Origin of the sequence: Saccharicrinis sp. GN24d3 (assembly GCF_052400645.1) — a bacterium.
GTDB lineage: Bacteria > Bacteroidota > Bacteroidia > Bacteroidales > Marinilabiliaceae > Saccharicrinis.
In genome coordinates, this window is sequence record NZ_JBQTGI010000005.1 from 57,672 (window position 1) to 115,342 (window position 57,671).

Here is a 57,671-nt window from a genome sequence, read left to right on the forward strand (position 1 = left end):
AAATACGTCTCCTCCAATGTTGTTCCATTCATCAAAGCTTTCAGGTCGGCCTTTTCAACATGCAGGGCATCTTTTTCCTCCTGTGTATAAATGGCCACCGTTTCAATGTCCATTTCTTTGGCCGTTTTTATAATTCTAACGGCTATTTCGCCCCGGTTGGCAATCAGAATTCTATTAAACTGATGGTATGTTTTCTTCATTGTTCCATGCTGGTTTTCGTTTTTCAAAAAATGCCTTAACGCCTTCCTGACCCTCCTTGGAGATCCTTGCATTGGCAATCAGACGGGCACAAAAGAGCAGCGCCGATTCATCATCCTCACTTTCTTCAAGACGAAGAATAAGTGCTTTGGTTTGTATCAAGGCATCCGGAGCCCCTTGAGCTACAGCTTGAGCAATGCTTAACGTTTTTTTTCTTATCGTTTTGCCATCGGCAATAAAATGCACTAGAGCTTCAGCTTGTGCTTCCTTTGCGGAAAAAGGATTTGGTATTAATAACCGTTTTCGGGCGTTGCTACCCCCCATTTTAGATATGATGTAAGGGGCTATTGTTGCAGGAATAATCCCCAGCTTCACCTCGGGAAAACCAAAAGTTGAATCTGGTTCGCACAACACGATATCGGAACAGGCCATGAGTCCAACAGCACCGCCAAAAGCCGATTTTCTGACCTCGCAAATGACAGGGGTAGGAAATGTATGGATGGTTTCGAATAAAGTATTGAATAGCTTGGCATCGTTAATGTTTTCTGTTTTTGATTGCTTTATCCCTTCTTTCATCCATTCTAGATCCGCACCGGAACAAAAATGATCGCCCTCTCCATAAATTACCAACACCCTGAAAATTCTATTGGCTTTGTTTTTGTTTAGGGTCTGAATAATTTCTTCAATCATTCTTTTGTTGATGGCGTTTTTCTTTTCGGGCCTGTTTAAACCTAAAAAAGCAATTCCATTTTCGATGTAGAATTTAATAGTTTCCATAGATGTTTACATTCTGAAAATACCGTATGAAGAGGTATTGTTGGGTTTGTTTTGTGCAATGGTTAAGCCAATTGTCAGAATTGTCCGGGTATCGGCAGGATCAATAATTCCATCATCCCACAGTCTACTGGTGGCGTAATATGGCGAGGCTTCATCCTCGAAACCGTGCTGTGTTTTTTTCTTAAGTTCGTCGAGTTCTTCTTCCGAGATATCTACACCGTTTGCTTTGGCCTGGTCTTTTTTTACGGTTACCAAAACATCGGCGGCCTGTTGCGGACCCATTACCGATATGCTTGCGTTGGGCCACGAGAAAAGCAAGCGCGGACCAAAGGCCCGACCTCCCATGGCATAGTTGCCGGCACCATAGCTTCCTCCAATCATAACGGTAAAGAAGGGGACCCGGGAGTTAGCCAATGCATTTAACATTTTGGCACCATCCTTGGCAATACCTCTTTTTTCATATTCTTTGCCCACCATAAAACCGGTAATGTTTTGAAGAAAAACCATGGGTAAATTCCGGTTGTTGCACAGCTGAATAAAGTGCGCTCCTTTTTGCGCCGATTCTGAAAATAGTATGCCATTATTAGCTAGTATGCCCACACGAAAACCGTTGATGGTGGCATGTCCGGTCACCAATGTCGAACCGTAATCAGACTTAAACTCCTTAAATTCACCGCTGTCTGTCAGATGTTTAATCAGTTCCCTTACATCTTTTTGCCGACTTCCCCCAGAGGGTATTTGATGATAAATAGCTTCCCTGTTATATATGGATGGTTTCGGTTTTTCACGCTGATAGTTTTCTTTTTCGGGATGAGGCAAGGATTTGAAAATATCCCTGCAAATTTCAATAGCATGGTGATCGTCATCCGCCAAATGATCTGCAACGCCAGACTCGGATGTGTGCAATTTTCCTCCACCCAGTTCTTCGGCCGTAACGTCCTCTCCGGTAGCAGCTTTTACTAATGGAGGGCCGCCTAAAAAAATGGTGCCTTGATTTTTTACGATGATGGTTTCGTCGCTCATGGCAGGTATGTAGGCGCCGCCTGCCGTGCATGAGCCCATTACGATGCTAATTTGCGGGATACCCATGGCCGACAATCGGGCCTGGTTATAAAATATCCTTCCAAAATCTTCTTTATCCGGAAATACATTGGCTTGTTCGGGCAAAAAGATGCCTCCGGAATCGACCAGGTAGACACAGGCCAAATTATTTTGTCCGGCAATTTCTTGTGCCCTTAGATGTTTTTTAATGGTTTCCTTAATGTAAGTTCCTCCTTTTGTGGTTGCATCATTGGCAATGATCACGGATTCGCGGCCTTGAATAATGCCAATCCCGGTAATTATTCCGGCCGAAGGAAAATTGTCGTTGTACTGACCGTAGGCAGCCAATGGTGACAATTCAACAAAGGGTGTTTGTTCATCAACCAGCAAATTTATGCGTTCGTGCGCAAGTAGTTTGCCTCTTTTTTTATGCCGTTCTTTTTGCTTGCTGTTTACCTCGGTTAGGTTTTTAATGATTTGATTAAACGCGGTTATCTTGCTGGTAACAGCGTCGTTATTGTCAGTAGTGATATGGTCTCTGTTACTCGTCATTTTTGTCCTGAATAAATGGCATGCTTAAATAACCATGGGATTTGCAAAATGTTTGCAAGTAGTCAAAATTATCAACTGCTTGATTTTTTAAGACATTATTGATTTTAATAAAAGATTAACAAATATGGAGGCCATCAAGTAACTTGCCGAGGCGATCGTAAACAATATGCTGAATCCAAATTCCATGGAGAGTATCACGGCTAAGGGTGTGGCAATGACAGATAAAAGACCGTTAATGGCCCATGCTGTTGGTATTTGGTTTTGTTTAGAGTGGGATAATTTAAGAATAGCCGAAGGAAATGGTATTCCCATAAAAAAGCCGATACTTCCAATGAATACAAAAACAATAGCTATTTTATAAACTAACACATAGGAAATGGTGCTGTTAATAACAATGGGATTAAGAATGGCCAATATAATGAGTAGACCGGAAACAATAAGTGGTGCTGCCCATAAATGGCGCATGAATAAGCTGTATTTAGAGAAATAGCTGCCTAAACCTGAAGAAATCAACAAAATGCCGATGATGATTGCGATAGTGTATGTTGGGTTTGAAAAATAAATATTGAACTGGTGAATCAAAGACATTTCCGTGATCATATAACCCAAACCGATGGCAGAGAAGTACAAAAAGACACTTGATTTAAAACTTGTTTTACCCACAAGAATAAGTGGGAGTATGATAAAAATAATCCCTAAAAGCGTAATTAATAACAAGGTTACTAATGCAATATAATATCCCAACTCAAAATAAGGCAATGAGTTGAGCTTATAGATTTTACTGATTTCAGAGAGCGAACCCAGTTTAATAAAATGAGAGAAATAGGGTTTGTTGTCTGTTGCCGGGCGTATTTTAAAAGGATATGAATGGTAAAGCGCTGTTTTTTGAGGACTGGTTAATTTTTTTAAATAGGCTGTAAACATGGGGTCGTTTAATTCGTGTATGGGATCCATAGCTTCGTCAACTTCTTGATCAAAACTCATGAAGTCAAAAAGTAACGAATCACAGAAAAGCCTCGCTGCTTGATATTCTAATTTGGTAAAAGGGGTTCGCTTGACCAGGAAAGAAAGCTGGTTCCAGTTTTTAACAGCCATTAAATGATCGCTTGTTTCCTTTGCTTTCGCCGCAAGGATATCATCCAGGGTAGCTACCAACTTATATGAATTGCGATAAGGGTAATCTAACCAGCACGATACCGATAATACTCCATCCGGGGATAAGTGTTCCCATGCTTCTGAAAAGGCTTCCACAGTCAGCCAATTTTGTTCCTCCAGGGCATATAGTCCGGTTGTTCCGTAAAAGGAACCTACCGTTGGAAATAGAATAACATCGTATTGTTGCTGATCATGTTTTAGAAAGGATCGGGTATTGGTATTGATAAAATATAGTTCGGGTTTTGTTTCTCTTGTTGAAAGGCGGGACTTTGATATTTTATGCAAAAGAGGATTGCTTTCAATGCAGGTGATAGAATTTGATGGGTGTAACATGGGAAGATGTGCCGGTTCCCCGGTACCGGACTGCAGAACAAGGTTTTTAGGTCGTGGTTTGAGTCGGTAGGCCAGGGTTTGAGGACTGTAATTTAAAACCGGGAATATATTGCGGGTGCTGTCCAAGGTAAGATATCCCGCCGCATCACCGTTAACAAAAACCATATTTGCATAAGGAATGGGGTTGGTATTCAGTAAACTGACAGAAGGAGCATATCGAATGGCAGGTGAAGCTACTTGTTGTACCAGACCAAAGGGGCTGTTTTGTTGCCATGTGACTTTTGCATCAGGAAGGTTCATGGTTTTGCTAAAACCCTTGAATTGCGAAGATTTGACGGTAGGTGCAAAAAACAGGTTTACGGCCATCATTATTATACATGCGGATAATATTGGATAGAAATATTTTATATTGCCTTTGGCATAACGATAAATACCGGCACCAATCAATGGCATGGTGGCACAAAAGACAGAAAGGTGTTGGGGAAGGATAACCCACATAGCCAACACCATAAATATTCCACCAAGTCCGGAACCAACAAGGTTGGCGAAATATAGCTTACCGACTTTATATGAACCATACGTGAATGACATTCCTATGGCTGTGGCAGCCCATAAAAACGGAATGAAATATAATACGCAGGTCCCCAATAAACGAAGGATGTGGCTCAAATCCGAAAATAACAGGTAGGTGTCAAACAGTAACCATTTGGTCCCTGTTAACAACGGAGATATGAGCATCGAAATAGCAGTAAAAAGCAGCAACAGTGTATAATATTTATCAAAATCTTGTAAAAGTTTGTCCTTGAAAATAGCCAAAAGTGTGCCCGAGGTTCCAAATCCGAGCAGGGCAATGGATATGACCATGAAAGCCATGTAATGCCATTGCTGAATCGAAAGTATTTGCATAAGGGCAAGTTGGTAACCAATCACGGAAGCCGACAGTAAGGCTATGCTAAATTCCAGTTTGTGAGACGGTTGGTTCATTTTGAACGTGTAAAAGGAACAAAGCGCACCGGTAACAAGGTTCGTGTGTTTATTTTTGATTCTTTTTTGCGGACAAGAACCAGTTTTTGTACTTCAAAAGGATGTCCGACCGGAATAATCATATAACCGCCCACCTTAAGCTGCTTGGTTAATGGAGGAGGGATGTAAGATGCGGCGGCGGTAACAATAATGGCATCGTAAGGCGCATGTTCTTTCCAGCCATCATAACCGTCGGAAATTTTTATGTGTATATTATCGTATCCCAGGTTTTTGAGTGTTTGCGATGCTCTGCTCCCCAGCTCGGGAATAATCTCAACAGTATACACGCTGTCTACTATTTCGGCTAAGACGGCTGCCTGATAACCTGAACCGGTTCCTATTTCCAGCACCTTGTAATCAGAAGTGGGATGAATGGCCTGTGTCATATAAGCCACGATATAGGGTTGTGAGATGGTTTGTCCGTAACCGATAGGTAACGGGCCGTCGTCGTATGCTCTTTCGACATAAACTGAGGGAACAAATAAATGCCGGGGCACATTTTGCATGGCCCGTAACGTTGCTTTATCCGTAATTGACCTTAGTATCATTTGTTCTTTAACCATAGTGCTTCTGGCTTTTTCAAATTTATCCTGCGATAAAACTTGAATGGGACTAAAGAATATCAATAGCAGCAATATGATGGTTAGTCGTATCATGAAAGCATTGAATTGTATTGATAAAGTTACAAAAATCATTGCCTAAAGTCCATGAATAAATACACTAAACTAATTGCAAATGATGGATGGCATAATTCGGGTTGCTACATTTTTTGCGAAACGATAAACATCGGATAACATAACGGGCTCATAACTATTAACCCTCTTTCGCACAGTCTTTTAATGTGGGGTTATGGTATGTTTTTTTATTGGTTTGTGGGCAAAGATATTATTACGTAATTCTATTTGGTTTTTTGTTCACAGATGCCTATAATTTTAAGGATTAAAGCCGCAATATGCATTAGAAATTCTATTACACATTGAAATTACTTTAAAACAAGACACTTCGTTGCATCACTTCAACTCACCAAAACGATGCTCCCGAAAGTAATCGGGACAAGTTATGCCTCGTTTCAGTAAAGCCTTGTTTTATTTTACTTGCAATGCTCATGACGAACCTCCAATACATAATCCGGATTAAACAGTTTTGCTATGTATGGCTTTTTTTAGTAAAAAACTTATGAATCTTTGGGTAGGAAATAAGATGCTTACGTAGTAATTGGGTTGCTGATTTATTAATTCTAACCATAGGCTTCAGGAATGCCTGACTGAAGCCAAAAATTCGGTCATTCTTTCATAATGGCTTCCTTTCCAATAGATATGGTTGCATTGCTTACAGGTATAAAAGGTGTCAAAACGGTTGAGTATCGCAGGTTTTATTCTATTCAAGACCTTTGTTTTGTTGATAGGTTCCAGTGGGTTGTTGCATTTCAGACAACGCATCATGGGTTTAAGTTGTGAACCCAAATTAAACTTTGCCAATACTTCCTTAAATTGTTTCAGCGGGTCGATGTTGCGAACGAAATACCCGTGGTTTATGCGTTTGGAATGAAGCAACTGTCTGTCGCGGGTTAGTATTATCCGTCCTGTTTCTAAAGAAATATCGATAATCTCCGAATCTTCGAAACGATCGCTATACAGGGTGTCTAATCCTGCCATTCGCAAGAATTTGGCCAGTTTGCCAAGGTGTACGTCCAGGATAAAGGTAGAGCGACGGAGAGGTTCTTTGCGAAGTTTGTTTATCGGTGAAATATCGAAACATTCAAATACCGGATAAACCGAGACGTAATCATTATGATTAAGAAAATAGTCGAGTGTTTGAGGCTGTGAATTAATAAGGATCAAGTCTATTTCTGACAACGGTACCCGCATCGACAAGATAGCTTCTTCCACTTTTAAAGGTCCGATAAACGCATATTTAAAAGAGACCTGTTTTTTATCTGCGGTGAGGAAGTCATTTAACTCGGCGTAAAACCGGAACCATATGTGTTTATCTTTTCTCATGATTTTTTTTTCTTAGGAATACCATGGAATAAACCACAAAATTTATAAACAGAACAATTAGTCCCAATACCAACTGTACTTCGCGATTAAGGTTGTCAATGTATACAATTGGATAAAGATATTGCTCAGTAAAACTTAGTTCAAAGCCAGTACCTCCACCTAGTTCTCTCAGTTTATTTTCTAAGGGAGTTAATGGGCAGATAAAATTACCCCATTCAACAATAACTCCCCACAAAGCTAAAGGAATATGAACCCAAACCAGCTTTTCCCACCTCAAAACAAGAATACCCCCAAGCACGACAAAAACAATAAAAAAGAGGTGTAGCATGAATATTATGTCGGCCAACACTTTGTAAACCATCCAAACAAAGGTATGGCCGAAGTTGCGATTAGGCAAAAAAAATGGTGCGAAATCAGACGAAACCACACCATTAATATTTTCAATCAATTAATTGCAAATGACAATCAAAGGTTTTACTCAACTATTGAATCAAGTCCCAAACTAATTCCTGGTCACCTTATAAATGATCCCATTATCGAAGATTTTTCTTATTTCTGTTCTCGGCATAATTTACATATCCTGTCTATAATATGAATCTATATCAATTATTTCAATGCCGCTTATTGTGCTAAAACCATAATTGTTTTGCAAAAACATAATGCTGTCATCCTTGACATCAACAACCATTATGGTTGAAAAAAGCGCTCTGGTTATTCCCCGTATTTATACGCATCACCAGCTATCGGATTGGTCAGGTATTGTTATTCATTTTTAGGTATAGCCTTGCTCTAATAAGTCATAATCACAGCGATTAAAACAATGATGATTAATCCAGAGAAATGCCATAAAGGAAGCTTAACTTCGCACTTCATTTCTTTGTACTGTCTTTCTATATTTTCGGACATATGTTTAGGTTCAAAAATATGGTTGCATTTACTACATTGTGATGCACCTTTTTTACCCAACGAGAATGTTGGAATCCAAAACAAGTGGAAATATCGTCCGTAATAACTATTTACAATACCACCCTTTTCATTACAATTTGGGCACGTAATATTTTTTGAGGGGAGTGTTTTGATGTGAGATGAGCGCCATCCATAAATTAACATAAAAGATAGTTTTTGTTTAAGTTTTATTTTTAAGATGTTAACGTAAATGTTATGGTAATGTTACATAGAAAATTGTTTGTTCCTCTCGTATTTAAATTTTGATGTGTTAATTTCGTACACGAAATAATCAGGATTATTATGAGAAGGGCTATTCAGGAACTTCAGAAGGTACACGAGCTTCTGTTAAAGGAGAAAGAAGAAGATTTGCTTCAATATAAACGTAAGATGTCCAACACTTCGGTGGTGGAAAGAAGGAGAGAAGGGGTTTGCTGGTATCCGTTAAATATTGAACGTGCCAGGTTTGATGCCGGGGAGCGCTTGCTGGTAAAAGTATCCAGACCCAAGGAGCACAAGGAATCACATCTTTTTCAGTCCGGAAAATTGGTTTCGCTGTTTTCCTATGCAGGAAATAACAATGAAAATAAACATGCGGTAAGCGGTGTGGTGAACCGGGCTGGCGAAATTGAAATGATAATTACCTTGAACGGAGATGAGGAGCCGGATTGGTTGCAAGATGGAAATGTCGGTGTTCAGCTGATGTTTGATGAAAATGCCTATCTGGAAATGGAAAGAGCCTTGAATTTGGTGATCACTCCACAAGATGACCGTTTGGCGTATTTGAGAAGTTTGTTGCTGGAATCGGAGGAAGCTACTTTTACTGAAAGGAAAGGGCTCATCCTTCCTCAGCTAAATATAAGTCAAAACCGCGCACTGAACCTTATTTTGTCAGCCAATGATTTGGCCATTGTTCATGGCCCCCCCGGAACAGGAAAAACTACTACATTGGTAGAGAGTATTCGCCATACCTTAAAATCGGAGAGTCAGGTGTTGGTGTGTGCCCCAAGCAATGCAGCTATCGATTTGTTATGCGAAAAATTGGGGGAGAAGGGGTTAAATGTCGTTAGAGTTGGACATCCGGCAAGGGTTACCCAGGAAATACTGAGCTTAACGCTGGATGCCAGAATTGCACATCATACTAATTACAAAGATTTGAAAGCCATAAAAAAGCAGGCCGAGGAATATTACCGAACGGCGATGAAATACAAGCGTAATTTTGGCCATGAAGAACGTCGGCAGCGAAGATTATTGTTGCAGGAATCGAGTAAGCTCAAAAAGGAAGCGGAGCAATTGGAATATTACATTGTCAACGATATTTTAAGTAACGCTCAAGTAATTGCCAGCACCATGGTAGGGGCTTCCAACTATCAAATAAGAGACAGGAAATTTAATACGGTTTTTATGGATGAAGCAGCCCAAGGATTGGAACCTGCCACATGGATTCCGATCACAAAAGCAAACCGTGTCGTTTTTGCCGGAGATCATTGTCAGTTGCCCCCTACCATAAAATCTTTTGAGGCAGCCAGGGCCGGATTGGACGAGACTTTGTTTGAGAAAGCCATCAAACGAAATAGGGCGGATGTGATGTTGCGGGAGCAATACAGAATGAACCAAAAAATCATGCGTTTTTCGAGCCAATATTTCTATGGCGACAAGCTTAAGGCAAATGATAAAGTGGAGAACTGGACGCTTTTTGATGGCGACTTAGCCATTGAATTTGTGGATACGGCAGGTTGTGGGTTTTTCGAGCAGGTCGACAAGGAAACTAAAAGTTCTTTTAACCCGGAAGAGAGTGACTTGATACTAAAACATTTCAGACAGTATTTTGGTGGCCTGGAGAGTCAGGGCATTGGAAGCGAAGCAAGTGTTGGCGTTATTTCGCCATATAAAGCACAAGTAAAATTGTTGCAGGTAAATTTTAAAGGGGTGGAGGAAGAATTCGAAAAATGTAACCTTCAGCTGTCTGTGAATACCATCGACTCCTTTCAGGGACAAGAAAGGGATGTTATTTATATCAGTTTGGTTCGAAGTAACGAAAAAGGAGAGATCGGCTTTTTAGCGGATACCCGAAGAATGAACGTGGCCATGACCAGGGCGCGTAAAAAGTTGGTTATCGTAGGTGATAGTGCCACCATTGGCCAGCATAGTTTTTATGGACGGCTTTTAGATTATGTCAATGAAATTGGAGCTTACCGAAGTGCATTTGAATGGCTGTATTAAATGGCAAGTGGTTTTTACACAATAAATCAATGGTCAATAGTGTAATAATTTAGCTAAAAGGGAGACCCAATCGATCAACTTGTAATGGGAAATGAAATTTAACATTTTTTATGGGTGTGGTCTTTCCGTTTGTGGCTGCGGTGTTTGACGATTAACCTTGGTTTTTATGCTGTTCGAAAAGAACTTTTTGAAACCTTTTTGCATTTTATTTATAAAATAAGGTAAATGAGAAAGACATGAAGCTGAAGGACGTCGCAACTATTTTTACAAGTATATTTTTCTTATCTACAGTTCCCATTAACGGGTTAGCACAATCCAATGAAAAGAATTATTGGCAAAGAGGTTCTTTAAAAGTAGATACTACTTTCAAAAAAATGTATCTCAGTAATTTTTTAGTTCCGTACACCCAATTTGCAGATTTACACCATTGCAAAATACGCATCAAAACAAAGAAGCTAAAAACCACCATGACCGCGCGTCCTGGTATTTGGTCTTTATTTCTGGGCAAGAAGAACCGTCAGTATATTATTTATGTGAATAATGATGTGAATTTTAACGGTGTGTTATTATCGGATGTGCCGCAAGAAGCGCGTATTGGATTATTTGCACATGAGTTAATGCATATCCGAGATTACGAAAGCCGAAAAGTGACAGGTGTAATCAGAAGAGGTGTGCAATATCTTTCGAAAAAAGGTAAGCGAAAAGTTGAGCATTATACCGATGGATTAACCATAGCGGCCGGATTTGGTGAACAACTTTTTCAATGGGCTGCTTATGTGCTTTATGATTCCGACGCTTCCGAAGATTACAAGGCATTCAAGTCCGAAATTTATATGTCACCGGTCACCATCTATAATAAGATGAGTATGGTGGACTGGAACAAATAATGCCATGTGTATCTTCAAATCAGCACCGGGTATTATGACGATATTGTACGCTAATAATTATTAATTGTGCCCAAAAGCACATATTACCCCCCTTATTTATGTTTTATTGTGTCGTATTTCAATAATGAATTATTTTATCTTTGGTATGCTTTTGATAAAGCATAGCAATGACAGAAAATAATTTACATATATAATACACATGAAAAACTCAAACTTGATTTATCCATTTTTGATTGCTTTAGCGGTTATGGCAGGATGTGCTCCAGCAGGTAAAAAGCAAGCAGAAAAAAGTGAAGCTTCCAAAAAGCCAAACATTATAGTTATTTACATGGATGACCTGGGTTATGGTGATGTTGGTGCCTATGGGGCAACAGAACTTTCAACCCCTAACATGGACATGCTGGCCAATGGGGGTGTTAAATTTATTAATGGCTATGCTACCTCTGCAACGTGTACGCCAAGTAGGTACGGTCTGTTGACAGGAACCTATCCTTGGCGTAATAAAAATGCGAAAATTCTTCCCGGTACTGCTCCTCTGTTAATAGGGACAGAACAAATGACTATTCCAAAAATGTTAAAAACGGCTGGTTACCATACCGGTATTGTGGGCAAATGGCACCTGGGCCTGGGAACGGGAATTGTTAATTGGAACGATAGAGTGAGCCCGGGACCTAACGAAGTTGGATTTGACTATGCTTACATTATGGCGGCCACCCAGGATCGGGTACCTACCGTTTATATCGATAACGGTCATGTGGCGAACCTGGATAAAAACGACCCTATAGAAATTGATTATAAAAACAATTTCAAAGGTCAACCAACAGGTAAGGATAATCCTGAGTTATGCGAAATGAAGTGGCACCATGGGCACAATAACACAATTATTAATGGTATTCCACGTATCGGATACATGAAGGGTGGAGAAGCTGCCCGCTGGAAAGATGTTGATATGGCAGATCACTTTTTAGAAAAAGCGCAGGCCTATGTAAAAGCACACAAAAACGAAGCCTTCTTCTTGTATTACGCCATGCAACAGCCTCACGTTCCCCGTACTCCGCATCCTCGCTTTGTTGGATCTACCAATTTAGGGCCCCGTGGAGATGTTATTGCTGAAGCCGACTGGTGTATAGGCGAATTTATCAAGGCATTGGAAGAAGAAGGATTGATGGAGAATACTTTAATCGTGTTTTCAAGTGATAATGGCCCTGTTTTAAATGACGGTTATTATGACGATGCATTAGAGAAACTAGGTGATCATGCACCTACAGGAGTGTTGAAAGGAGGGAAGTATAGCTTATACGAAGCTGGCACCCGCGTTCCTTTCTTTACTTATTGGAAAGGAACTATCCAGCCAAAAGTTTCGGATGCCCTGGTATGTCAAATGGACTTAATGGCTTCGTTGGCTAAACTGGTAGGGGTGGAAGAACCGGATGCCGATAGCGAGAACATGCTGGATGTATTTTTAGGAAAGACAGATAAGGGAAGGGATGATTTGGTAATTGAAGCTACATCAAGAACTGCATATCGTAATGGCGATTGGGCCATGATTCCTCCTTACAAAGGAAAACCGGTGAATACACAGGTGAATATTGAAGTGGGTAATTCAAATGAATATCAACTTTTTAATTTAAAAGAGGATATCGGACAAGAGAAAAACCTGGCCAAGACCCATCCCGAAAAACTGGAAGAGATGAAGATTGCTTTTGAGGCTATCCGAGGGGATGCCAGTGAAGGTGTTCAAAAGCTGGAGCTGCACTAAAGTTTTGAGCATGTAATACCTTTTTAGAAACGAATCGGTATATAAAACGTTATAAAACAAAAAGAGTGTCCAATCCGGGCACTTTTTTTGTGCATTTAAACCTTATTTTACCTTCCACATCAGCTTATAAGTGTTTGTAAACGCATATAAAACGATTAGACTCTCGATTCTAATTGGCATAACCCGAATGGTTTATGGGAATTCATTTATGAACACGAAAACCTTAGGTATTGTCAGTTGTAGTCACGACAAGCCATGCTTTGTCATGTATTAACTCGTGACAATAATTATATCAATGTCTGTTTGTTCATGTTATGCTGAATTAAACCCGGATTATGCATTAGGACTTCGTCGTGAACATTGAAAGTGCAATAAAACAAGGCATTACTGAAACGAGGCATCACTTGTCACGATTACTTTCGGGAGCATCGTTATGGTGAGTTGAAGTGAAGCAGCGGAGTGTCTTGTTTTGAAACAATTTCAATGTGTAATAGATTTTCTAATGCATATTGCGGGTTAAAAGGAACATATAAACACACCTTCCAACGATAGCTGTAAAAGATTTATCTTGTGTGTTTTGGCCTTAATGTTTTCAATCGCTTTTTTGGGCGTTTCTGAGGCCGGACAATCCTCACTTCGTAGGATGAATCGCTTGCGACATCTTGCCCTAACCGTTGTACACATGCAAAAGATAGGACATTTCGATATTTTGGTGATGTTAAGGCATGACGATGGGTCAGTATGGTATTTAATTGTACTTTGAAATAAAAAGATGTTTGACAGAACAATAGAGGACACAATAGCGGAAATGGTTAACGGAGGAAAAGCTGTTGTTGTTGCAGGTGCACGACAAGTGGGAAAAACAGCATTACTAAACGAAATTCTAAAAGACAAAGAATACCACGAATCGGTCTGACTTTATAAATCATTACTGAACAATTATAAAAAGTACAGCTGTTTGATTAGGCAAAATCCATACAAAAATGAAGTTTATTGCAATTTTGAAGATTTATCAAATTAGTAGCCAAAATAATAGGAAACGTATCAGCATATTGGTACACAATAGTTAACTTTGAGTATACTAAAAAATTAAAGGTATGTTTTGTAATCAATGTCAGGAAACAGCCAAGAACACAGGTTGCACAGTAAAAGGAGTTTGCGGTAAAACCGAAGAAACTTCCAATATTCAGGATTTGTTGATGTTTGCTTGTCAAGGACTTTCGTATTTGACAATAGAAGCTCGAAAGCAAGGAATTGATACAAATGCAGAAAGTAAACACATTACTAATTGTTTGTTTATGACTATCACCAATGCAAATTTTGATGACAAGTCGATCATTCAAGCAATTAAAGATTGTATTAGCTATCGGGATAACCTGAAATCTAAAGTTAAGGTTTCTGATAATCATCCATCTATAAGCTGGAATGCCAATTCTGATGCCGGGATCTACGATAAAGCACCAGAAGTAGGTACGTTAACTTATGACACGGATAAAGATATTCGCGGATTGAAACAATATGTATTGTTCGGAGTAAAAGGAATTTCGGCTTATGCAGAACATGCTTATAATCTTGGTTTTGAAGAACAGGAGATTTACAATTTCATGGAAGAAAGTATGGTTATGATAACCAAACCGATTTCGTTAAAAGATGCATTTAACTGGGTTGTAAAAACAGGTGAATACGGGGTGAAAGTTATGGCTTTGTTGGATAAAGCTAACACAACGGCATTCGGAAATCCTGAAATCACAAAAGTGAATATCGGAGTGGGTACAAATCCAGGTATTTTAATTAGCGGACACGATTTAAAAGATTTAGAACAACTTTTAATTCAAACCGAAGGCAAAGGAATTGATATCTACACACACTCCGAGATGTTACCGGCAAATGCGTATCCTAACTTTAAAAAATATAAACATTTGGTTGGTAATTATGGTAATGCCTGGCACCGTCAAATAGAAGAATTTGAGAGTTTTAATGGCCCGGTTTTATTTACAACTAACTGTTTAGTTCCTCCACGTAAAAAAACAACGTACAACGATAGGATTTTTACAACCGGAGCAGCAGGCATGCCCGAATGGAAAAGAATTGAGAAGAAACTGCCAAACGGGCATAAAGATTTTTCTGAAATTATTGAATTAGCCAAAACTTTTGCACCACCCACAGAAATAGAAACAGGCGAAATTACAATCGGATTTGCGCATAATCAGGTACTTGCCCTGGCCGATAAGGTTCTGGATGCTGTAAATTCCGGTGCCATCAAAAAATTAGTGGTCATGTCAGGTTGTGATGCACGCCAAAAATCCCGTGAATATTACACCGAATTTGCAAAACAACTACCAAAAGATACTGTAATTCTTACTTCGGGTTGTGCGAAATACCGCTACAACAAATTGAACTTAGGAGATATAAACGGTATTCCCAGAGTTCTGGACGCAGGACAATGCAACGATAGCTATTCATGGGCATTTGTGGCGTTGAAACTGAAAGAGGTTCTGAATTTGGATGATATAAACAAACTTCCTATTGTGTTTAATATTGCATGGTACGAGCAAAAAGCAATTATTGTGCATCTTGCTTTATTGTATTTGGGCGTGAAAAATACGCATGTGGGTCCAACATTGCCAGCTTGGTTAACTCCAAATCTGTTGGAAGCAGTTCAAAAAGAATTTAATGTTCAAACCGTTAAAACAGTAGAAGAAGACATGAAAATTTTTGGACTGGCCTAAATCGTAATTTTTTGGAGGAAGATTTATTAATTTGCACTTGTCTTGTATGGAAACTTATAAAAGTAATATAGATAGCAAAAGCCATAAAGGAAGAGGGATTAAAAATCTTGAAGAAGTTGGAGGATAGATAGAAGTTGGTGCGGTTTGAGCGCAATGTAAAGATGATATTCAAGAAATCCTTGATGAAAAAAAAGGGAGTGAATACTATGGCTAACAATTAAGGCTGCAATCAAGGTAGGTCGTAACGGCTACTGTTGATCGAAGCCTTAATTTGTGCGTTAAGAGACCAAGCCCTTGTGCAGGGGAAACATCTTCGCAAGCTAAAAGCATTGGGATACAGAATTGAGCAAGGGAAATCATGAAAAACTATTATCCCAAAATTGGCATTAGACCTCATCTACATGCCAATTCGATGATCAAAATATATACATTGCTTACACAGCAAGGTAAGATTTTCTAGACCGGGATTCCCTGGATACGGCTTATGCCTGTCGGCATGAAGGAAATATTCAAATTTCGAATGATAAATCTCGGATTATATTTAATCCAATGAATAAATCTGTACAGCTTGTCCGTAATAGGAGTGTGAGAGATCCGGATCTGCAAGGCTAGGCGGAGTAAGCTGTCATTCTATCCCTATTGTGGCTAATTTGAAATAAAAAACATACCTAAAACTGAATGACTAAAGAGATTTGAAAATGGGTATTCGGAAATTTATTGTTTCCGTGAACAATAATCTATTTGTATTTTGTTGCTTGGCCAATAATAAAGGCTTGGGTAATGGCACTTTCAGGCACCGTTCAGGAGCAAGTCATGAAGGCGAATGATTAAGGATTTAACGGTATAATTGTTTATGTAGACAAAACAGGTAAATCATTTTACAACCTAGAACTTAAATGAAAACCATATCTAATGCTTATTGCGGGTTAAAATAGCTATATTCGGTCTACCAACGAAGAAGGTTTAGTTCAACAAGGTATATAACTAATGCGCCGTATGGCTAAATATGAACGTAATTAAATTAGATAAACGATGGTGCAGATTTGGAGAGTAGTGTAATGCTTTCCACATGAGACTTATCGGTGGCAGTTGGCCTTTATTTGAAGCAATATAACTTTGCAAAAAACAGAAAAGATGGGAACAGTTGGAATTACTGGCGGTTCAGGCTTTATGGGAAGTCATAATACAAAGAAATTTTTAGAAGAGGGGGTTAAGGTTAAAGTATCAGCTACCGATATTTCCCAAACAGAAAAACATAACCATTTGAGAAAAAAAACAATGGCGATAAGTAATTGCTGTTCCGGCTGTTGCTGAAAATCCGCAAGGATTTTTATCTTGGTGTGTACTTGCAAAATTAACGGCTAACCCACGCAAGTGTTCATAGGCAAACCATTGGTGGGCGTGCACTTACAAAATTGAAAGAAATAATATGAAAAAATCGATAGAATTATTACTTATTATCTTCGTGTTTACTGCTTGCGGAACAGAGACCGATAAATATACAAACAAGCAAGCAAATTGGGAAGATAAAAAGGCTGCTGTCGAGAATTTTGATGGCTACAACCTTGGAAAAACCTACCTCCCGGTATACTCTCATATTTATCACGTTTTTGAGCATAGGACATTTGACCTTACTACGACTGTAAGTATTCGGAATATTTCGGTAACCGATTCAGTTTATATTTTAAAAGCTGATTATTTTAATACCGTTGGAGAAAATATTCGACAATATATCAAATATCCGATTTTTTTAGGCCCGCTCGAAACGGTCGAAATAATAATAGAAGAACAAGATGTTGAGGGAGGCTCGGGAGCAAATTTTATTTTTGACTGGGCAACAGTAAATGATAAAAACCCTCCATTGTTTGAGGCAGTAATGATTTCAACATACGGACAGCAGGGGCTTTCGTTCACCACCAGAGGCGTGCGGATAGTTGAATAATAGGGAGGAGTTAATACATACAATCTTACTCATAATAAATACTTATGGCTTGACAAAGGGTTTCATAATACGTAAATTGAGATATTATACTCTTTATATAGGATATTATGATGCTCAATTCATGGATTTCAAACCTTACCCTGTTAATATTGCTAATAATAAACAATTCTATTTCTGCCCAAATACAAGGTTCGGTGCGCGATTTCGACAACCGGCCACTTTCTTTTGCCAATGTTATTTTAATAAATCAGAGTGATTCCTCGGTGGTATCTGGTTTGATGGCCACGGACGAAGGTTTTTACAGTATTACCAGTTTTAAACCTGGCAAGTATATTATCGAAGTAAGTATGCTGGGTTATAAAAAAGGTTATTCGACACCTTTCGAGATACGAAGTTCTAAAGATCATCATCATAATAAGCCCATTTTATTAGGTGAAATGCCACATGAAATTGATGGGGTAAAGGTGGTGGCGGAAAAGCCCATATATGAGTTGAAAATAGATCGGATGGTGGTGAACGTAGAAAGCAGTATTAGCTCTTCGGGGATTACGGCGCTGGAGGTGTTGGAAAAATCACCCGGTGTTATCGTTGATCGCCAGAATGAGGAATTGTCGTTGGCCGGAAAGAGTGGGGTGATGGTGATGATTAATGGTAAACGGAGCAGAATGCCTATTGCAGCTGCCGTACAAATGCTCGACGCCATGAATGCCGACAATGTGGAACGCATTGAGCTCATTACCACCCCTCCCGCGAAATACGATGCCGAAGGAGATGCCGGAATTATCAATATTGTGTTAAAAAAGAGCGAAGATCTGGGAACCAACGGATCCTTTACCTTGGGGGCCGGTGTTGCGCACCGTGAGCGAATGAACGCCAGCCTGGACATTAATCACCATGTGGATAAAGTCAATTATTTTGGTTCGTACAATGCAAATTTTCAGAACAGGCGAACAGAAATCAATTCCTACAGAAAACTTATGGTGGATGGTTCGGAATTGGAGACGTACACGGATATGAACTGGGAAGCCATTAGAACCTATCATAATATCAGGATGGGGTTTGATTATACCATCAGTAGTAAAACGATTTTGAGCATGCTGGGTTCGGGGTATGTGCGCGACTGGGATGATGACGGTGTAAATGCCATCCAATATTACACAGATCAAAACCTTACCAACGAATCCGATCTGAATCAGAAAAAAGTGGGTAAGTGGATTCATGGTATGGGCAATATCAATTTACAGCATCATTTTAGTGAAGAGGTAATTCTGGATGTTAATATCGATTATTTGAATTATTATCACGACGACCCGGCGGATTATACCCTGGAAAATTTGGGTTTGAACAATGTTGTGGAGTCGACCGAAGAGTTTAGAGTCACCAAAGAAACACCTATTGATATTTTGGTGGGAGCTGTTGATTTTTCCACATCGGTGAACGAAAAACTAAGTTTGGAAGCAGGATTTAAAGAAACCATGACCTGGTTTTCGAATGACGTGAGCCTTACTTATTTTGATAATGCGATGTGGACAGTTGATGAGGAGCTGACGAACATGTTCAATATGAAGGAAGATATTAGTGCCGTATACTTATCTGCAAAATTTAACCCCAACAAAAAGACCAGTTTATCTGCCGGACTGAGATATGAATATATGAACACTACCCTGGATTCGGAAACGGAAAAAGGTATTATCGACATGCATTATGGAGAACTGTTTCCTACCTTTTATGCTTCGCATAGATTTAATGACGACAATACGATTCAATTTTCGTATAGCCGCAGGATTAGTCGCCCTACCTTTAACCAGCTGGCCCCATTTATTGCATTTGTTACACCGGATACTTATGTGTCGGGAAACGAGGATTTGTTACCCGCATTTAGCGATAACTTAAAGGTGGATTACCGTTATAAATCCTGGATTTTGTCCTACAGTTATACCGAGACCAAAGATGCGATAACACGTTTTCAACCCAAACAAAGCGAAGATGAAACCAAACAGTATTTTGTTTCCCGAAACCTGGATCAGGTTAAAACTCAGAATGTGATGCTGGGATTCCCTGTCAATGTTAATTCCTGGTGGAAGATGCGTTATAACTTTACCTGGGTTCACAATAGAACAATTACGGATTATGAAGACACCAAAATAGATTATAAGCAAGGGTCATACATGTTCAATGGAACCCAGAACTTTATCATCAGCAAAAAAATAAGTTCGGAAATTTCAGGGTTCTATACCTCAAAATCAAACTGGGGTGTATACACAGCTAAGGCACGGGGAAGGGTTGACATTGGTGTGCAGATGAAACTCAAGAATGAAAACAGTCAGTTAAGTATTAATTTAACCGATGCATTTAAGACCAATGTGTTCGGGTCTGAAACCGAAATACCGGATCTGAATATTCATGCCAGATGGCGTTTGGATTTTGAACCACGTGTGCTACGCATTAAATTTACGCACAAATTCGGCAACCAGGCTGTGAAGGCGCGTAAGCGAAAAACAGCGTCTGATGAAGAGCAGAGAAGGGTTACTGCCGAGTAAAATATTCCAGGCAACCGTTCAGTTATACAATTTTTATTTTATAAATTGTTTTTTGGGAGATGGTGTTCAATGGCACGCATCAACCTATCCATATCGTTATGGAAATCCGGATCAGGACGTATTGAGATGCCATTGCGGTATATAAAAGGCTTAAGGCTTTCAGGTAAGGTATTCCCAAGAGGCATGGTTGCTTTTCTTACTAAAATAGGAATCACAGGAATGTCACGTTTGAGCGCACTCTCAAGCTCTATCCTCACAAAATCAGAAGGGTTATTCAAGTAAGATGTACTATCATCATCACGAGCATATAGCCAATCCGGCCCTACGATGGCAAGGAAAAAGTGACATTTCGATACTGCGGAATCAAGGTGATCCCTAAAATCCGCTCCCAGGGGAATAGAATCTACGTCTTTAAATATATTCCCGTCGCCAAAATGTTGAACAAGTCTATCATAGATTCGTCCTGTAATATCGCTGCTGTCGTCTCGCCTGTAAGAAAGAAATATTTTCAATATAACTTTACTTTTTTCTTCGCTTGAAGTTTTATGAATTAGCTTTGTGGACTGCTTCGTATTTAATTCGGATTCCTTTGAAGGGAGACTGGATTTCTTCCTTATTTTAGAGAATAGTTTTTTCTTCCAAAGAAAAATGAAAAGACCTATTAGAATAACAAGAACAATAGAGAATTCTAAAATAAGAGATTGTTGCATAATAATGGCGGCGTTAATTTATGATGAATAAATAAACTCTAATTGTTTGGGGGTTTATACCGTATAAGTTACAATTTTTCAGACAAATAAAACAAGTCTAAATAGGGACTTTTAAAGGGTGTCATTAATGGTGAATACGGATGGTTTATTTTAACCCGCAATATTTAAGAAACTCTATTATACATTGAAATTACTTAAATGCTCATGACGAACCTCCAATACATGATCCAGGTTTAAGCTGATATTGATCTTCCGCCATTCTGCAAAACGGGTTACCGGCCAGCCGTCCTATCTATTTGTTTATGGTTTTTTTATACCACTCATATGATTTGAAGATAAAACTTATTGGCTTGATGGTTGTGTTATTTGTTTCCGTTTTAGACCGGGAATTCTCGTGCTATATTTTATATAGCCTACATGCCTTATGTATCCAGATGATATCATATAGCAAAAATGCCATGTTTTTGGCAAATCGATACAAGGAGACCGGTCTTAGTATCTAACCCTTAATATTCTGCCAAAAAATGGCAGCTTATTGAGATAAGCTACGTAAGCAAAATTTTTAACGCTTAATAATTTACTTCATAGCAATTACATGCTACAATTATCGTTAGTTTTAAATTTAAATAAAAAATTTTGCCAAACAACTTGGGCGAGTCCAAGCCAAAAAGGTTTTGGCTTGTCCAAGTTGGGTTTGCCGGGATTATATTTTAGAACTTCGGCATGGACATTGATAGCGCAATTTTACCTGGTTGTACAAGTATTACGGTTTGTTTGCAGCCGATGATATTAAACGGTTTAAATACTTAATGGCTGTTTCTGGGGTGTCGGCTTCCGTTGTGCCAAGAACTTTGTTATTTAACTGGGTCAGACAAACAATACCGGTAAACATATCGTCTAACTGCAAAATTTCTCCTTCCCTAATATTCTCTTCAGATTTCACAAAGTTCAAATAGCTTTGAACCATCTTCCGAGCTTCTGTTTTGTTTTTACAATTTATAATAAACAGTTTGGGCTTGCAATTGTCATCCTTGTAGCTGGCCTCTAATGCCGAATGTAAAAACTCATGTCCTAAATAGTTTTGGGCATAAAACTTTTCGGTATGCGCTATTTTATTCATCGAAGGAAACGATTTCAAGAAATCGGGTTTGAAGCCCATCAGTTTATTCTCTGCAATTATAGCTTTGCCTAATATTTGCAATGTTTTACCGTTGTTTTCTTTATTACTTGTTATCTTAAAATAGTATTGATCGACCCAGAAATGCAAAGCGGAAGGTTCCAGGTAGCCCTCGACACCCATATTAATGTAGTTCGTTTTTGAAGGTCGCTCAAACGCATAAATACCAAAAGCATTAATGGGGGCTTCTTGCATATATGCCTCAACGGTGAGATAATCCGACGACTGGGAATATTCGATCATCTCCATTTTTACAAAACCATATTTTAAGTAATAATCGGCAGCGCCATTAATATATTCCCATAGATTATCAGGCGTGTAGTTGACTGTTTTTTCCGCTTTTTGCCAACTGTTAAGTTCCGGAAACTTGAGCTGTGCCTGACTAGAAATTGAAGTAAGTAAAAAAGTAATTATAATTTGTGATATGTGTTTCATATACTCTAATTAAAATGGGACATTATGCCTTTTTCCAGGTATTCAACTTTGGAAAAGTTGTCCTAAATTAAGCTAAGAAATCCGTGGGTATTACAGCAAGTCTGCTGATGTCTTTAATTTTCATGGTCACATCAAAGTCTTTCACACAGCTTACCGTGCATTTATTGCAGTCATGGCAAGGGTTTTCGCCAATATTTAGTGCTGTGATTAAATCTTTGGCTTGCAACGGGCTTCTGTATCCGTATGAATACATATAAGCACGCATTAATTCCGGAATAGGTAGGTTTTTTTGGCAATCCGAAACGCAAATATTACAGGTGTCGTTACAAAAAAGTCCCTGCTCATTTTGTGCCGAAGCCAAGTCTTTTTTTTCTTCGGTTGAAAGATCCAGGTTGCTTAAAACCTGCATGTTGGTTTGAAGCTGTTCCAGGTTAACCATGCTGGGTATGGTAGTGCAAATATTCTCGTCTTTCAATACCCATTTTAATGCGGCGGTGTAATTAACTGATTTCGAGTTTTGTTTGTTCAGGAATCCACCCGCCATCACTTTCATACCGATAAACCCTATTCCTTTTTTAGCGCCTATTTCCATTTGTTTTTTGATGGCATGGGCATCGTCATGTTTAAAGTTATAGGCGGTTAGAATTACCTCGTATTCTCCTGCTTCAACAGCAGCCCTTATAACGTCAGGTTCGTTTCTATGGGTGGAGAAACCTATGTGCTTGGCTTTTCCTAATTCTTTGGCTCTTTTAAGTTGTGCAATGGTGGCCCTATCTTTCACTATATCGGCGTTCGACATACCATGCAAGTACAAAATATCTACATAATCCATTTGCAGACGCGTAAGGCTTTCGTCCAGCATTTCCAGAAATTTTTCATCCGTATCCTGCAGTCTTACTTTGGTAGCAATCGTAAAAGAATTTCTATCTACGTTTTTTAGCGTTTCGCCCAATAGTTTTTCGCTGTTGCCTTGCTGATAACGATAAGCAGTATCAAAATGGGTGATCCCAATTTTTAAGGCAGCTTTAATAACGGAAGGACTGCTTACGGAATTACATCCAATACTTAAAACAGGAATCTCCAAACCAGTGTTACCAAGTTTTCGGGTTATTATCTTTGGTTTGGAAGTGGATTGGGCTGATGTTGTTTGGGTATTATTAACAATGGCAATTGCGGCTGCTCCAGCGGCTGTTGTTCTAATGAAATTTCTTCGATTAAAATATTTCATGGCTGTATTTTTTAGCAAGCGTATTTTGCCTTAATTTATTGAAAATATGAGAGTAATCAAAGTGTGTCTATCATATTTATAATGATTCCAAAAACTATTTCGGTTGCATAGTTTTTCTTTCTGACTACAACGATACCAGTTTGGTAAGCTGTTAAGAATGTGTGGATATGAAATTTTAGTTAGGTGAATTTCGAATACAAAATCAGGTGCTCTTACCATTTCTTCGCTGGAAACAGAACAGCAGCAAATTAATACAGAAAATGTGAATGTAATCCGTTTTCTCCAGCCTTACCTCCCATTCCCTGCATATAGTTAGAGTCTTGTTGAACCCGGATTATGCATTAGCACTTCGTGGTGAACATTGAAAGTGCAATAAAACAAGGCTTTACTGAAACGAGGCATCACTTGTCCCGATTACTTTCGGGAGCATCGTTATGGTGAGTTGAAGTGAAGCAGCGGAGTGTCTTGTTTTGAAACAATTTCAATGTGTAATAGATTTTCTAATGCATATTGCGGGTTGAAGGAAGCGAGACATCTTTGTCCTTTGTTTTGTGAACAACATTGACGGATTTGTTAATCTTTTAATAGAATCGAATATTCATATCATTATGCATCTGTCGTTGTACAAGCTTAGTTAGGTATAACAGCATGGATGTCTGCATTTCTTCATTAATTGCTTTACCGCTGACAATTAACCATGGAATACTGACAATTAATTTGCCAATTGCAAGCCCTTAATTTGATCGTCAAACGCCGATAATGCAGCTTTGGCGCCTTCGCCCATGGCAATTACAATTTGTTTAAAAGGCACCACCGACACATCGCCGGCCGCATAAATTCCGGGTATGTCAGTCCTGCAATTTTGATCTATCATTATTTCCCCTGCACGATTTGTTTCAACAACTTCCGAAAACACTTCGCTGTTGGCTCTTAGTCCTATTTGAACAAATACCCCGTCTGTGTCAATGTTTTCAATATGGCCACTATCACGATGTTTGAATTTCAGGGCGGTTACCTTTTTTCCGTCCCCTTCAACACTTAATGTTTCAGCATTGGTAATTATTTTTACATGAGGTAACGTAGATAACTTGTCTTGCAGAACCTGATCCCCTTTCAGTTCGTTCATATACTCTAGTACGGTTACTTCTGTTGCAATGGCAGCCAGATCGATAGCGGCCTCCAATCCGGAGTTTCCGCCCCCTATTACAACGGTTCTTTTGCCTTTGTAGAAAGGGCCGTCGCAGTGTGTGCAAAACGCAACGCCTGAACCAATATATTCGTTTTCGCCGGGAACGTTAAGTTTTCTCCAGCTTGCGCCAGTAGCGATAATCATTGCCGGGGTACTTAGCTTTTCGCCGAGAGATGTGCTGATTTGCTTTACACCATCCACTAACTCAACTTTTTCTACTCTTCTGTTCTCCAGTACATCAATGGGGTATTCGTTTAAATGTAGTTTGAGGTCTGCGGTTAGTTGACTACCGGTAGTTTTAGGAGTGGATATCATATTTTCAATGGCTACGGTTTCGGTAACCTGACCACCTACCGTTTCTGCTACTATGGCAACTGAAAATCCCTTGCGGGCAGAATAAACTGCCGAAGATACGCCTGCCGGTCCACCTCCCACGACAATGACATCATACTGTTTTTCGGTCACCGATGCTGCCTTAAATTCGGTGCCTGCCTTTTCTTCCAGTTTTCCAAGTAGTTCCCCTAACGTAGACCTTCCCACATGAAGTTGTTCTCCGTTTGCAAAAACAGAAGGAACAGCCTGGATATTCAGATGGCTAACTTCTGACTGGAGCATAGCCCCATCAATAATTTCGTGGTGTACATTGGGGTTCATCATCGAAATAATATTCAAAGCCTGAACAACATCCGGGCAATTGGTACAGCTAAGTGAGATGTAGCTTTTTACCTCAATTTTTCCTTTGATACCCTTCATCCTTTTCATTAATGTTTCGTCGGGTAAATTCTTGCCAATGCCATCCATGTTTAGAACGGCCAACAGCAAGGTGGTAAATTCGTGTCCTGTAGGCACTGCTCTAAAAACTACCGAAGAGGCATCTCCGTTTTGCAGAATAGTGAAAGCCAAACCTTCGCCATCTTCTACGGTGTGATTTACTTTTTCGGAACAGGAAGAAACTTCCTGAAGTAAACCGACAAGTTCATCCTTATGGGGGTGGGTGGGGTTGGATTCAACCTTAAATGTATATTCGTTTTTAAGATTGGCAAATAAGCCTTTTACCTGATCTTTTAAAGCTTGTTCTAACATATCTTGTATAGATTAATGGTCGTATTTTTGTTGGTCATATATCCACAGATTAAGCAGGTTTGAACAGATTTGTTTTTTGATGAAAATATAAACATTGCGCAGTTTTCAATCTGTTTAGTTTGCATAATCTGTGGACTAGAAAATAAAGTTGCGATGCAATTTTAAATTAAATTTTACCTACCAAATCGATGCTTGGTTGTAGTGTTTCGCTTCCTTTTTCCCATTTGGCCGGACAAACTTCCGCCGGGTGCTCGGCAACAAACTGTAGAGCCTGTAAACGACGTAACAGTTCATCTGCATTCCTGCCTACGTTACCGGCGACTACTTCATAGGCCACAATTCCACCTTCGGGGTTTACGATAAAAGTACCCCTTTCGGCTAAGCCGGCCTCTTCAATCATTACATCAAAGCCTCTTGAAAGCACCCCTGTTGGATCCGCTAACATCGGGTATTTGATTTTCTTAATGGTATCGGAAGTGTCGTGCCATGCTTTGTGAACAAAGTGAGTGTCCGTGGACACCGAATATATTTCACAATTGGCCGCTTTAAACTCATCATATTTGTTGGCCAAATCTTCAAGCTCGGTTGGACATACAAAGGTAAAGTCCGCAGGATAGAAGAAGAAAACTGACCATTTACCTTTTAAGTCTTCTTTTTTTACAGTTTCAAATCCGTTATTTACAAAGGCTTGAACTTCAAAATCTACAATCTCTTTTCCAATTTGTGACATAATGTTACGTTTTAATATTTGAATAATTGTTTTATTATTTTCTGATTTCAAAAGTAGCCTGTATTACAATATCAATCAAATCGATTGTTTCTATTGGGGCATATATAAAATTTATACAATCAGAAAATCAGTATGTTAAATTCGTTTTGTACTGTTGGATATGATATTTTTTTTTACCGTTAAAACAGAACCGTCATATGTGCCCCGATTTTTAATGGTTTAGTTCGTGTGTTTACGTAAAAAAATATTTAATTTACTTTAATCACAGCAGATAGGCCGTTCGTCCCTATAAGTGATAAGTACATCTATTAATTCATGTTATTATCATACTTCATTGGATGAATAATTAATTTTACACTACTTAGTGTCAAACAAAAACGTTTATGTCATATCATGTGGAACATACTTTGGTTGAAGATGATTCTGTTTTAATCAGATCTTTCAGGGGAAGTGTTGTTATGCAAGATGTGATTAATTCGTGGAAAACGGACATAGAGAAAGGTTTGGTTCATGCCGGATTAAAGGGTATCGTTACCGATTTTACTGCGTGTGAAAATAATGCGACGATAAATGAGTTGCAGGATATAGCCGAATTTTATAAAGCGAACATTGATGTTTTTGAAAACTTAAAACTCGGAGTTGTTTTAGATACGCCCAATGTCGTGGTTTTATTGCTTTTTGAAGAGTCTCATGCCGAAATGCAACACAAAGCATTTAGCACTTTTGAAGCAGCGTTGGAATGGGTTAAGAGTTAATTTAACCTTAGGGAAGCAACCTTTTCAATAATCCTCCATCATTACATCGTAACAAAATTAAAAACAACTTAACATGAGAAATTTTGTGCGTATTTCGATATGCTTTTTTGCACTTAGTTTTGCAGCTTGTAACAAAAGTGACGACCCGCAAAATAATAACGAATACACACCTATTGAGCTGGATTTAAAATCGGCTTCTTTGGTAGAATCATCAAATACTTTTGGAGCCAATATATTTAAAGAAGTTCTTCAGGACGTGGAAGAAGGTGAGAATGCCTTAATTTCTCCCTTAAGTATATTTCAGGCTTTGAGTATGACGCGTAATGGAGCTAAAGGAGAAACTTTAACCCAAATGAACAATATTCTGGCCTTTGATGAATCCCTGGGTGATGAAATTAACCAATATCAGAAAAAGCTGGTAGATGTTTTAAGAAATGCAGACAATAAGCTTACGCTGGATATTGCCAACAGCATTTGGTACAGGGATGATGTCACTGTTCTTCCCGATTTTATAAAAGTGAATCAAGAATATTTTAAGGCCGAGGTCAGTGCCCTTGATTTTTCCGATGCCGAAGGAGCAAAAAAAACGATCAATAATTGGGTAGATGATACTACTAATGGAAAAATTCCTCAAATAGTAGATCAGGTAACTCCTGAACATGTGATGTTCCTGATCAATGCCATTTATTTTTATGGGGAGTGGCAAAACGAGTTCGATAAGCGTGATACAAAGGAAGCTTCATTTTATACTGAAACAGGTGCTGAAACAAAAGTAGATATGATGCACCAACAAGCTGATTTAGGTTATGCGCAAAACGACTTGTTTTCGATGGTTGAAATGCCTTATGGCAACGGCCATTTTAATATGGTAGTACTAAAGCCTAATACCGGTAAAACAGTAACTGATATTGTTGAAGCTACCAATGATAATAGCTGGAGTTTATGGATGAATAGCTTAACCGCACGTACAGTTGTATTGGGCTTCCCAAAATTTAAGATTGAAGGAGATTATCAATTAAATAAGCCATTGATAAATATGGGAATGTCTTTGGCTTTTGATCAGTTTGAGGCGGATTTTTCGGGTATATTAGAGGGAGGCGGAATTTATATATCAAAGGTAAAACACAAAACCTTCATCGAGGTAGATGAAAAAGGAACAGAAGCAGCAGCCGTAACAAGTGTGGAAATCGCATTTACATCCGTTGGTCCTAATCAGCCTATTCATTTCTCGGCAGACCGACCTTTTATATTCGCCATTACGGAAAAAGATACCAATACCATTTTATTCATGGGCAGGTGTATGCAGCCGGAATAGTTGTTATCATTTAGCTTGTAGGAAAAAAAAGAGGATCTTCCCTTTGCTTCTGATAGCACGGGAAGTACCATGTCAATGACGTGGGATGGGGATTTGTTTTGAGATCAGTTTTGCATGATTAATTTTATCCTGGAATCCCTGTCTGTTTAAGTATGAATATCACTATTCGTTACCGTTGTACGGTTATTTGCTGCCATCACATGACTAATACTCCACTCGTTTTCTTTTAAACGGCATGGTCATACAACGGGCGCCGCCACCACCTCGTGCCAGTTCGGCACCACTGATGGTAATCACATATTTTTCGTAATCAGATAAGTTGGTTTTATTTTCGATGACATCCATGGCCGGAATAATCTCAAAACCATTGTTGTTCATTTCTTCCATGGTATATACATTACGCGCATAGCCGATTACTTTCCCCGGGCCGACGGCAAAAAAGTTGGCCCCGCTATGCCACTGTTCCCGCTCCTGAATCCAGATGTCTTTCCGTCCACCGCAATACAAGGGCTTTAATGGCATGCCTAGGCTATTCAGGCATTGCACCAGGTTAGTCTGCTTTTCGATGTTTTTTACCTTGCCATCTTCAATAGAAATTAATATCGTTTGATATTTATTGGGTTGCATAATTACAGGTTCGTAAACCATGCACTTGTCCCTGTCGAGCAGGGTAAACACCATATCCAGATGAATGAAACTTTCGGGTTTTGATGGAAGCTGTTGTACCACAACGCTATGCTTTCCTTTGTTCTTTTGTATTTGTCGGATGATATAGTCAATGCCTTGAGTACTGGTTCTAATGCCGGTTCCAATAATTAATATATCCTCGCGGGCGACCAGCACGTCTCCCCCTTCAATGGATATATCTTTCCGGTACTGTTTCGATTTATACGGATTGAGTGTTTTTCCACTTAATTTAGACGAGTGATTGAAAATAGACTCCATCACCATGGCTTCCCTTTCTCTGACTTTGTTGGCCATTCTCCCAATTAAAACATGATCGTACACCGACATGGAAGCATCGCGGGTAAAAAAGAAATTGTGTAAAGGACGTAAAGCATTTCTTTCATCCGACAAAAATCCAGTTAACGTATTTTTATTAAGTGGCACCCCTTCAATAATTTGCCGGGCTAACTCTTCCGGTCTTAGCTTAAGTAACGAATTTTTTAAGGGTTTAACATTTTCGGCTTTGCATATTTTTGAAACCAGGCTATCCTTAATTTCGTGGATATTGAGTATTTCGGTCAATAAATCTTTGACTTGAAAAGTATTGGTGACTTTGGCTAATACCTGACTTAATTGCTGGTACTCCTCTTCTGCCACGGAAAGATTTAAAATATCACTATATAATGCTCTTTCCGCATTTCCTGGCGTCATGTTTTCTACTTCGCTGCCAGGTGTATGCAGTATAACGCCTTCTATTTCCCCAATTTCGGAATAAACCCCGGTATGAATGGCTTCGGTCATATGTTAAATTGTTATATTCGGATTGCTGACGAAAATAAGGATTTTAAAATAACAAAACGATGATTTATTACACCAAATATGTTGAGTGACCGCTGACGTGAAACAGGACTACAAAGGAAGTTCGTTTTTTATTTTATGTAAGCTCCATTTTTCCATTAGTGCTTTTTGGTACATTTTGGCCCGTTCTCCATCGTTCTTCATTAATAGAGCTTCAAGCCTATCGTTTGCAAAGTACATATCCCTTACTTTATCACCATTCTTTTCTTCGGTCAATTCCAAATTATTTCCCAGTGGAGGAACCGAAAAATAGTATTCACCAAATACTTCGGTCTTCATCCGGAAAGGTTTTAATACCAGTTTTTCTTTTTTTCCGCAAGCATTCATCCCTGCAATTTTTCCCTGATGTTCGGCCGCGTGCCACAAACCCGTAACAATCCCCTGGGTATGTTCAGCTACGTCGCCGGCAGCATAAACGTCAGCGGCCGAAGTTTGAAGGTGTTCGTCCACCAAAATTCCAAAGTTACATTTGATATTAGCATCAGAGGCCAAATCAATATTTGGTGTATAACCAATGGTAGAAATTATCCTGTCGCATTTATATTGCCGGTGGTCGATCTGAATATGGTTATTCCCTGATCTATCAACTATAAACCTTAAGTCTCTGGCATCCAGGATCAATTGAATTCCGGCTTTACGAATAGAATCCTGTAATAAATCGGCAAACTTTGGCGTAAGGAATCGCTGCAGCACAATGGGGTTTCGGTCTACCAAAATCACCTCTTTCCCTTTTTGTGCCAACTGATCGGCTGTTTCGACGCCTTCAACGCCGGCACCAACTACTAAGTATGATTTTGAAGATGATGCGGAACGAATAATATTATCAACTTGTCGTGCTGTATGCACGTTAAAAACAATGTCATCGGGTATACCTTCAATCTGTAAATGCTTAGGTTTGTTTCCTGTAGCAACAATAAGTTTGCTGTATCTCAGGTTTCCTCTGTGCAGAAACGAAAGCTCGTGCTTATGGGTGTCAATGCTTTCAACTTTGTCAAACAATAGTTCAACCTGGTTGTCAACCAACCAATCATGATCAATCAGGGCGAAATCATCCTTAGAAAACCCAACGTTTATATGTTTATTGATTTTTGTCCTTTTGTAGGGTAATCTATCTTCGTCCGTAATCCAAAGTATAGAGCCCGAATTGTTTTCGTCCCTAATAGCTTTTATAGCAGAAAGACCAGCAATTCCTCCTCCAATTATGATAAAATCCTTCACAATCATTTTACGTGTGTTTTTGGTATAGAAGTTTATAAAGTTATGAATTAATAATAATGTTCTGGTCATGGAATTGTTTTGGATGTTAGAAAAAAAAACAACATTTTTTCTTGTCACGTGTTTATTCCATGTATTTTTGTCGCCCAATGAAGAGAGCTAAATTTTTCACATCAATACTGTTTGTGTTGATATTTGTTTTTCCAAGCATTTATCAGGCAACGCACGTGGTACAACATCACTGGCAGGCTCCCATTGAATCCCATTGTTGCGAGCAACACCATTGCAAATACAATGATTTCAATAGTTTTAATAATCCGGTTGAAACAAAAAAAGCTTGTCCGGTATGTGAGTTTGAGTTTGCTAGTTTCAATAAAGCTGCGAAAATAGAGTTAGTTGGTGTTGCTAATTATTATATGGAGCTTGTTAATAACGAGATACAGGAATTTGTTTACTGTAACAGTCATCAGACAATTAAACACAGAGGTCCACCATTATTCATCCTGACCTAATTGCATTTTTATTATCTCTGCTTAGCTTACCTGTTTTTGGTAGGCAGACATTTTTTATCTTAACAAAATAATTTGTGAGAAAGTACATTATAATGTGCTCGCTGCTTGTGTGCTTCGCATTGACCAGTAGGGCACAAATGTATTCTGTTACAGGTGTTGTAAATGACGAAGAGGGTATTCCTCTGCCTGGTTGTCATGTGCATTATGCCGATATGTGTGATGTAACAGATAGTAATGGTGGTTTTGAACACGAAGTGCCGGAAGGAAAGGTGAATATTACCTTTTCGTTTGTCGGTTACCATAAAAAAGACTCATCTTTCTTTGTTACGCAAGATGTTCAGGTTGAAGTTTTGTTAAAGCCAGACAACCGGTTGATGACGGAAATAGCCGTAGTTGTGAATGGTATTAGTAGAACCAAGTCGAAGAAAAACGAAGTTGTAAATGCCAATTTTGTTACGCAAAATCAAACGGGAACCTTTATTAAATCCATCGAACGATTACCCGGTGTAAACGCAATGGATATAGGAGCCCATGCATCTAAACCAATTATCAGGGGTATGGGCTTTAACCGTGTTGTGGTAAGCGAGAACGGTGTTAAACAGGAGGGACAGCAGTGGGGTGCCGATCATGGTCTGGAGCTGGATCCGTTTAGCATTGAAATGGCAGAGGTGGTTAAAGGTGCTTCCGGTTTGGAATATGGTAGCGACGCCATTGGTGGTTATATAAACATTACCAATAACAAGCTGCCGACTAAACATTCTTTTTCGGGCGATGTGACTTTAATCGGGAAATCGGTGAATGATAACTATGGAGGATCATTGTCGCTGACGGGTAGGTCGGATAAATATTTTTTTAAGGCTAGAGCCTCGGCTCAGGACTATGGTGACTACCGAATCCCTTCTGTCAAAATTAGATATTTAGAAACGGATATTCCGATCTACAATAATAGGCTTAAGAACACGGCAGGTGAAGAAAAAGACTTGTCGGTTTTGGTAGGCAGAATAACCGAAAAGTATAAAACAACGGTTTCCGCAAGTAGTGTTTATCAAAAGTCAGGGTTTTTTCAGGGTGCACATGGGGTGCCTAAGATTGAAAGGGTAGCACATGACGGAGATTATAGGAATATAGATTATCCATATCAGAAAGCCAATCATTTAAAAGTGCTCAGTCAAACCAGGTTTTTCCTAAGCAATGGTGACCTTGCATTTTATTTGGGTTTGCAGGATAACTTAAGGCAGGAATGGAGCACTTTCCATACGCATTATTCAAATCAGACCGCACCTGAAACGAATAAAGATCTGGAATTAGAGTTCCGTTTAAAGACCTATAGTGCAAATGTCAAATACCAATTAAACGCCTCGGCATTGGGTAAATTGCGCTTGGGCCTGCAGTATCAGTTAAAGGATAATGATGTGACGGGGTATAATTATTTGTTGCCTCAGTATGATGCCTATAGCTTAGGCGGCTTTGTTCAGTCAGAATATCCTTTAAACGATAGACTGAAACTGAACGGAGGCTTCCGATATGATTATGGTTCGGTTGAAACCCATGGATTCTACGACGATATTTTGTTTGATTATCTGACATCAAAAGGTGATTCAAATGAGGAGGCTGCTTTGTATGCTCAGCGTAGCACAGACCTGAATAAGGATTTTGGTGATATAAGCTGGTTGGTTGGGTTGGTCTATAAGCCAAACGATCAACTGATTTCCAGGATGAATCTGGGAACTGCTTTCAGGATGCCAACTCCAATCGAGTTGGGCGCTAATGGGGTACATCATGGATCGTTTAGGCATGAAAAAGGGGATGGTAAGTTAGGTTCGGAGAAAGGATATTACATAGATGCTAACCTGGAATGGGACAATAAAATTTGGATGCTGGTACTAAGTCCGTACTTGTATTATTTCTCCAACTATCTGTACCTCCAGCCAACAGGTGAGTTTAGCAAGCTTCCACATGCGGGACAGATTTATCGATATTCACAAACAAAAGCAATGCTTTCGGGTGTGGAGTTTAGCCTGGAGAAAAAATGGTTTAACAGCATTTTAGGTTCCTCTGTAACGTTAGAATATATCTATAATCAAAGGATTTCGGACAGCAAAAAAGAACGTTATCCATTACCTTTTACGCCACCCTTTAATGGTTTTGCCGAAGTGGATTGCAAAATATTCAGACAAAGTAAATCCATAAGAAACACTCGTTTGTTTTTGAATAGTCGTTTTGCTTTAAAACAAAGCAGAATATCTAATAACGAGGAAGAAACAAACGGTTATATCATTGGAGGGGCTGGAGTTTCAACGGAAGCTTGGGTTGGCAAACAAATGATAGAACTCGTTTTGCAAGGCAGTAATCTTTTAAACACGAAGTACTTTAATCATATAAGTTTTTACCGAAGAATTGAAATACCGGAACAAGGCAGAAACCTGCAATTGTTGATTAAAGTTCCTTTTAACCATAAAAATTAGAAGAATGAAAAAAATATTATTTGTATTACCCATATTTATTTTTGTTTTTGTTGCCTGTAGCAGCAGCGATGAAGTAGATACAACAAAACCAACTATTGAATTGATGAAGCCTGTCGATGGTGAAGCTTTTCATCCTGGAGATAAAATTGAATTTATATGTAATTTTTCAGATAACGATGAATTGGCATCCTACAAAGTAGATATCCATAGTGCTTTTGATAGTCATGCGCATTCCGCCATTCAATTAAAATCAGGTGCAGAAGAAGATCATGGCGAGGCCTGGGATTATGAAAATACATGGACTTTTGAAGATGGTTTGAGTACTGCCTCGGTAAGCCATCAGGAAATGGTTATTCCTGTAACGATACTTCACGAAGGAGTCAGCGAAGAAGTTGCGGAAGGTCACTACCACCTTGGTGTTTATTGCTTGGATGCAGCAGGGAATCAAAGTGAGTTTTTTATTGAAATAGAAATTGAGCACGAAGAGTAATGATAAAACGTTCTAGTTGAAACAATAAAGGGATGATTCGGATAGTATTATACAATTTGTTTCATCCCTTTTTATCTTTGTAATAATAAGGAGGGTTGATTATATTTGAGCAACCAATTACGAAAGGCTATGTATCAAATTATAGAACCAACATTACTGCTAAACACCTCCATCTGTAAGGCCAATATTAAAAAGATGGCAGAGCGTGTTAAAGGATGGCGGGGAGACTTTAGGCCACATTTCAAAACCCATCAATCCGCTGAAATTGGAGGTTGGTTTCGGGAAGTAGGTGTGGAGCGGATTACCGTATCCTCGTTTACAATGGCCAAATATTTTGCGCAACAAGGTTGGCAGGATATTACCGTTGCATTGACTTGTACCAAGATTCATAGTGAGCTGATCAACGAGTTGTCCGCTAACATCAATCTGAATATTTTGGTGGAAGATGACGAAACCATACAAGAACTGGAAAAGACTTTGAAAAATCCGGTGGGCGTTTTTATTAAGGCCGATACCGGATATAATCGTACAGGTATTAATGCCAGTGACTTATCAGGGATTAAAAAAATACTTTGTTGTTTAAAAGATACCACGAAGTTAATTTTTATAGGTTTTTTGACCCATGCGGGTAACACTTACTATGCCCGTAACAAGGAGCAATTAGAGGATATGGTTGAACCTGCTTTGGAAAAAATACTTGCCATAAAAACGTTTTTAAAAGATGAGTTTCCCTTGATGCAACTTTCCTGGGGCGACACGCCGAGTTGTTCTATTTACAACAATTTTTATGGCATGGATGAATATCGTCCTGGTAATTTCGTTTTTTACGATTATACCCAGGTTCAGATAGGTAGTTGTAAAATGAGTGATGTAGCGGTTTGTTTGGCTGCACCTGTACTGGCTGTACATCCACAAAGAAAAGAAATAGTTATGCATGCAGGGGCAGTGCACCTTTCCAAGGATTGGGTAGAATTACCTAGTGGAGTTACTTCTTATGGGAAAGTGGTTAAGTTGAATGGCCTGGAATGGGATACGGAACAGGTGGTGGGTGAGGTCAGGTCCATATCGCAGGAACACGGCATAGTTTCTGTTGGTGAAGAGGCCCTGGAGCAGATTAAACCGGGTGATACGCTTGGTATAATACCGGTTCACTCATGTCTGACAGCTCATTTAATGAAACAGTTTTTAAGCAATGAAGGTAACTTTATCGAAATGATGAAGTAGAAGTAGCTTGAGGAACTGTTTTATTCAAGATTAATTTATTTATAAACGATATTTATATGAAGCAATTATTACTTCTGTTTTGTTTGATGGTTATTGTAGGTGGATGTGCCAGTAAGCGATATGTAAAAAAAGCAAGTTTGCTGGAAAACTCGGGTCTTTATGCCGATGCGGCCGATAATTATTTTAGTTCCCTGCGCAAAAACATCAATAATATTGATGCCAAATTAGGGCTTCAGCGCACCGGACAATTAGTTCTGGAAGATAAAATCGAAAACTTCAAAGCGCAATATCAAAGCGGAAGTGCAAAAGATGCCGTTTATGCCTACCGTGCTGCCGAAAATTATTATAAAAAGTTACAAGGGGTAGGCATTAAACTTCTTTTTCCCGAAGAGGAAAAAAGTTATTATCAAGAGGTTGAAGATACCTACTTGAACCAACTGTATGGAAATGCGGTGAAAGCACTTCGTTTAGAGCAGTTTGCCGGTTCTGAGAAACAGTTCTCCGAAATTTTGTCTATTAACGGGAATTATAAGGATGCTAAAAGTAAATGGGTAGTTGCCAAATACGAGCCTTTATATAGGAAGGGAAACGAACAGATGAATAACAATATGTATCGTTCGGCTTATTATACTTTTAAAGGTATTATTGATGGTGTTAGCACCTATCAAAACAGCCTTGATTTGATGAATAAGTCATTGGATTATGCCAAGGTTACGATATATATATCGTCGGTTAATACCAATTCTTCATCTTACAAAACTATTGCAAGTCAGTTAAACAATAAAGTGGTTAAAGGAATTAACGATATTAACTCGCCTCTCTACGAGGTTGTTGGTGCCGGATCTTCCGCTTCCACCAGTACCAATAATTTTAAGGCTTTTTTATTGGATAGAACAAAGGGCGTGGAAAGCAAAGTATCCATACCCGATTCCAAGGCGTTATTTGAAGCATATGTACAAAAATATTCAAGGGATAATGGACGGCTGGTGAAAACCGAAAAAAGGGGATATCTGAAGCGGGTTGAAAAATATGAGGATGCAACTACCAAGCTAACAAAGGAAAGAACCATATACGATAAGGTGAAGTACTACGAATATATCCTGACGCGCAAAGCAAGCCTGACGGTGTCTTATTCAATGAAAAGGAGGGATCGGGATGAAGTTGCGGTTTCAAATGTGTTTAACAAAGAAGAGACTGATATTATTATGTATGCCGATTTTGAAGGAGACTACAAGGAATTGGTTCCGGGTACATGGAAATATCAAACCAAAGATCATGATACAGATAAGGTATATGATAATGCGATTAGTGTGGATAAGTTACACCAGCTTTTTGAAAGCCATAAAACAGCAAAAACACTAACGGAATTAGAGAATACTTTAATGGATAACTGCGTGGCGCAAATTACCGGGGAGATTATTAACTATAAGCCAGAGAACTAAATAAAAAAGTTACATGCGAACTACTTTAATACTGCTTATTGCGGCATTGCTTTCTGCTTGTTCGGGTACCAAAAAACAAGCAGAGTTATTGGAGCAAACTAAACCGTCATGGCTGAAAGAGCGGCCTGTAAATCCAAATTACTATTATGGTATAGGAATAACGCCTAAGATTGGATCGCCAATGCTGTACGAAGATAAGGCCAAGGAGAGGGCTTTGGCCGATATTTCGAGTCAGATTAACTCGACGATTAAAGCGGAGGCCGTGTTTTATCAGGTGGAGGATAAACAAGGGGTACATGAATATTTGCAAAACAGGATTAAATCTACTTCGTCAGAATATCTGGAGGGATACGAATATGTGGATGAATGGGAAGATCTGTCAAACGTGTACATCTTTTATCGCCTTTCGAAACAGAAATACCAGGAGATAAAAGAACAAAGAAAAAGAAAAGCATTGAAGTTGGCTTCTGAAAAATATTTAACGGGGCTTGAATTGATCGAAAAGGGAAGCCATATGCCGGCAATAGAACATTTTGCACAGTCGATTGATGCGCTGAGCGGATATTTAAATGAATCAACCACGACTGAGGTGGAAGGAGAACAAGTGGATTTGGCTTCGGAATCTAGTACCGAAATGAGTGACATTGTGAACGGTTTTCGACTGATTTCCGATGTATCCATGTTGGATACATCTAATTTCTTTTTGGTATGCGATGATAAGGGGAGAAGGGTACGCAACTGTCCGGTACGACTGGAATATTCAGGTGGCTATCTGGTGAACGATCATGTGAAATCGGACGATCGGGGTAGGGTAGAAATGCCGGAACTACCGCAAGGCAAGGCAACCTCATCTCAAACCCTGACCGTTGAAATTGATTTGGTTAACCTGGGGCGCCAGATAACCAGAAACTTGTATGTGAGAAAGGTAATTGAACAACAAAAGGCGGGTAGTGTGGTTTTGGTTGATTAGCTAGTATTTCATAAAGAATCAAATAAATACGATTAAGTATGAATAAATAACTATTTACGCAAAAGATAAGAGGCTTCTATTTTCGATGCCTTTTAACTTTTGCGCAATTCTCGATGGTATGCTCTGTTGGAAACAAAACTATTTAACAGGTACATTTCTTAATGTCTGCACCAAAAACTTCCAGAATTTTTCTACTGTTTCGATGTTCACTTTTTCATCAGGTGAGTGTGGAAAACGGATGGTGGGGCCAAATGAAATCATATCCCAATTTGGATAAACAGCGCCCAGTATTCCGCATTCCAATCCAGCATGTATTCCTTTTATTTCCGGAACCTTTCCATATTCCTTGTGATATACATCTTTCATCACAGTCAATATTTCTGAATCGGGATTTGGTTTCCAGCCCGGATATTGACCACTAAATTCGACCTCTGCACCGGCCAACCGGAATAAGCTTTCTAACGTTGATTCCACGTCTTCCTTGGCAGAATCCACAGAGCTGCGAATTAAGCACATGGCCTTGGTTTTTCCTCCTTCAGATTTTACAATGGCCAGATTTAATGAGGTTTCTACCAGACCTTCCATGCTGTCGCTCATACGGATCACTCCGTTGGGGCACGCTTGGATGGCATTGACCAAATCATCTTGCGAAAGCTCATCCATCAATGTGGCCGGGATATCGCATTTTTCAGCCATCAGAGATAGGTTCGGTTCGGTAGCCGATAATTCGCTTTGGTATATTGTTGCAAACTCCTCAATGGTTTCGGAGAATTCTATAACATTGTTGGCAGGAACGGTAACCACCGCAAAGGCTTCACGGGGAATGGCATTGCGCAAGCTTCCTCCATCGATGGAGGCCAAACGAACACCATAAGCTGCAATTACCTCTTTTAATAAGCGGAACATCAGTTTATTGGCGTTTCCCCGACCCAATACAATATCCATTCCTGAGTGACCGCCTTTTAAACCAGTCAGTGAAATTTTAAAAGCAACCGTGTCAGCATCAGGTTCTACCTCTTTATAGTTAAATGTCATATTAGCGTTGGAACCACCGGCACAACCCACATAGAGTTCACCTTCATCTTCGGAATCCATATTGATTAAGATATCGGCCTCCAACATTCCAGCTTCCAGGCCAAAGGCTCCCGTCATTCCTGTTTCTTCGTCAATGGTAAATAAGGTCTCAATGGGTCCATGTTGTATATCTTTAGATTGCAGAACGGCCATAGCTGCCGCTACACCTATTCCATTGTCGGCCCCTAATGTAGTTCCGTTGGCTTTTACCCAACCGTCTTCAATATAGGTTTCAATGGGATCTTTCTCAAAATCATGAACTTTATCGCTGTTCTTTTGCGGCACCATATCTACATGTCCTTGTAAAACAACGGTCTTACGGTTTTCCATTCCTGGTGTAGCCGGCTTTTTTATTACCACATTGCCAGTACCGTCAACAATAGTTTCCAAACCAAGTTTCTTTCCGAATTCCATCACATAATCGGCTGCCTGTTTTTCCTTTTTACTTGGACGAGGGATTTGTGTTAGCGCATAAAAATTCTCCCATAACGATATGGGTTCCAGTTTTGATATTTCGTTGCTCATGAATGTAATATTTGAAATGACGAACACTGAGGCACTGAGGCACTGAGGTTCTTGTTAATTAATTTTCGCTAAAATAACCAATTAGAAACGGATAGTATGTGATAACTATCAGGCTTCTTGTTGACAATTATTCTTCCTTAAAGTTCCTGGATAGGTTTGTTAGAACCTCAATGGTTCTAACAGAATCCTCCTTGTCGACGAAAATATGGTCGTGATAATAACCTGCAATTACATTGCAGCTAATATTATTTTTTGCCAACTCTCCAGAGAAAATAGCAGTCAGTCCAACTGCTTCCAATGAAGAATGCACAGATAGTGTAATCCAGGAAGCAATAAAATCATAGCTGAAACCTAATTCGTCCGCTTTAATTCTATTGATTACAATTGTTACTCCTTCTTTTTCTTTAAACTCGCATATCGTGTCTTTTCTGTTTATCCGGTTTAAATCCTTAATGGTTACGAAAACGTATTCGCCTGGATGGAGTATGGGGGTCATCCCTTTTATAAGAACAGATAAGTTAGTTTCTCCTGTCATGAATTTTTTTGATTTTGTCACCTTTACCGTTTCCAAAAGAACAATTTCTTCTGCTTATCATCATTTAACCCACAATATGCATTAGAAATCCTGTTGCGCAATTAAACTACTTCAAAACAAGGCGTTTCACGGAGTTGCTTCAACTCACCAGAGCGGTGCTATGCCTCGTTTCAGAAACTCCTTGTTTTATCGTATTTTAAATACTCATTACGTACCTCTAATACATAATCCAGGTTTAAATTTCCAATGCACTGTCACTGTTTATCATGAATTAGATATGTGATACGTCGGTTTGAATTGCATGGTGAAACGGGGGTGTCCAAAAATATTTGTAATTAACAGCAAGTCTTACAAATTGTAAGTTTTTTCATAAACTTAATTTCGGATGCCTTGCTTATGCGCTAGTCCCCTTGAGGCTTTGTTATGACTATTGCCGGTCGGATTACTTACTGGAAACTGACAAAAGTGCCCCTGTAACCGGACAAACCTCAATCACCACACCTTCTTTGGCAAGTATCGATGGCGACATTGAAATAACCTGACCGTATTGGGCTAATTTCACGCCTTTAGAACCAATTGAGATATTTTTATCAACAATATTTACGGTAGCATCCGCTGGTATATTGTAGAATAAACCATTTCTAACGGGTTCTTTCGATGGCGCGGTAATATTGTTTTTCAATTCTTTTCTTTTCTCAATATTCAGCTTTAAATAGATAGGTGTTCCTGAAATATCCATGGCATCCACTAAGCCTTTTTGTTGGTTGAAACGGCATATAACATAATTTTCATAACTACTTAGCGGATCAGGTGTTACTTCAAAACTTCGGGTTAAAGTAACCGTAACGGTTTTACCTGCAAAAAGCGATACGAAATCTTTTTCTTGTTTTTCTATCTCTTTTAAAACTGTTTTGTAGGCTTCACCATCCGGTGGCAAATTTTCTAATTCTCCGGAAAGCAAGTCGGTTCTGGTAGTCCTTAACCGATAAACCATATTGGCGGCTTCCTGAGCCATAGCTGCAGAAGAGGTCTTATATAATAACTCTTCGTTTAAAGCAACATTGTCAAAATCTATATCTGCCAGAGCCGGAGTAGATATGGTGGCAGTGTGAGGTGCTTCGGTCGTGAAGGAATAGCTGTTGTTGATACCGGCTAAAACTCCATCCGGAGTTAAAGTGAGCATTTGAGCAGAAGTATTACCCGTTGTAAAAATACTAAACCTTTTGCTTTCGTCCGCTTTCCCTTGGGTACTTATGCTTACTCCTTTAATGACCCATTCTTCGTCATCTTCGGTTATTACATTGTTGAGATTTAAATAGCGTTGCGAATACCGATAATATGGCCCTGTTTTTTTAATTACTTTCTCCATTTCAATATCCACCTTAATGGTTGTTTGGGGCAACATATAGGTCAACGACTCAGCAGTGGCATCGGAGACTTCAGCGGTTGGTTTAACCTCAACCTGCGCAATTCCTTTTTTCTGCGCGAACAAACCTGATGTTGCGCAAAAAGCAACTATCAGGATGAATGGTGTTATTTTAATTTTAATCATTTGGTATACTTATTAAATATATTAATCTCTTATTTCAATCGTACTCTCTTAAACGCTTCTCCCAGCGAACTTATTATATCAGAGGCTAGCAATGACTCTTCTGATTCGTGTCGCAATCCTATATCCCCTGCTTTACCATGCACATATACGCCCATAATGGCAGCTTTGTCCGGTGAATAACGCTGCGCCAATAAGGCAAGAATTATGCCGGTTAATACATCTCCGCTTCCTGCAGTTGCCATGCCCGGATTACCGGTGTTGTTAAAGTAGCATTTACCATCGGGAAGGCAGGTGATCGTGTGGGCACCTTTTAAAACCGTGATTACATTGTTTTGCTGGCAAAATTCTTTTAACAATTTAAGTTTGTGCATATCATTTTTCCAGGAACCAGCCAATCGTTCAAACTCCTTTGGATGCGGGGTAAGAATAGTATGTTGGGGCAGCTTATTGAGCAATTTTTTGTTTTCACTCAGTATATTTAATCCATCAGCATCCACCACCAGTGTTTGTTCCTCAATTTTATCCAGCATCTCTTCAAATGCCAAAACAGTGTTTCTCTTTTTATCCAGTCCGGGGCCGATGCCTATGGCGTTATATCCATTTAATTCGGGAAATTCGGTAAAAATCATTTCTGAGCGGTCAATGCTGGTCATGGCTTCGGGAATAGCGGTTTGGATAATATTGTAGCCCCAATGCGGAACATGGGCGGTCAGCAAACCAACTCCTGATTTCAGGCAAGCTTTAGCTGCTAATATTGCGGCTCCCATTTTACCGTAACTTCCCGCAATTAACAAAGCATGACCGAAATTTCCTTTATGGCTATGCTTGGGGCGGGATTTATGAATAGAAGAGATAAAATACTTCTCCACGAGTAAGTGCAAGTCTTGTTGTTCTTCGATATATTCCGAAAGCAAACCAATATCTAACACATGCCATTGACCCACAAATTCGCTGTTTTCCGGAAAGAGAAAAGACAATTTCGGCATTTGAAAAGTTAATGTAATATCTGCCTTTACAATAGACTGCTGGTTGGTATGATCCTCATCATATTCGGCAAGCAAGCCTGATGGGATATCAATGGATATAATTTTATTGGGAAGTTGATTTATTTTATCAATCACCAACTTTGCCAATCCTTCAACAGGACGATTTAAGCCGGAACCAAAAATGGCATCAATAATAATGGCATCAGGCTCAATTTTTTCGAAATCAATATCTTTTAAAAACTCGATTTTTTGAAGGCAATTGGCATCAGTTTTTTGCAGATGTTTGTAATTAGCATTGGCATCCTTACTAAGCTTATCAGAAAATTGAATCAAAAAAACTTTCTTGTTAAACGGAAAAGCGTCTAACATTCTGCCGATAGCCAAACCATCTCCACCATTATTGCCCGTACCGGCAAAAACGTAATACGAAGTAGCATCAATATTAGAGACCATCCAATCCATGCAGCTTTGAGCAGCCCGTTCCATTAAGTCAATAGAGGCTATAGGCTCATTGTCGATGGTAAATTGGTCGAGTTCCCTAATTTGTTGAGGGGTCAATATTTTCACTTTTTATATTTATTTAGTTAATACCCTTGGTTTCTCCATTAAAAAGGTAAAAAAACAATTTAAACTTTGTAACATGAGAAAAAGCACTATATTCATGCCTCGTTTTTTTTTACATTTGTGCGTATTCACAAATATAAGTAAGAATCACGTTTAGTACATAAACAATATAAAATAATTAGAACTATTAAAGATGAATGGAAATCAAAAAGAACTGTTAGGGCATCCGTTTGGGCTATTTGTCCTATTTATGGCTGAAATGTGGGAGCGTTTCTGTTATTATGGTATGCGAGGACTATTGACCCTGTACCTGTTAAAAGTATTGTTGATTGAACAATCGGAAAGCTACCTAATTTATGGGGCGTATACAGCTTTGGTTTACCTGGCGCCCGTTCTTGGTGGTAAAATAGCCGATACTCTTTTAGGATATAAAAAAGCTGTTGTATTTGGAGCCGTTTTGATGGCTGTTGGTGAGTTTGTTATTCTGGGCGGAACTCCTAATGCCTTGTTCTGGGGTATGGGCTTACTGATTGTGGGTAACGGGTATTTTAAAGCTAATATTTCAAGTATTGTAGGAAAACTTTATAAAGATGGCGATGAACGCAGGGATTCGGGTTTTACGATCTTTTATATTGGGATTAATATTGGTGCACTGCTGGCAACGACAGTATGTGTGTATATCGGCGAAACTTACGGCTTTCATTACGGATTTGCGTTAGCTGGCATTGGTATGTTGCTAGGACTTATCTTTTTTACCCTGGGACAAAAATACTACATTGAAAAGGCATTGCCACCAAACCCTGAAGATTTGAAGAAGAAAGTGGGAGGAATCATCTCGAAAGAATACTTGGTTTATGTGTTATCCCTTGCTATTGTTCCTTTGATTTACCTTTTGGTGAACGAAAACAGTATAGTTGGAATTATTCTTGGAGCTACTGCCATATTTTCTATCATCTATCTAATTAAAGAAGGTATTAAAGAAGGTAAGGTGTTGTTGGACAGGATGATTCTTTTTATTATCCTTTGTATATTCAATATTGTTTTCTGGGCATTGTTTGAGCAAGCAGGAACTTCGTTGACCGTTTTTGCGGACGTTAATGTAAACAGGAATGTTTTAGGTTTTGAATTAACAGCCGGTAATACGCAGTTCTTTAACCCTCTTTATATTATTCTTTTCGGGTCATTGTTTTCAATGATGTGGACAAAATTAACTAAGATTGGCAAAAACCCAAGCATTCCATTGAAGTTTGGTTTAGGTATTATTCAACTTGGATTAGGATATCTGGTGGTTATTATTGGAAATCATTTTGCGGTAGATTATAAGGTGCCTCTTTGGACATTAGCATTTTTATATATGTTGCATACCACCGGCGAGTTGTTTATTTCGCCAATTGGGTTATCAATGGTTACAAAATTAGCTCCAGCTAAGCTAACCGGCACATTGATGGGGGTTTGGTTCCTGTCGTTTGCAGGTTCCAACTATGTGGCAGGTATTTTGGCTACGTTAACAGGTTCAGAAGGGCAATCCGGTGGAGAGGCCATTGTGGCTTCTACTAAGGACAGTTTGGCCACTTATATTGATGTGTACAGCACAATGGGGCTCACCGCTGTGGGTGTTGGTTTATTGGTGGCATTGTTATCGCCCTGGCTGCGTAAGTTATTGCACGGTATTGAATAGATCTATTTATTTGATTGGTCCTAAATAACCTTTACAGATTATTGGACTAAAAATAACAACATTCTCAGAAGTCCACAAGGGTACCCTTGTGGACTTCTGGTTTTTTGTAGGTTCTGATCCAAACATGTTGTCGTTTGTACATTTGGTTTGGCGTTAGCATATCACATGAATGATGAGGTCTTCGCCTATTTTATCTCACTCTGCTGTCGGCAACCAAAGACTGCAGTATTGTAATGCCTGCTGATTGATCTTAGTGGGCTTTTCGTTTTTAATATGTGGATAGGTAGATATTATTTTACACCCCAAAATAGGGGCAATTTTACTATGTGTTAGATATAAATTGACTTAGATTTATGCTGTCATTTTTTTAATCATAAATTAAAATAAATATGAAATCTACATTATATCTGCAATTTATAGTAGCATGTTTGCTTTTTGTTACCTTAAGTTCATTAGCGCAGACAAAACCCATCGTAACCGAAGATGTTATCTTTCAGGAAAATAACGGCCTTGTGGCGGTGGAAGCCGAATATTTCTACAGACAATCTAAGAATGATTTACGTCAGTGGTATATGTATCAAAAAGACGTTTGGCCCAAAGTTGGTCGAGATGATGATGATCCGCATTGTAAAGGTGCCAGTAATAATTCGTACATCGAAATAATTCCTGATACGCGTGTAACGCACGATGATAAGTTAATTCCTAATGAGAACTTCTGTGGTGAAGCGGGTAAAATGGCGCTTGTTCATTATAAGGTAAACTTCAAAACAACAGGTAGGTATTACGTGTGGGTGCGAGCTTATAGTACAGGTAGTGAAGACAATGGATTGCATGTGGGTTTAGATGGGGAGTGGCCAGAGTCAGGGCAAAGACTGCAATGGTGCACCAATAAGCATAGCTGGCATTGGGAAAGCAAGCAACGTACCGAAAAACAGCATTGCGGAGTGCCTCACTTCATTTATCTGGATATTGATAAAAGTGGAGAACACGAAGTTGCATTTAGCATGCGGGAAGATGGATTTGAGTTTGATAAGTTCATCCTTACCAACGATATCAACTATGTTCCTAATGCGGATGAAGGGCCAAAAGTGGTGGTGAGTAGCGGAACCTTGCCTAAACCATTTCCTGTTGTTAATGAGGATTTGATGGTAAAAAGGTCTGTAACGCTTGCTGCTGCTCAAAGCACAAGTGATGTTGCCGTGCTTAAAGCAATTGATTTCCCCATTGAAGGAACCAGCTATTATGTAGATAAAAATTGGTTGGCGATTAACCCAGATAAAGCAAAAGAAGCTATGACTACCAGAGTGTTTAAGGGTAGAAACGGAACTTTTGATGTGGTGTTTTTAGGTGTTGGAGAAAATGATGGTTCTTCGGAATATTCACTTCTAATTAACGATAAAAAGGTAGGTACTTATTTGCCTCCTTTAAGTCTTAACTCTTTCGAAGAATCAGCTAAATATTGTAAGGTTTGGAGAAATGTAACTGTCAATAGGGGAGATAAAGTGACAGTAAAAGCAAAAGTAGGAAGTGTTAACGGAGAGTTTAGCAGAGCTCGCTGGTCGGGAGTTGCTTTTGTGCCACTTGGAAAATCGGACAAGGTACTAAAGGCGATTGACAGAAATTCAACAGCTGCTAATGCTGGTCCGCTTGCTTATAAAGGAAAAAAGAAAGTAAGCAATGTTAAACCTGCCATAACAGGAGAGTTGAAAAGATGGCATAAAGTAACCTTAACCTTTGATGGGCCGGAAACTTCAGAAACTGATAAATTTAATCCATACATGCATTACCGTTTCGATGTAACTTTTACCCACGAAGCAAGCGGCAAGAAATATAAAGTTCCAGGTTATTTTGCGGCAGATGGTGATGCAGGCAACACTTCTTCGACTAAAGGTAATAAGTGGCGAGTACATTTTGCTCCTGATGAATTGGGGAAATGGGATTACACGGTCAACTTCCGCAAAGGCGGTTTTGTTGCAGTAAGCGATAAGGAAAAGACAGGGGTTAGCGGTGAATATATGGATCAATCTTCTGGTTCGTTTGATATTGAGGAAACAGATAAAACAGGAAGGGATTTCAGAAGTAAGGGATACCTGCAATATGTCGGCAATCGTTACCTTAAGTTTGCCGGGTCGGGAGAATATTTCTTGAAAGTGGGTGCCGATGCACCGGAAAATATGTTGGCATACGAAGAATTTGATGGCACATTCCATAATGACGGACACAAAGATAATCTGGTAAAAACATGGGAAGCACACGAGAAACATTGGAACAAAGGTGACCCAACCTGGAAAGATGGAAAGGGGAAAGATATCATTGGTGCAGTAAATTATCTGGCTTCAAAGGGAATGAATGCATTCTCGTTTATTACCAACAATATTAAAGGTGACGACCAAAATGTTTTTCCTTATATAAATTACGACACTTATGATAGGATCGATTGCTCCAAAATGGACCAGTGGGAAGTATTGTTTTCACACGCCGATAGCCTAGGGATGTTTCTTCATTTTAAAACGCTAGAAGTAGAAAACCAGGGGTTGTTGGATAATGGAGGAGTAGGTGCCAATAGTAAATTGTACTACCGCGAGTTAATAGCTCGTTTTGGGCACCACCTGGCCTTAAATTGGAACCTTTGTGAAGAAAGCGGAGATTGGGTAAAGGACAACCGAACTGCACCTCAGTTTAAATGGCAACGTTGGTCTATGGCTGCTTATTTTGCAGAACATGATCCGTATAAACATCATATCGTAATCCATAACGGAAATCCGTTTTACGACATGCTTGGGCCTGATTGTCCATTGACGGGGCCTTCGGTACAAACCAACAAAGCTGATTTTAGTAATGTGCATGGTTCGGTTCTGAAATGGATCAACGAATCGAAAAAAGCAGGCAAACAATGGGCCGTGGCCTGTGACGAGCCAGGAGATGCACAGCATTCTTTGTTGCCGGATGCCGAAAATCCGGAACACAATAATGCCCGTATGAACGGGCTTTGGGGGACGTTTATGGCGGGAGGCTGGGGTACCGAATGGTATTTCGGTTACAAGCACGCACATAGCGATTTGACTTGCCAGGATTATGCCAGCCGTGATTTATTTTGGGATCAAGGGAAAATAGCATTGGATTTTTTCCAGGATAACAAAATTCCTTTCTGGGAAATGGAAAGCCATGACGAATTAGTAGCTGCCAAAAGTGATTATGCTTTTGCCAAGCCGGGGGAAATCTATGTTTTCTTCTTAAAAAAAGGAAATTCAAAAGTGGATTTGTCAGCGGCCACGGGTAAGTTAAGTGTAATGTGGTTTAATCCTCGAACAGGAGGAGAGCTTCAAAAAGGAAGTAGAAAAAAGGTTGAAGCAGGTAAAGATGTAGATTTGGGAAATCCTCCTGATAAAGATGGAAAAGATTGGGTTGTTCTGGTAAAGTCGCATTAGTTTAGGTGTGTAGGTGTTGAAAACGGTGTTGTCATCCTAATTTATTACGTCAACGCCGTTTATACGCAAATCATGTCAATAGGAGCAAAGTTATTGTTATTCCCGGATATAGGTTGATTATAAACTGCCAATATAATGACTTAAGCTTTCTTTATGTGCAAGTCCCACTTTTTTGCGTATACGATAGCGGGAAGTATGGACACTCTGTACCGAAATGTTAAGGATTTTAGCCATCTCGTTACTGTCAAAGTGTAGTTTAATCAAGGCACAGTGTTTCTGTTCTGTAGCTGTAATGTTAGGATGTTTCTCTCTAAGTCGTTCGTAAAAATTATCATTAACTTTTACAAATCGCATATTGAATTCTTCCCAAAGGTTTTGGTTACCTTTGGAATACTTGTTGCGTAAAAAATTGTACTTGCCGGGAACTTCTTTTTTAATGGTATCTAACAACTCATTTAAAGCTTGGTCCTTATCGATAAGTTGCAAAGCATAGGTAGTTAATTCTTTGCTTTTTACATCTAGGATGGCTCTGCTTTTTTCTTTCTCTAGTTGCTGTTGTAGGTTAAGTTTCTTCAAGCGGTTTTTTAATTTAAAAAGTGCGGTGGCCGAAATACCTAATAGAAATAGCAAACCAAATAAAATGCTCAAAATATTTTGAATCTTGTTTTTCTGATGAATGACGTCATGCTGTCGCTGAATCAACTTTTCCTTTTCAATTAGAGCTTCCTTATATTTGTTTTTGATTTCAAAAAGTTGATTGTTTCTCTCACTTTTGGCGTTAAAAAGGCTGTCAGAAGCCATGTTTCCTTCGTGCAAAAAAGAATATGCCAGTTGAGGATTGTTTTGCTTCAGGTATACAGAGGCCAGATTCTTTAGAATCTGAGGTTTGTACTCCAGATATGCTTTTTTTTCTTTTAGTGCTTGCAAGCTCTTTAAATAGTAAAATTCTGCACTGTCCAACTTATTTTGTTTTTGTTTTAAATCACCCAAAAATAAACAAGTGGCAATTTGGTAGTTAGCGTTGTTATCAATAAAATATCGATTGGCCTTGCTTAAAAAGGATTCCGACATAGTCAACTGACCTTTTTTTAAGTAGATGAGACCCTTTTCTGCAACCACAAAAGGTTGGGCCCCGTCCGGATTAAAAAAATAACAAGAATCTAAATAATTTAAGGCTAAATCATATTCCTTATTGTCGCGATGAACTATAGCCAAACTAAAATAACTTTGTTTAGCTTGGTTATGTTTGTTTTCTTTTGGTAATTTACTCGATTTTATTCTGTTGATGGACCATCTTATGTGATTTATGGCCATACTGTCCTTATTAAATATATTATAAAGAATTCCCAAATTTCTATGGATATGTATTTGGCTTATTTCATCATCTATTTCTTCAGCCAGCAATAAAGCATCCCATAGCTTATCGAATGAATCGTTATAGTCCCCCCTAAAACGATAAATATCTGTTAAGCCAATTAAGCATTGAATGGCATTTGCAGTATCCCTGGCACTTGTTAAATGTTCTAGTTTTTGTTTTAATAACAAAATTTGTTCTTCTGAATTAGCCTCCGAATTTTGAATGGTTACATTTATAGAAGAACTTAACAAACTATCGGGTGTTGTGAGTTTTGATTTGCCCACTGAATATGCGGAAAAAAGCAAAGAGCCGGAGATGAAACCCCAAAAAATGAGATGTAAATGCTTGCTATAACCCATAAAACAAAGTTATGGTATAATTTGATTTTAAAGATATCTATTAGAAATTAAAAGATGGTTGTCTAGTTTAAAATGAGGATTAATTAGAAGTTGAATAGGGAGAATTCCCAGTTGAATACTGTTTGAATAGCCAAACATACCGTATCTCTAGAAACCAAATATTAATTTTGCTTTCGCGGAATTTGGGTTTGGACAATTTAAAAGCAGACATATGATGAATTTAAAAAAAACAATATTGTTATTACTGGCGATTGCGGTAAAGTTTTCGGTAGTTAATGCTCAGCAGGAGGATTTTTCATTTGAAAATAATGAATTGCCCTTAGAAGAAAGGGTTGAGATTTTGGTTTCGCAAATGACCACAGAGGAAAAGATAGCCCAGTTGGTAAATGGGGCTCCTGCTATTCCCCGATTAAATATACCTGATTACGATTGGTGGAACGAAGCCTTGCATGGAGTGGCCCGCAATGGGAAAGCAACGGTATTTCCACAAGGAATTGGCTTGGGAGCTACTTTCGACCCGGAATTGGCTCATCGGGTTGCTTCTGCTATTTCTACCGAGGCCAGGGCCAAGTATGCGGTTTCGCAGCATATGGGCAACCATAGTAAATATGCGGGTTTAACTTTTTGGACACCCAACGTGAATATTTTTAGGGATCCGCGTTGGGGAAGGGGACAGGAAACCTATGGTGAAGACCCTTTTTTAATGTCGAAAATGGGGGTGGCATTTGTTAAGGGCTTGCAAGGTGATCATCCTGTTTATTTAAAATCGGCAGCTTGTGCCAAGCATTATGCCGTACATTCCGGCCCCGAGGAAGTGAGACATACTTTTAATGCCGAACCAACACAGCAGGATTTGTATGAAACCTACCTCCCGGCTTTTGAGGCTTTGGTCACCGAAGCTAAAGTGGAAGGAGTAATGGGGGCGTATAACGCGGTTTTTGGCGAACCGGCTTGTGCCAATACCTTTTTATTAAAGGAGGTGTTGAGGGACCGATGGAACTTTGATGGGTATGTAACTTCGGATTGCGGTGCTATCGGTGGGATTGTCTGGAAACAGAAGTTCGTAAAAACTGCACCCGAAGCCGCCGCCGTGGCTTTAAAAGCAGGGGTAAACCTAAATTGTGGCGGAACATATGGTAATCTTCAAAAAGCTTTGGAACTGGGATTGATCACCGAGGAATTGATTCACGAGCGTACCAAACAACTGTTTAAAACCCGTTTTAGGTTGGGCATAGTGGGAAATGCAGGTGACAATCCTTATGCTAACATTGGGTCCGATAAGATTCATTGCGCTGAGCATGTGGAATTGGCGCGCGAGGTGGCCCAGAAATCCATAGTGTTGTTGAAGAATAAAAACAATACACTGCCCTTAGCCAAGGATATTAAAGTGCCTTATGTGACCGGACCTTTTGCTAACTCCGGTGATATGTTAATTGGAAGTTATTATGGCATAAGTCCGAATTTGGTAACTGTTTTAGAAGGGGTTGCTGATGCCGTTTCATTAGGAACTTCATTGAACTACAGAAGTGGCGCTTTGCCATTCCATAAAAATATAAACCCCAAAAACTGGGCACCTAACGTCGCAAAGGAGTCGGATGTTACTATTTGCGTTGTGGGGTTAACAGCCGATTTTGAAGGCGAGGAAGTGGATGCCATTGCTTCCGGTGCCATAGGTGATAAAGTCGATTTAAAGCTGCCTCAAAACCAAATCGACTATGTAAAGCAGATTGCTGAGGTGAAAAAAGGTCCATTGGTGCTGTTAATTGCCAGCGGAAGCCCTGTTTCACTGGAAGGTATTGAGGAGCACTGCGAAGCCATCCTTCAAATTTGGTATCCGGGAGAACAGGGAGGAAAGGCTGTGGCCGATGTATTGTTTGGAGATATATCGCCTTCAGGTCATCTTCCTCTAACGTTTCCTAAAAATGTGGATCAGCTGCCTCCTTACGAAGATTATTCTATGAAAGGGAGAACTTATAAATATATGACGAAAGAACCCATGTTTCCTTTTGGATTCGGTTTGACATATTCAAAAACTGAGCTGAGTGGTTTAACTTTAAGCAGGACAAAATTAAAGAAATCGGAAAGTCTTGATGTGAAAGTGGATGTGGCTAACATGGGTGATTACGATATTGATGAGGTAGTTCAATTATATGTTTGCCCAGTGGATACAACTGGTGGTATTCCTTTAAAAAGTTTGAAAGCGTTTAATAGGATATCACTTAAAAAGGGAGAACAAAAACAGATTGCTTTCAGCATTCCTCCTGAACAACTAAAAGTAGTAAATGAGATGGGTAAAAAAGTTTGGCGGAAAGGACAATATAAAATTGTTGTTGGAAATGCGTCACCCGGTAAATTAAGCGTTGACCTGGGGGCGGCAGCTCCACAAGAAGTTATGGTGGTGTTAAGATAGGAATTATCATAAGCATAAGGGTGTCTCAAAAATTAATAGTAAACTTTTTAGAACGTAAGTGTCATGCCCAAAATTCTTCCCTTTTGACGGTGGAGTCAGGGGGAAGTAACACGTTAAAGGCGTGGGGATGGGGTGGTAACTGTATATTTTATCGTTGATTAAAATAGTTGCGATAGCTTCTTTAAATGCTACTTATTTTATGGCAATCTTTGCTGTTTTTTCATCAGCCCACCACTGCCTGTAATCTTGTTTGTTCTCATTTAGGAAAACTTGTTCTCCAATTACAGGAGTTACCAAATTAAAACTTTCGTTGTCGTATAGTTTCGATATCGTTTTTAACCCGCAATATGCATTAGAAAATCTATTACACATTGAAATTACTTTAAAACAAGACACTTTGTTGCATCACTTCAACTCACCAGAACGATGCTCCCGAAAGTAATAGGGACAAGTTATGCCTTGTTTCAGTAATGCCTTGTTTTATTGTACTTGCCATGCTCGTGACGAACCTCCAATACATAATCCGGGTTTAACGGAGTATCCCTAGCATGGTTGGCCAAATCAAATTTGCCGCAATGACCTGGAAGCAGGTTCTCTGTTTTTAAGTCAGAGGCAGCTTTCAGCACTTCGTCAGGATGCATATGGATGTACCGCCGGGCCTCGTACTGACCGTTTTCAAGTAATGCCAAATCAAAGGGCCCAAATCTTTCTTCTATCTGGGCAAAGTGGTTATCATATCCACTATCACCTCCCAGAAATAAGGTGCTACTTGGCGTTTTCAGAACAAAGGAAGCCCAAAGTGTTTGGTTTCGTTAAATCCTCTGCCCGAAAAATGTCGTGCAGGAGTGGTGTGTGAAACAAAGCCTTCGTCGAGCAGTACCATGTCGTTCCAGTCTGTTTCAAAGATGATTTCTTTTGAAATTCCCCAGTGCTCAAGGTGCGCCCCAACCCCTAAACCACAAATATTTTTTTTGAACTTCGGTTTTAAAGCCATCATGGTTTTGTAATACAGATGATCCCAGTGATCATGGGTGATAAATAGATAATCTATCTCGGGAATATCCTCGTATGCATAAACATCGGCTCCTTTAAATGCTTTTATAGAGAATGAAAATGGTGATGCACTCCCGCTCAACACGGGACCTATTAAAATATTTTTTCCATCTACTTGTAAAAAATAGGATGAGTGCCCAAACCAGATAAGTGTATTTTCCACCTTTTCTTGTTTTGATCCATGCAGTGCAGATTAACAAAGCAGCTCTTATTTCGTTCTGAAGAAAAACCAATGCACAAAATTATATCAATTACAACGATTATTTTTATCCATAGTCCTTATGCTTAAACATACTTATTGCTGTTTAACCTGAAAATTCGTAAAATTTTTCACCATCAGGGCTCGCGTGTTATTTTTTTCTCTTAATAACTTACGGTATAGTAGTAAACTATGAGGGAAGTTCGTCAATAATCCAAAATTTGGGTATTGAAAAATTTATAAAAAATTAGGGTTATCCCTGAAAAAACATACGGTTTGCGTCATGGTTCGTGAATTTTCATGAATAATTCGGTTTGATTTTAGCTGGTAGCCGGCAGCTTTTAGCTTGAGGTTAATGGTCAATTACTAACATTAATCATGAGGACTTACCTTAATTTATTCTATTTTCGGCGGCCATAAGATATTCATTGATACGTTGCAAGTTGGAGATCGAAACCTTTTTTTGGGGAGCAGGTACTTTTAAACTTTCAACTTTACACTTTAAACGCTTAGAATATGTCCAAACAAAAACATCCAAAGGGGCTAATGATTCTCTTTTTTACCGAAATGTGGGAACGGTTCGGTTATTATTTGATGCTCGGGATTTTCAGTCTTTATATGATTGAACCTTCATCTTCAAAATTTGCCGGACTAGGCTTTACGAACATGCAGGCTGCTGATATTTACGGAACTTATCTGGCTTTGGTTTATTTAACCCCGTTCTTTGGCGGATTAATTGCGGACCGAATGTTAGGTTATCGCAAGTCCATATTAATTGGTGGAGTGCTGATGGCTGCAGGTTATATTGGATTGGCCATACCTGATTCCATGGGTGCGTTTTATATTTCCCTGTTGCTCATTATTCTAGGTAACGGAATGTTTAAGCCTAATGTGTCGGTGTTACTTGGTAAATTATATGAAAAACCGGAGTATGAATCGTTAAAAGATTCTGGTTATAATATCTTTTATATGGGTATCAACATAGGTGCCTTTGTCTGTAACTTTGTGGCTGCTTACCTTCGGTTAACCTACGGTTGGGGCTGGGCTTTTGCTGCTGCCGGTATTGGTATGCTGGTTGGAGTAGTTTGGTTCCTGTTTGGTTTGGCCCGTGTTCCGGAAATTAAGGAGGCCGATAAAATATCGCCGAAACGTCCTGGTGATGTTTCTATGAGCCGCTTATTTACTGCCCTTTTCTTGCCGGCTTTTGGCGCGGCCGTACTCGGTTGGTTTATACCTGGAACCATGTTTGGTGGTGATTCAACTGATGCTTTTATCTTTTTTTGTATTCCGGTGTTAGGATTCTTTTTTACTACCTGGAAAACTGCGGACAAAAAAACGGAACGGGAACCTATCGCTGCCTTGTTAGCGGTGTTTGGTGTAGTAATTATTTTTTGGGCCGTATTTCATCAAAATGGTTCGGCTTTGACGTATTGGGCAAAAAATAATACTGCACGAGAAGTTTCAGGGATTACAGAAAGTGTGATAAATACCATTGCGAAAACAGAAGGTGTTTCTACACTGCCAAGAACCATAAAATTACAAGGGCCGCATGGGGAGGACTTAGGAACAAAGCAGGGACCTAATACTTATTTCGATAATTATACCAAGGAGTTTCCAAAAGGTAACCTGGAAGGAAAACCAGGAGATATGACGGATTCGGAATGGGCGTCGTTATCGGCAGCCCAAAAATCGGAAGGTGGTAAATTGAGCTTGTGGCCTACAGAGTTGCAAGCGTCTATTAACCCTGGTTTTGTGGTATTATTAACGCCATTGGTGGTGGGCGTTTTTGCCTGGCTTCGCCGACGTAAAAAAGAGCCTACCACACCGGGTAAGATTGCCTGGGGGATGTTGATCTCTGCTTTGTCGTGGCTGGTAATGGTGGTGGCGGCGATTTATTCACAGAATGGATTAGATAAAGCATCGGTCGCATGGCTATTCGGAGTTTATGGTGTAATTACCGTTGGTGAACTTTGCCTAAGCCCAATGGGACTTTCGTTGGTGAGTAAGCTAGCACCCAAACGTATTGCAGCACTTATGATGGGAGGGTGGTTTTTAAGCACCGCCATCGGTAACAAACTTTCAGGTGTACTATCCGGTCTTTGGGACTTGTTCGAAAAGAAATCCTATTTCTTCCTGACCAATGCAGTTCTAACTTTCGGCGCCTTTTTGATAATTGTATTATTAATGCCATGGTTAAAAAGAGTGTACAATCAGTATGTGGACTAAAACAATAGCTCTTAGCTATTGTAAAAATATATGCGCTCGGTGTAAATACATCGAGCTTTTTTTATGGAAAATATGTAAATTGTAGGGTATAAATTAATGCCATCGCCATGAAAATAAAAGTTATACAAGGGGATATCACAAAGCAAAAAGCCGATGCCATTGTTAATGCTGCTAATTCATCATTAATGGGTGGTGGAGGAGTCGATGGGGCCATTCATCGGGCAGGGGGCAAATCTATTTTGGATGAATGTATGATGATTAGGGATAGACAAGGCGGCTGTCCAACCGGTGAGGCAGTCATTACCACTGCCGGAAAGCTTCCTGCCAAATATGTAATCCATACGGTAGGGCCGGTTTGGAATGGTGGTAAATCGGGCGAAGCTGAGAAGTTGAGGAACTGTTATTTGAATTCAATAAGACTGGCAGAACAGAATAATGTCATAACCATTGCATTTCCAAATATTAGCACCGGAGTTTATGGCTACCCTAAAAAAGAAGCCGCAGAAATCGCAATAAAATCGATTAAGCATGTAGTAAGTAATACCGTTAAGGAAGTGCGGTTTGTATGCTTTGATGAGGAGAACTATACTTTGTACAAGGATCTGCTTGAGTTGATGTAATAATCTGGCTTCAAGTCAAGCATGGCCTTACGGGCCAAGTCTTGTTCTTATTGAATTTTTCTTCACGATAAAAAGGATCACGTAGCTATGGCTATGCTTACTTTTTCTCCTTTTGAAAAATTCATTAATAATGGCAACTTACCCGAAATTCCACACCTGACTTGACACTCGTTTGTGGGAGTATTCTTTTAAGAGAACCAAACATTAAGAACATATGGAAACAAGAGATTTATTTAATATTTTAAGTGAGGAAGTAAGGCACAAGGTTGATATCTATTTTGCACCCCAAAAGATCGATAAGTATTTTAAAGATATGGGATATTATACCAATGAGGTAAGTGTAACCAATAAGGAAGGTGACGAAATTGAGTTAAGTGTTTTAAAAATTGTTTCAGGTAAAGTTTCAGGAGGTCAAGATGTTGCTGAAAAGGTGATTCTGGATGCGAGAGATAAAGCCAAAGTGATAGTAAAGAAATATGATATTGAAAATAATCCTAATGAACTCTTTCATTATCTAGGGCCAGGGCATTTTACATT

Annotated in this window: 45 protein-coding genes (2 of these 45 cut by a window edge); 22 read left to right on the forward strand and 23 right to left on the reverse strand. The window is 39.2% G+C overall.

Going from position 1 to position 57,671, the window contains the following annotated elements; translation table 11 throughout:
* The 8 genes from ACT29I_RS07595 to ACT29I_RS07630 all read right to left on the reverse strand — a co-directional run.
* Positions 1-200: the start of an acetyl/propionyl/methylcrotonyl-CoA carboxylase subunit alpha gene (locus ACT29I_RS07595; RefSeq protein WP_430936386.1), read on the reverse strand. It extends 1,780 nt beyond the left edge of the window; only the first 200 of its 1,980 coding nucleotides appear in the window; the start codon lies at positions 198-200; the stop codon falls past the left edge of the window.
* The gene (locus ACT29I_RS07600; protein WP_430936388.1) at positions 175-975 is read right to left on the reverse strand and encodes an enoyl-CoA hydratase-related protein; all 801 of its coding nucleotides are present in this window, start codon (positions 973-975) and stop codon (positions 175-177) included. The genes ACT29I_RS07595 and ACT29I_RS07600 overlap by 26 nt, the downstream gene beginning before the upstream one ends.
* Positions 976-981: 6 nt before the next feature.
* On the reverse strand, positions 982-2,568 hold the full coding sequence (locus tag ACT29I_RS07605; protein ID WP_430936390.1) for a carboxyl transferase domain-containing protein: 1,587 nt from the start codon (positions 2,566-2,568) through the stop codon (positions 982-984).
* 87 nt (positions 2,569-2,655) lie between these two features.
* The gene (locus ACT29I_RS07610; RefSeq protein WP_444793119.1) at positions 2,656-5,040 is read right to left on the reverse strand and encodes a hypothetical protein; all 2,385 of its coding nucleotides are present in this window, start codon (positions 5,038-5,040) and stop codon (positions 2,656-2,658) included.
* Positions 5,037-5,735, reverse strand: coding sequence for a protein-L-isoaspartate(D-aspartate) O-methyltransferase (locus ACT29I_RS07615; protein WP_430936394.1), 699 nt, complete (start codon positions 5,733-5,735; stop codon positions 5,037-5,039). The genes ACT29I_RS07610 and ACT29I_RS07615 overlap by 4 nt, the downstream gene beginning before the upstream one ends.
* A 594-nt stretch (positions 5,736-6,329) precedes the next feature.
* Positions 6,330-7,079: a Mut7-C RNAse domain-containing protein gene (locus ACT29I_RS07620; protein WP_430931643.1), complete on the reverse strand. Its 750-nt coding sequence runs from the start codon at positions 7,077-7,079 to the stop codon at positions 6,330-6,332.
* Positions 7,066-7,440, reverse strand: coding sequence for a DUF2784 domain-containing protein (locus tag ACT29I_RS07625; protein WP_444793205.1), 375 nt, complete (start codon positions 7,438-7,440; stop codon positions 7,066-7,068). Before ACT29I_RS07625 ends, ACT29I_RS07620 begins: the two co-directional genes overlap by 14 nt.
* Positions 7,441-7,868: 428 nt before the next feature.
* The gene (locus ACT29I_RS07630; protein ID WP_430931645.1) at positions 7,869-8,189 is read right to left on the reverse strand and encodes a zinc-ribbon domain-containing protein; all 321 of its coding nucleotides are present in this window, start codon (positions 8,187-8,189) and stop codon (positions 7,869-7,871) included.
* 138 nt (positions 8,190-8,327) lie between these two features.
* On the opposite strand from ACT29I_RS07630, the gene ACT29I_RS07635 reads away from it, so the two are divergent.
* From ACT29I_RS07635 to ACT29I_RS07670, 8 genes are all read left to right on the forward strand, one after another.
* On the forward strand, positions 8,328-10,247 hold the full coding sequence (locus ACT29I_RS07635; RefSeq protein WP_430931646.1) for an AAA domain-containing protein: 1,920 nt from the start codon (positions 8,328-8,330) through the stop codon (positions 10,245-10,247).
* A 236-nt stretch (positions 10,248-10,483) separates the two neighbouring features.
* Positions 10,484-11,134, forward strand: a complete 651-nt coding sequence (locus ACT29I_RS07640) for a hypothetical protein (protein ID WP_430931647.1) — start codon at positions 10,484-10,486, stop codon at positions 11,132-11,134.
* A 199-nt stretch (positions 11,135-11,333) separates the two neighbouring features.
* Complete coding sequence (locus ACT29I_RS07645) at positions 11,334-12,893, forward strand: sulfatase family protein (RefSeq protein WP_444793120.1); 1,560 nt, start codon at positions 11,334-11,336, stop codon at positions 12,891-12,893.
* A gap of 772 nt (positions 12,894-13,665) precedes the next feature.
* Entirely contained in the window at positions 13,666-13,809 is a 144-nt protein-coding gene (locus tag ACT29I_RS07650; RefSeq protein ID WP_444793121.1) for a hypothetical protein, read from the forward strand.
* Between the two features lie 181 nt (positions 13,810-13,990).
* Complete coding sequence (hcp, locus tag ACT29I_RS07655; protein ID WP_444793122.1) at positions 13,991-15,622, forward strand: hydroxylamine reductase; 1,632 nt, start codon at positions 13,991-13,993, stop codon at positions 15,620-15,622.
* 1,134 nt (positions 15,623-16,756) lie between these two features.
* A complete protein-coding gene (locus tag ACT29I_RS07660; protein ID WP_444793123.1) occupies positions 16,757-16,936 on the forward strand; it encodes an NAD-dependent epimerase/dehydratase family protein in 180 nt (59 codons plus the stop codon).
* 115 nt (positions 16,937-17,051) lie between these two features.
* Positions 17,052-17,564 carry a DUF3124 domain-containing protein gene (locus tag ACT29I_RS07665; protein WP_444793124.1) on the forward strand — a complete coding sequence of 171 codons (513 nt, stop codon included), beginning with the start codon at positions 17,052-17,054 and terminating at the stop codon, positions 17,562-17,564.
* 107 nt (positions 17,565-17,671) lie between these two features.
* Entirely contained in the window at positions 17,672-20,104 is a 2,433-nt protein-coding gene (locus ACT29I_RS07670; protein WP_444793125.1) for a TonB-dependent receptor domain-containing protein, read from the forward strand.
* Positions 20,105-20,142: 38 nt separating this feature from the next.
* On the opposite strand, the gene ACT29I_RS07675 is transcribed toward ACT29I_RS07670, so the two are convergent.
* The 5 genes from ACT29I_RS07675 to ahpC form a co-directional block, all read right to left on the reverse strand.
* Entirely contained in the window at positions 20,143-20,814 is a 672-nt protein-coding gene (locus ACT29I_RS07675; protein WP_444793126.1) for a toll/interleukin-1 receptor domain-containing protein, read from the reverse strand.
* Positions 20,815-21,577: 763 nt separating this feature from the next.
* A complete protein-coding gene (locus tag ACT29I_RS07680; RefSeq protein ID WP_444793127.1) occupies positions 21,578-22,426 on the reverse strand; it encodes a DUF6599 family protein in 849 nt (282 codons plus the stop codon).
* Between the two features lie 67 nt (positions 22,427-22,493).
* On the reverse strand, positions 22,494-23,654 hold the full coding sequence (locus tag ACT29I_RS07685) for an aldo/keto reductase (protein ID WP_444793128.1): 1,161 nt from the start codon (positions 23,652-23,654) through the stop codon (positions 22,494-22,496).
* A 712-nt stretch (positions 23,655-24,366) separates the two neighbouring features.
* Positions 24,367-25,926: an alkyl hydroperoxide reductase subunit F gene (gene ahpF / locus ACT29I_RS07690; RefSeq protein ID WP_444793129.1), complete on the reverse strand. Its 1,560-nt coding sequence runs from the start codon at positions 25,924-25,926 to the stop codon at positions 24,367-24,369.
* Positions 25,927-26,092: 166 nt separating this feature from the next.
* Positions 26,093-26,656 carry an alkyl hydroperoxide reductase subunit C gene (ahpC, locus tag ACT29I_RS07695; protein ID WP_430931657.1) on the reverse strand — a complete coding sequence of 188 codons (564 nt, stop codon included), beginning with the start codon at positions 26,654-26,656 and terminating at the stop codon, positions 26,093-26,095.
* 383 nt (positions 26,657-27,039) lie between these two features.
* On the opposite strand from ahpC, the gene ACT29I_RS07700 reads away from it, so the two are divergent.
* Together ACT29I_RS07700 and ACT29I_RS07705 are read left to right on the forward strand one after the other, a co-directional pair.
* Entirely contained in the window at positions 27,040-27,411 is a 372-nt protein-coding gene (locus tag ACT29I_RS07700; protein ID WP_430931658.1) for a hypothetical protein, read from the forward strand.
* A 73-nt stretch (positions 27,412-27,484) separates the two neighbouring features.
* Positions 27,485-28,726 carry a serpin family protein gene (locus tag ACT29I_RS07705; RefSeq protein WP_444793130.1) on the forward strand — a complete coding sequence of 414 codons (1,242 nt, stop codon included), beginning with the start codon at positions 27,485-27,487 and terminating at the stop codon, positions 28,724-28,726.
* A gap of 204 nt (positions 28,727-28,930) precedes the next feature.
* On the opposite strand, the gene ACT29I_RS07710 is transcribed toward ACT29I_RS07705, so the two are convergent.
* Both ACT29I_RS07710 and ACT29I_RS07715 read right to left on the reverse strand, forming a co-directional pair.
* Positions 28,931-30,193 carry an arginine deiminase gene (locus ACT29I_RS07710; RefSeq protein ID WP_430931660.1) on the reverse strand — a complete coding sequence of 421 codons (1,263 nt, stop codon included), beginning with the start codon at positions 30,191-30,193 and terminating at the stop codon, positions 28,931-28,933.
* A gap of 108 nt (positions 30,194-30,301) precedes the next feature.
* Positions 30,302-31,537, reverse strand: a complete 1,236-nt coding sequence (locus tag ACT29I_RS07715; RefSeq protein WP_444793131.1) for an NAD(P)/FAD-dependent oxidoreductase — start codon at positions 31,535-31,537, stop codon at positions 30,302-30,304.
* Between the two features lie 77 nt (positions 31,538-31,614).
* Here ACT29I_RS07715 and ACT29I_RS07720 point away from each other — a divergent pair, with 77 nt between their 5' ends.
* The 6 genes from ACT29I_RS07720 to ACT29I_RS07745 all read left to right on the forward strand — a co-directional run bounded on the left by ACT29I_RS07720 (position 31,615) and on the right by ACT29I_RS07745 (position 38,568).
* Positions 31,615-31,977, forward strand: a complete 363-nt coding sequence (locus ACT29I_RS07720; RefSeq protein ID WP_444793132.1) for a hypothetical protein — start codon at positions 31,615-31,617, stop codon at positions 31,975-31,977.
* Between the two features lie 74 nt (positions 31,978-32,051).
* On the forward strand, positions 32,052-34,442 hold the full coding sequence (locus tag ACT29I_RS07725; protein WP_444793133.1) for a TonB-dependent receptor: 2,391 nt from the start codon (positions 32,052-32,054) through the stop codon (positions 34,440-34,442).
* A gap of 4 nt (positions 34,443-34,446) precedes the next feature.
* Positions 34,447-34,932: a DUF4625 domain-containing protein gene (locus ACT29I_RS07730; protein ID WP_430931664.1), complete on the forward strand. Its 486-nt coding sequence runs from the start codon at positions 34,447-34,449 to the stop codon at positions 34,930-34,932.
* Between the two features lie 129 nt (positions 34,933-35,061).
* A complete protein-coding gene (locus tag ACT29I_RS07735) occupies positions 35,062-36,156 on the forward strand; it encodes an alanine racemase (protein ID WP_444793134.1) in 1,095 nt (364 codons plus the stop codon).
* 56 nt (positions 36,157-36,212) lie between these two features.
* Entirely contained in the window at positions 36,213-37,598 is a 1,386-nt protein-coding gene (locus ACT29I_RS07740; protein ID WP_444793135.1) for a hypothetical protein, read from the forward strand.
* 13 nt (positions 37,599-37,611) lie between these two features.
* Positions 37,612-38,568, forward strand: a complete 957-nt coding sequence (locus ACT29I_RS07745; protein ID WP_430931667.1) for an LPP20 family lipoprotein — start codon at positions 37,612-37,614, stop codon at positions 38,566-38,568.
* 138 nt (positions 38,569-38,706) lie between these two features.
* On the opposite strand, the gene ACT29I_RS07750 is transcribed toward ACT29I_RS07745, so the two are convergent.
* From ACT29I_RS07750 to ACT29I_RS07765, 4 genes are all read right to left on the reverse strand, one after another.
* Complete coding sequence (locus ACT29I_RS07750) at positions 38,707-40,167, reverse strand: aminoacyl-histidine dipeptidase (protein ID WP_430931668.1); 1,461 nt, start codon at positions 40,165-40,167, stop codon at positions 38,707-38,709.
* 127 nt (positions 40,168-40,294) lie between these two features.
* On the reverse strand, positions 40,295-40,702 hold the full coding sequence (locus ACT29I_RS07755; protein WP_430931669.1) for an ACT domain-containing protein: 408 nt from the start codon (positions 40,700-40,702) through the stop codon (positions 40,295-40,297).
* A 442-nt stretch (positions 40,703-41,144) separates the two neighbouring features.
* On the reverse strand, positions 41,145-42,254 hold the full coding sequence (locus ACT29I_RS07760) for a DUF4831 family protein (RefSeq protein ID WP_430931670.1): 1,110 nt from the start codon (positions 42,252-42,254) through the stop codon (positions 41,145-41,147).
* Positions 42,255-42,283: 29 nt separating this feature from the next.
* Positions 42,284-43,807 (reverse strand): NAD(P)H-hydrate dehydratase, encoded by a 1,524-nt coding sequence (locus tag ACT29I_RS07765; protein WP_430931671.1) that lies wholly within the window; start codon positions 43,805-43,807, stop codon positions 42,284-42,286.
* 190 nt (positions 43,808-43,997) lie between these two features.
* Here ACT29I_RS07765 and ACT29I_RS07770 point away from each other — a divergent pair, with 190 nt between their 5' ends.
* Positions 43,998-45,482 carry a peptide MFS transporter gene (locus ACT29I_RS07770; RefSeq protein ID WP_430931672.1) on the forward strand — a complete coding sequence of 495 codons (1,485 nt, stop codon included), beginning with the start codon at positions 43,998-44,000 and terminating at the stop codon, positions 45,480-45,482.
* 389 nt (positions 45,483-45,871) lie between these two features.
* Entirely contained in the window at positions 45,872-48,910 is a 3,039-nt protein-coding gene (locus tag ACT29I_RS07775; protein ID WP_444793136.1) for a DUF5060 domain-containing protein, read from the forward strand.
* Positions 48,911-49,027: 117 nt separating this feature from the next.
* Here ACT29I_RS07775 and ACT29I_RS07780 read toward each other — a convergent pair whose 3' ends face one another.
* Positions 49,028-50,551 (reverse strand): tetratricopeptide repeat protein, encoded by a 1,524-nt coding sequence (locus ACT29I_RS07780; protein WP_444793137.1) that lies wholly within the window; start codon positions 50,549-50,551, stop codon positions 49,028-49,030.
* 286 nt (positions 50,552-50,837) lie between these two features.
* Here ACT29I_RS07780 and ACT29I_RS07785 point away from each other — a divergent pair, with 286 nt between their 5' ends.
* Positions 50,838-53,036, forward strand: a complete 2,199-nt coding sequence (locus tag ACT29I_RS07785; protein WP_444793138.1) for a glycoside hydrolase family 3 C-terminal domain-containing protein — start codon at positions 50,838-50,840, stop codon at positions 53,034-53,036.
* Between the two features lie 192 nt (positions 53,037-53,228).
* Here the strand turns inward: ACT29I_RS07785 and ACT29I_RS07790 are convergent, their stop codons facing one another.
* From ACT29I_RS07790 to ACT29I_RS07800, 3 genes are all read right to left on the reverse strand, one after another.
* Positions 53,229-53,408: a hypothetical protein gene (locus ACT29I_RS07790; protein ID WP_444793139.1), complete on the reverse strand. Its 180-nt coding sequence runs from the start codon at positions 53,406-53,408 to the stop codon at positions 53,229-53,231.
* 92 nt (positions 53,409-53,500) lie between these two features.
* Positions 53,501-53,818, reverse strand: coding sequence for an MBL fold metallo-hydrolase (locus ACT29I_RS07795; protein ID WP_430931822.1), 318 nt, complete (start codon positions 53,816-53,818; stop codon positions 53,501-53,503).
* Positions 53,815-54,252, reverse strand: a complete 438-nt coding sequence (locus ACT29I_RS07800; RefSeq protein ID WP_444793140.1) for an MBL fold metallo-hydrolase — start codon at positions 54,250-54,252, stop codon at positions 53,815-53,817. Before ACT29I_RS07800 ends, ACT29I_RS07795 begins: the two co-directional genes overlap by 4 nt.
* A 552-nt stretch (positions 54,253-54,804) precedes the next feature.
* Between ACT29I_RS07800 and ACT29I_RS07805 the strand changes: the two genes are divergently transcribed.
* The 3 genes from ACT29I_RS07805 to ACT29I_RS07815 form a co-directional block, all read left to right on the forward strand.
* Positions 54,805-56,514, forward strand: a complete 1,710-nt coding sequence (locus ACT29I_RS07805) for a peptide MFS transporter (protein WP_444793141.1) — start codon at positions 54,805-54,807, stop codon at positions 56,512-56,514.
* 107 nt (positions 56,515-56,621) lie between these two features.
* Positions 56,622-57,134: an O-acetyl-ADP-ribose deacetylase gene (locus ACT29I_RS07810; RefSeq protein ID WP_444793142.1), complete on the forward strand. Its 513-nt coding sequence runs from the start codon at positions 56,622-56,624 to the stop codon at positions 57,132-57,134.
* 214 nt (positions 57,135-57,348) lie between these two features.
* Positions 57,349-57,671, forward strand: partial view of a hypothetical protein gene (locus ACT29I_RS07815; RefSeq protein ID WP_444793143.1) — the 5' portion only. Its footprint extends 280 nt past the window's final position; the window shows 323 of its 603 coding nt (coding positions 1-323); it begins with the start codon at positions 57,349-57,351; the stop codon falls past the right edge of the window.

Bases quoted from the DNA above. Each gene is read 5' to 3' on its own strand.
- ACT29I_RS07700 (WP_430931658.1), top strand. From the start codon at position 27,040: ATGTCATATCATGTGGAACATACTTTGGTTGAAGATGATTCTGTTTTA.
- ACT29I_RS07715 (WP_444793131.1), bottom strand. From the start codon at position 31,537: ATGACCAGAACATTATTATTAATTCATAACTTTATAAACTTCTATACC.
- ACT29I_RS07640 (WP_430931647.1), top strand. From the start codon at position 10,484: ATGAAGCTGAAGGACGTCGCAACTATTTTTACAAGTATATTTTTCTTA.
- ACT29I_RS07750 (WP_430931668.1), bottom strand. From the start codon at position 40,167: ATGAGCAACGAAATATCAAAACTGGAACCCATATCGTTATGGGAGAAT.
- ACT29I_RS07675 (WP_444793126.1), bottom strand. From the start codon at position 20,814: ATGCAACAATCTCTTATTTTAGAATTCTCTATTGTTCTTGTTATTCTA.
- ACT29I_RS07740 (WP_444793135.1), top strand. From the start codon at position 36,213: ATGAAGCAATTATTACTTCTGTTTTGTTTGATGGTTATTGTAGGTGGA.
- ACT29I_RS07615 (WP_430936394.1), bottom strand. From the start codon at position 5,735: ATGATACGACTAACCATCATATTGCTGCTATTGATATTCTTTAGTCCC.
- ACT29I_RS07625 (WP_444793205.1), bottom strand. From the start codon at position 7,440: ATGGTTTACAAAGTGTTGGCCGACATAATATTCATGCTACACCTCTTT.
- ACT29I_RS07755 (WP_430931669.1), bottom strand. From the start codon at position 40,702: ATGACAGGAGAAACTAACTTATCTGTTCTTATAAAAGGGATGACCCCC.
- ACT29I_RS07650 (WP_444793121.1), top strand. From the start codon at position 13,666: ATGTTTGACAGAACAATAGAGGACACAATAGCGGAAATGGTTAACGGA.
- ACT29I_RS07660 (WP_444793123.1), top strand. From the start codon at position 16,757: ATGGGAACAGTTGGAATTACTGGCGGTTCAGGCTTTATGGGAAGTCAT.
- ACT29I_RS07680 (WP_444793127.1), bottom strand. From the start codon at position 22,426: ATGAAACACATATCACAAATTATAATTACTTTTTTACTTACTTCAATT.
- hcp (WP_444793122.1), top strand. From the start codon at position 13,991: ATGTTTTGTAATCAATGTCAGGAAACAGCCAAGAACACAGGTTGCACA.
- ACT29I_RS07600 (WP_430936388.1), bottom strand. From the start codon at position 975: ATGGAAACTATTAAATTCTACATCGAAAATGGAATTGCTTTTTTAGGT.
- ACT29I_RS07630 (WP_430931645.1), bottom strand. From the start codon at position 8,189: ATGTTAATTTATGGATGGCGCTCATCTCACATCAAAACACTCCCCTCA.
- ACT29I_RS07805 (WP_444793141.1), top strand. From the start codon at position 54,805: ATGTCCAAACAAAAACATCCAAAGGGGCTAATGATTCTCTTTTTTACC.
- ACT29I_RS07730 (WP_430931664.1), top strand. From the start codon at position 34,447: ATGAAAAAAATATTATTTGTATTACCCATATTTATTTTTGTTTTTGTT.
- ACT29I_RS07790 (WP_444793139.1), bottom strand. From the start codon at position 53,408: ATGTGTAATAGATTTTCTAATGCATATTGCGGGTTAAAAACGATATCG.
- ACT29I_RS07665 (WP_444793124.1), top strand. From the start codon at position 17,052: ATGAAAAAATCGATAGAATTATTACTTATTATCTTCGTGTTTACTGCT.
- ACT29I_RS07775 (WP_444793136.1), top strand. From the start codon at position 45,872: ATGAAATCTACATTATATCTGCAATTTATAGTAGCATGTTTGCTTTTT.
- ACT29I_RS07735 (WP_444793134.1), top strand. From the start codon at position 35,062: ATGTATCAAATTATAGAACCAACATTACTGCTAAACACCTCCATCTGT.
- ACT29I_RS07745 (WP_430931667.1), top strand. From the start codon at position 37,612: ATGCGAACTACTTTAATACTGCTTATTGCGGCATTGCTTTCTGCTTGT.
- ACT29I_RS07645 (WP_444793120.1), top strand. From the start codon at position 11,334: ATGAAAAACTCAAACTTGATTTATCCATTTTTGATTGCTTTAGCGGTT.
- ACT29I_RS07685 (WP_444793128.1), bottom strand. From the start codon at position 23,654: ATGAAATATTTTAATCGAAGAAATTTCATTAGAACAACAGCCGCTGGA.
- ACT29I_RS07770 (WP_430931672.1), top strand. From the start codon at position 43,998: ATGAATGGAAATCAAAAAGAACTGTTAGGGCATCCGTTTGGGCTATTT.
- ACT29I_RS07620 (WP_430931643.1), bottom strand. From the start codon at position 7,079: ATGAGAAAAGATAAACACATATGGTTCCGGTTTTACGCCGAGTTAAAT.
- ACT29I_RS07760 (WP_430931670.1), bottom strand. From the start codon at position 42,254: ATGATTAAAATTAAAATAACACCATTCATCCTGATAGTTGCTTTTTGC.
- ACT29I_RS07610 (WP_444793119.1), bottom strand. From the start codon at position 5,040: ATGAACCAACCGTCTCACAAACTGGAATTTAGCATAGCCTTACTGTCG.
- ACT29I_RS07670 (WP_444793125.1), top strand. From the start codon at position 17,672: ATGATGCTCAATTCATGGATTTCAAACCTTACCCTGTTAATATTGCTA.
- ACT29I_RS07710 (WP_430931660.1), bottom strand. From the start codon at position 30,193: ATGACCGAAGCCATTCATACCGGGGTTTATTCCGAAATTGGGGAAATA.
- ACT29I_RS07785 (WP_444793138.1), top strand. From the start codon at position 50,838: ATGATGAATTTAAAAAAAACAATATTGTTATTACTGGCGATTGCGGTA.
- ACT29I_RS07720 (WP_444793132.1), top strand. From the start codon at position 31,615: ATGAAGAGAGCTAAATTTTTCACATCAATACTGTTTGTGTTGATATTT.
- ACT29I_RS07705 (WP_444793130.1), top strand. From the start codon at position 27,485: ATGAGAAATTTTGTGCGTATTTCGATATGCTTTTTTGCACTTAGTTTT.
- ACT29I_RS07810 (WP_444793142.1), top strand. From the start codon at position 56,622: ATGAAAATAAAAGTTATACAAGGGGATATCACAAAGCAAAAAGCCGAT.
- ACT29I_RS07635 (WP_430931646.1), top strand. From the start codon at position 8,328: ATGAGAAGGGCTATTCAGGAACTTCAGAAGGTACACGAGCTTCTGTTA.
- ahpF (WP_444793129.1), bottom strand. From the start codon at position 25,926: ATGTTAGAACAAGCTTTAAAAGATCAGGTAAAAGGCTTATTTGCCAAT.
- ACT29I_RS07605 (WP_430936390.1), bottom strand. From the start codon at position 2,568: ATGACGAGTAACAGAGACCATATCACTACTGACAATAACGACGCTGTT.
- ahpC (WP_430931657.1), bottom strand. From the start codon at position 26,656: ATGTCACAAATTGGAAAAGAGATTGTAGATTTTGAAGTTCAAGCCTTT.